This is a genomic window from Aliinostoc maniaoense, from assembly GCF_058172895.1.
On sequence record NZ_CP187952.1, the window covers coordinates 3,054,971 to 3,112,641 of the forward strand.

General features: G+C 38.7%; 43 protein-coding genes and 2 tRNA genes (2 of these 45 running past the window's edge). 22 read left to right on the plus strand and 23 right to left on the minus strand.

Going from position 1 to position 57,671, the window contains the following annotated elements:
• Both ACPZ3T_RS13475 and treS read right to left on the minus strand, forming a co-directional pair.
• Window positions 1–677, minus strand: the beginning of a protein-coding gene (locus ACPZ3T_RS13475; RefSeq protein ID WP_490276863.1) for a phytoene desaturase family protein. 862 nt of this gene lie to the left of the window's left edge; 677 of the gene's 1,539 nt are visible here — the first part of the coding sequence; its start codon is at window positions 675–677; its stop codon lies off the left edge, out of view.
• Between the two features lie 110 nt (window positions 678–787).
• Window positions 788–4,156: a maltose alpha-D-glucosyltransferase gene (gene treS, locus ACPZ3T_RS13480; RefSeq protein ID WP_490276864.1), complete on the minus strand. Its 3,369-nt coding sequence runs from the start codon at window positions 4,154–4,156 to the stop codon at window positions 788–790.
• Between the two features lie 502 nt (window positions 4,157–4,658).
• Between treS and ACPZ3T_RS13485 the strand changes: the two genes are divergently transcribed.
• Window positions 4,659–4,850, plus strand: coding sequence for a DUF2795 domain-containing protein (locus ACPZ3T_RS13485; RefSeq protein ID WP_490276865.1), 192 nt, complete (start codon window positions 4,659–4,661; stop codon window positions 4,848–4,850).
• A 308-nt stretch (window positions 4,851–5,158) separates the two neighbouring features.
• Here ACPZ3T_RS13485 and ACPZ3T_RS13490 read toward each other — a convergent pair whose 3' ends face one another.
• From ACPZ3T_RS13490 to ACPZ3T_RS13500, 3 genes are all read right to left on the minus strand, one after another.
• Window positions 5,159–6,754 carry a hypothetical protein gene (locus tag ACPZ3T_RS13490; protein WP_490276866.1) on the minus strand — a complete coding sequence of 532 codons (1,596 nt, stop codon included), beginning with the start codon at window positions 6,752–6,754 and terminating at the stop codon, window positions 5,159–5,161.
• Window positions 6,708–7,547 (minus strand): alpha/beta fold hydrolase, encoded by an 840-nt coding sequence (locus tag ACPZ3T_RS13495; RefSeq protein WP_490276867.1) that lies wholly within the window; start codon window positions 7,545–7,547, stop codon window positions 6,708–6,710. Before ACPZ3T_RS13495 ends, ACPZ3T_RS13490 begins: the two co-directional genes overlap by 47 nt.
• A gap of 73 nt (window positions 7,548–7,620) precedes the next feature.
• On the minus strand, window positions 7,621–8,586 hold the full coding sequence (locus tag ACPZ3T_RS13500) for an SDR family oxidoreductase (RefSeq protein WP_490276868.1): 966 nt from the start codon (window positions 8,584–8,586) through the stop codon (window positions 7,621–7,623).
• A gap of 594 nt (window positions 8,587–9,180) precedes the next feature.
• Between ACPZ3T_RS13500 and treZ the strand changes: the two genes are divergently transcribed.
• Window positions 9,181–11,001, plus strand: coding sequence for a malto-oligosyltrehalose trehalohydrolase (treZ, locus tag ACPZ3T_RS13505; RefSeq protein ID WP_490276869.1), 1,821 nt, complete (start codon window positions 9,181–9,183; stop codon window positions 10,999–11,001).
• Between the two features lie 11 nt (window positions 11,002–11,012).
• A complete protein-coding gene (gene treY / locus ACPZ3T_RS13510; RefSeq protein WP_490276870.1) occupies window positions 11,013–13,817 on the plus strand; it encodes a malto-oligosyltrehalose synthase in 2,805 nt (934 codons plus the stop codon).
• A gap of 79 nt (window positions 13,818–13,896) precedes the next feature.
• Here the strand turns inward: treY and ACPZ3T_RS13515 are convergent, their stop codons facing one another.
• Window positions 13,897–14,145 (minus strand): type II toxin-antitoxin system RelN family antitoxin, encoded by a 249-nt coding sequence (locus ACPZ3T_RS13515; RefSeq protein WP_490276871.1) that lies wholly within the window; start codon window positions 14,143–14,145, stop codon window positions 13,897–13,899.
• Window positions 14,146–14,639: 494 nt separating this feature from the next.
• Here ACPZ3T_RS13515 and ACPZ3T_RS13520 point away from each other — a divergent pair, with 494 nt between their 5' ends.
• A complete protein-coding gene (locus tag ACPZ3T_RS13520; protein ID WP_490276872.1) occupies window positions 14,640–14,819 on the plus strand; it encodes a high light inducible protein in 180 nt (59 codons plus the stop codon).
• A gap of 349 nt (window positions 14,820–15,168) precedes the next feature.
• On the opposite strand, the gene rpoD is transcribed toward ACPZ3T_RS13520, so the two are convergent.
• Entirely contained in the window at window positions 15,169–16,344 is a 1,176-nt protein-coding gene (rpoD, locus tag ACPZ3T_RS13525; protein WP_490276873.1) for an RNA polymerase sigma factor RpoD, read from the minus strand.
• A gap of 1,440 nt (window positions 16,345–17,784) precedes the next feature.
• Here rpoD and ACPZ3T_RS13530 point away from each other — a divergent pair.
• Window positions 17,785–17,961, plus strand: a complete 177-nt coding sequence (locus ACPZ3T_RS13530; RefSeq protein ID WP_490276874.1) for a hypothetical protein — start codon at window positions 17,785–17,787, stop codon at window positions 17,959–17,961.
• 62 nt (window positions 17,962–18,023) lie between these two features.
• Here ACPZ3T_RS13530 and gyrB read toward each other — a convergent pair whose 3' ends face one another.
• Window positions 18,024–21,266, minus strand: a complete 3,243-nt coding sequence (gene gyrB, locus ACPZ3T_RS13535) for a DNA topoisomerase (ATP-hydrolyzing) subunit B (protein WP_490276875.1) — start codon at window positions 21,264–21,266, stop codon at window positions 18,024–18,026.
• A gap of 273 nt (window positions 21,267–21,539) precedes the next feature.
• Here gyrB and ACPZ3T_RS13540 point away from each other — a divergent pair, with 273 nt between their 5' ends.
• Window positions 21,540–21,713, plus strand: coding sequence for a hypothetical protein (locus ACPZ3T_RS13540; RefSeq protein WP_490276876.1), 174 nt, complete (start codon window positions 21,540–21,542; stop codon window positions 21,711–21,713).
• A 27-nt stretch (window positions 21,714–21,740) separates the two neighbouring features.
• Window positions 21,741–22,640, plus strand: a complete 900-nt coding sequence (gene miaA / locus ACPZ3T_RS13545) for a tRNA (adenosine(37)-N6)-dimethylallyltransferase MiaA (protein ID WP_490276877.1) — start codon at window positions 21,741–21,743, stop codon at window positions 22,638–22,640.
• 40 nt (window positions 22,641–22,680) lie between these two features.
• Here miaA and ACPZ3T_RS13550 read toward each other — a convergent pair whose 3' ends face one another.
• A complete protein-coding gene (locus tag ACPZ3T_RS13550) occupies window positions 22,681–23,409 on the minus strand; it encodes a Uma2 family endonuclease (RefSeq protein ID WP_490277214.1) in 729 nt (242 codons plus the stop codon).
• A 367-nt stretch (window positions 23,410–23,776) separates the two neighbouring features.
• On the opposite strand from ACPZ3T_RS13550, the gene glcD reads away from it, so the two are divergent.
• From glcD to ACPZ3T_RS13580, 6 genes are all read left to right on the plus strand, one after another.
• A complete protein-coding gene (gene glcD, locus ACPZ3T_RS13555; protein ID WP_490276878.1) occupies window positions 23,777–25,249 on the plus strand; it encodes a glycolate oxidase subunit GlcD in 1,473 nt (490 codons plus the stop codon).
• Between the two features lie 248 nt (window positions 25,250–25,497).
• A complete protein-coding gene (locus tag ACPZ3T_RS13560) occupies window positions 25,498–26,733 on the plus strand; it encodes a glycoside hydrolase family 10-like protein (RefSeq protein WP_490276879.1) in 1,236 nt (411 codons plus the stop codon).
• A 105-nt stretch (window positions 26,734–26,838) separates the two neighbouring features.
• On the plus strand, window positions 26,839–27,408 hold the full coding sequence (locus ACPZ3T_RS13565) for a hypothetical protein (RefSeq protein WP_490276880.1): 570 nt from the start codon (window positions 26,839–26,841) through the stop codon (window positions 27,406–27,408).
• A 336-nt stretch (window positions 27,409–27,744) separates the two neighbouring features.
• Window positions 27,745–30,003, plus strand: coding sequence for a GAF domain-containing protein (locus tag ACPZ3T_RS13570; protein ID WP_490276881.1), 2,259 nt, complete (start codon window positions 27,745–27,747; stop codon window positions 30,001–30,003).
• Window positions 30,004–30,063: 60 nt separating this feature from the next.
• Window positions 30,064–30,135 (plus strand) — tRNA-Lys (locus ACPZ3T_RS13575).
• Between the two features lie 420 nt (window positions 30,136–30,555).
• Window positions 30,556–32,070 (plus strand): tetratricopeptide repeat protein, encoded by a 1,515-nt coding sequence (locus tag ACPZ3T_RS13580; RefSeq protein ID WP_490276882.1) that lies wholly within the window; start codon window positions 30,556–30,558, stop codon window positions 32,068–32,070.
• 274 nt (window positions 32,071–32,344) lie between these two features.
• On the opposite strand, the gene ACPZ3T_RS13585 is transcribed toward ACPZ3T_RS13580, so the two are convergent.
• From ACPZ3T_RS13585 to ACPZ3T_RS13595, 3 genes are all read right to left on the minus strand, one after another.
• Complete coding sequence (locus tag ACPZ3T_RS13585; protein ID WP_490276883.1) at window positions 32,345–35,002, minus strand: hypothetical protein; 2,658 nt, start codon at window positions 35,000–35,002, stop codon at window positions 32,345–32,347.
• A 64-nt stretch (window positions 35,003–35,066) separates the two neighbouring features.
• Window positions 35,067–35,483, minus strand: coding sequence for a hypothetical protein (locus tag ACPZ3T_RS13590; RefSeq protein ID WP_490276884.1), 417 nt, complete (start codon window positions 35,481–35,483; stop codon window positions 35,067–35,069).
• Window positions 35,484–35,590: 107 nt separating this feature from the next.
• A complete protein-coding gene (locus ACPZ3T_RS13595; protein WP_490276885.1) occupies window positions 35,591–35,737 on the minus strand; it encodes a hypothetical protein in 147 nt (48 codons plus the stop codon).
• Window positions 35,738–35,873: 136 nt separating this feature from the next.
• Here ACPZ3T_RS13595 and ACPZ3T_RS13600 point away from each other — a divergent pair, with 136 nt between their 5' ends.
• Window positions 35,874–36,299, plus strand: a complete 426-nt coding sequence (locus ACPZ3T_RS13600) for a hypothetical protein (protein ID WP_490276886.1) — start codon at window positions 35,874–35,876, stop codon at window positions 36,297–36,299.
• Between the two features lie 536 nt (window positions 36,300–36,835).
• On the opposite strand, the gene ACPZ3T_RS13605 is transcribed toward ACPZ3T_RS13600, so the two are convergent.
• From ACPZ3T_RS13605 to ACPZ3T_RS13615, 3 genes are all read right to left on the minus strand, one after another.
• Window positions 36,836–37,333, minus strand: coding sequence for a hypothetical protein (locus ACPZ3T_RS13605; protein ID WP_490276887.1), 498 nt, complete (start codon window positions 37,331–37,333; stop codon window positions 36,836–36,838).
• Window positions 37,334–37,904: 571 nt separating this feature from the next.
• Complete coding sequence (locus ACPZ3T_RS13610) at window positions 37,905–38,117, minus strand: hypothetical protein (RefSeq protein WP_490276888.1); 213 nt, start codon at window positions 38,115–38,117, stop codon at window positions 37,905–37,907.
• Between the two features lie 780 nt (window positions 38,118–38,897).
• Window positions 38,898–40,334 carry a site-specific integrase gene (locus ACPZ3T_RS13615; RefSeq protein ID WP_490276889.1) on the minus strand — a complete coding sequence of 479 codons (1,437 nt, stop codon included), beginning with the start codon at window positions 40,332–40,334 and terminating at the stop codon, window positions 38,898–38,900.
• 75 nt (window positions 40,335–40,409) lie between these two features.
• On the opposite strand from ACPZ3T_RS13615, the gene ACPZ3T_RS13620 reads away from it, so the two are divergent.
• Window positions 40,410–40,478, plus strand: a tRNA-Lys gene (locus tag ACPZ3T_RS13620).
• 437 nt (window positions 40,479–40,915) lie between these two features.
• Here the strand turns inward: ACPZ3T_RS13620 and ACPZ3T_RS13625 are convergent.
• The 3 genes from ACPZ3T_RS13625 to ACPZ3T_RS13635 all read right to left on the minus strand — a co-directional run bounded on the left by ACPZ3T_RS13625 (window position 40,916) and on the right by ACPZ3T_RS13635 (window position 43,158).
• Window positions 40,916–41,146, minus strand: coding sequence for a hypothetical protein (locus tag ACPZ3T_RS13625; protein WP_490276890.1), 231 nt, complete (start codon window positions 41,144–41,146; stop codon window positions 40,916–40,918).
• 529 nt (window positions 41,147–41,675) lie between these two features.
• A complete protein-coding gene (locus ACPZ3T_RS13630; RefSeq protein ID WP_490276891.1) occupies window positions 41,676–42,320 on the minus strand; it encodes a hypothetical protein in 645 nt (214 codons plus the stop codon).
• 511 nt (window positions 42,321–42,831) lie between these two features.
• Window positions 42,832–43,158, minus strand: coding sequence for a YbjQ family protein (locus ACPZ3T_RS13635; protein ID WP_490276892.1), 327 nt, complete (start codon window positions 43,156–43,158; stop codon window positions 42,832–42,834).
• A 750-nt stretch (window positions 43,159–43,908) separates the two neighbouring features.
• On the opposite strand from ACPZ3T_RS13635, the gene ACPZ3T_RS13640 reads away from it, so the two are divergent.
• On the plus strand, window positions 43,909–44,589 hold the full coding sequence (locus ACPZ3T_RS13640) for a tetratricopeptide repeat protein (RefSeq protein WP_490276893.1): 681 nt from the start codon (window positions 43,909–43,911) through the stop codon (window positions 44,587–44,589).
• A 128-nt stretch (window positions 44,590–44,717) separates the two neighbouring features.
• Here the strand turns inward: ACPZ3T_RS13640 and ACPZ3T_RS13645 are convergent, their stop codons facing one another.
• Together ACPZ3T_RS13645 and ACPZ3T_RS13650 are read right to left on the minus strand one after the other, a co-directional pair.
• Window positions 44,718–44,867, minus strand: a complete 150-nt coding sequence (locus ACPZ3T_RS13645) for a hypothetical protein (RefSeq protein WP_490276894.1) — start codon at window positions 44,865–44,867, stop codon at window positions 44,718–44,720.
• 37 nt (window positions 44,868–44,904) lie between these two features.
• Window positions 44,905–45,678 (minus strand): pantothenate kinase, encoded by a 774-nt coding sequence (locus ACPZ3T_RS13650; RefSeq protein WP_490276895.1) that lies wholly within the window; start codon window positions 45,676–45,678, stop codon window positions 44,905–44,907.
• Window positions 45,679–45,787: 109 nt separating this feature from the next.
• Between ACPZ3T_RS13650 and ACPZ3T_RS13655 the strand changes: the two genes are divergently transcribed.
• Window positions 45,788–47,512: a diflavin flavoprotein gene (locus ACPZ3T_RS13655; protein WP_490276896.1), complete on the plus strand. Its 1,725-nt coding sequence runs from the start codon at window positions 45,788–45,790 to the stop codon at window positions 47,510–47,512.
• A gap of 250 nt (window positions 47,513–47,762) precedes the next feature.
• A complete protein-coding gene (locus ACPZ3T_RS13660; RefSeq protein WP_490276897.1) occupies window positions 47,763–48,500 on the plus strand; it encodes a DUF429 domain-containing protein in 738 nt (245 codons plus the stop codon).
• A gap of 62 nt (window positions 48,501–48,562) precedes the next feature.
• Here ACPZ3T_RS13660 and glgP read toward each other — a convergent pair whose 3' ends face one another.
• Window positions 48,563–51,127, minus strand: coding sequence for an alpha-glucan family phosphorylase (gene glgP / locus ACPZ3T_RS13665; protein WP_490276898.1), 2,565 nt, complete (start codon window positions 51,125–51,127; stop codon window positions 48,563–48,565).
• 392 nt (window positions 51,128–51,519) lie between these two features.
• A complete protein-coding gene (locus ACPZ3T_RS13670) occupies window positions 51,520–51,843 on the minus strand; it encodes a hypothetical protein (RefSeq protein ID WP_490276899.1) in 324 nt (107 codons plus the stop codon).
• Window positions 51,844–52,424: 581 nt separating this feature from the next.
• Here ACPZ3T_RS13670 and ACPZ3T_RS13675 point away from each other — a divergent pair.
• The 4 genes from ACPZ3T_RS13675 (at window position 52,425) to ACPZ3T_RS13690 (ending at window position 56,829) form a co-directional block, all read left to right on the plus strand.
• Entirely contained in the window at window positions 52,425–52,553 is a 129-nt protein-coding gene (locus ACPZ3T_RS13675) for a hypothetical protein (protein WP_490276900.1), read from the plus strand.
• A gap of 438 nt (window positions 52,554–52,991) precedes the next feature.
• Entirely contained in the window at window positions 52,992–53,687 is a 696-nt protein-coding gene (locus ACPZ3T_RS13680) for an acyltransferase (RefSeq protein WP_490276901.1), read from the plus strand.
• A gap of 257 nt (window positions 53,688–53,944) precedes the next feature.
• On the plus strand, window positions 53,945–54,061 hold the full coding sequence (locus ACPZ3T_RS13685; protein ID WP_015141200.1) for a photosystem II reaction center protein I: 117 nt from the start codon (window positions 53,945–53,947) through the stop codon (window positions 54,059–54,061).
• Between the two features lie 203 nt (window positions 54,062–54,264).
• Complete coding sequence (locus ACPZ3T_RS13690) at window positions 54,265–56,829, plus strand: DUF3769 domain-containing protein (protein WP_490276902.1); 2,565 nt, start codon at window positions 54,265–54,267, stop codon at window positions 56,827–56,829.
• Window positions 56,830–57,033: 204 nt separating this feature from the next.
• Here the strand turns inward: ACPZ3T_RS13690 and ACPZ3T_RS13695 are convergent, their stop codons facing one another.
• A protein-coding gene (locus ACPZ3T_RS13695; protein WP_490276903.1) for a hybrid sensor histidine kinase/response regulator crosses the window boundary here: on the minus strand, window positions 57,034–57,671 show its 3' end. It continues 883 nt past the right edge of the window; 638 of the gene's 1,521 nt are visible here — the last part of the coding sequence; its start codon lies beyond the right edge, outside the window — the gene reads right to left on this strand; its stop codon occupies window positions 57,034–57,036.

A 57,671-nucleotide genomic window follows, 5' to 3' on the forward strand; every position in this document is an offset into this window, starting at 1 on the left:
ACATCTTCAAAATGCTGTGTAGGGTAAAAAGCCCCTTTTTGGTAACTAGTAAATAAAATTACCCAGGCATAAAAAGAAAGTTGATCAGGAGGTAATAAAAAATCAGGCCATTGCAGTGCTAAAAGTGTTTGTGCTGCTTGAGGTAATTGGAATTTATTAAAAACATCTTGAAGTGTGCTTTTTAAATATATAGCGGCAGATGATACTTCAGAAATATGTTGGAATAATTCACTAGGAATTATGGGCGGCGATAATATCTTTAATCCTTTACTAGTCTTGTTAACTTCCAGGATAAATTTACGAATTTGCTGAGAATGTTGGGGAAAAAGATGGGATAGCCGCCTGATTAACTCTGGGGATTCTGAAGGAATATTTAGTGAGTAACCTGGCATTCTCATGTGATCAAAACCATCAGGTTCATATCGTTCAAAGGTTACTTGTTGATCTAATTGCAATTTCTTCAGAACTCGATTGACAGTCTGTCCTTCTCCACAATCCCACACATAATGCAGTTGGGCATTAAATTTGTATTTTTTTGCCATTGTAAAAGTATGGCCAAAACCTCCGGGATGCTCATGAGCTTCTAATATTTGCACTTTTTTACCAGATTTGGCCATCAAAGATCCAAAAACTAATGCTGATAACCCACTACCTACAATCAGGTAATCTGTTTTCATGGTTTCTGCAATTAATCAGTATGTAAGTTAAATGTGCATTAGCTGAATATGGTTTTCATGAATCTTGAGAAGGATTTAATTTAAGACTAAATTCCTGACTACGAACTGTATTAAAATCTATAAGTTTGAGATAAAATTTGCAGAATCAGCTTAAGTGGAACTTTAACCCAATCTGGGCGATGATTTAATTCAGAACCTAGTGCCTCGATCGCTTTTTCTAAAAGATAGGCAAAAAGTAGTATTTGTATTTCTTTTGTAGTCTTGGGTAAAAAGTTATCTTGACTAGCAGTGTCGAGATAAGAATTTAAGAAAGCGGTACTTACCCAGGTATACCAAAACTCTACCCAGTGTTCTATCAAGGCGAGATTTTCCGGGAGGAGCATCCCAGATTCTAGTTGATGGCGAAGGGCATAGTTAACAGCGTAGTTGAATGATAATAACATTCCTGCTGTATCTTGTAGGGGCGATCGCTTTATGCGCCTTTCGCTCAAACTCCGCGCTGCTTTACCTTCAAAATGGGTGATAATAAAGTCTTTTCCAGTATACAGAACTTGATCTAGATGGTAATTGCCATGATATCGAGTCCGCAAAGCCGTAATTTTTTCTCTGACAACTAACTGAAAACTTGCTAAAATCTCCTCTTGGCTATTGAGGACTTCTCTGGCTAATGCTTGGGTGTCTGTTGGTAAGTCATTGATTTTTTCCCTTAACAGCCGCAAGACTCGCCCGGTTAAGTTACGAGCATTTTGATAGATTGATCGCTGATAAAATGATGAAAAAGGTTCTGGGGCAAAGTCGGGATGATCACTATCTCCAGCCAAAGCTAAATGAAGTTCTGCTGTAGACTTACCCAATAGTTGCACGCTGGGCAAGTAAGAATTGATAGTAGAGATTGCTAATTGGGGAATCTCCCTTCTGTGTAAATCTAACAAAGAACCTGTGGGCAGAGATACCTGTGTAATAGTAGCTTGTTCCGTCGCTACGAGATCAAAGTAATGTTCTAGGCTATCAAGGGTGTATTCCCAAGCACTTTGGGCATCTAAGATTAATTCTTCCAAGATACCTAAAGTCATCGGGAGAGATGGGCTATAACCTACCTTGTGCTGGTGGCGGTACTCCAAAGCTCCAGCAATAGAAACAACGTGTTGTAAGTGTTTTCGCTCACCGAGGAAACGCCGGATTTCTAAATCAGGGTGTATACCTGCCTCGACTTGACGAAAGAGTTTTAATAAAAGGCGATCGCCATACAATATATAAGTATTGCTGCGGTCTTCTCTATTAATCAAAATCGGTTCACGATTGCTAACCTCTGGGCGCAAGGTACTAAATAAATCCGTAGTAGTCGCAGATAATTCGCCTGTGATTCCTTGATAGATGCGATGCTGAGAAATTCCCTCTAGGAGTGAGCTGAGAAAGTGTTTATCTGCTAAGGCATCAAATAAAACCCCAACATCAGTAGTTTTAGCTGATATCTGCAACCGCGCCATAACAGCTTGAGGCATTTCTGTTAACAGGTGCATTGCTTGTTCGCCTTCTGCATAGGCGAGAAACAATAGATAAGTTTCTGGGTGGGCTTGATGATAATCTACCTGTAACCAGACAATTTGAGCTAATTTGTCATTGTAGGGTAGACAAATCGCCTCGGTGATTTGCACTGATTGCACCGTCTGGGTTTTACCACCAAACCAATCACAGGTGTAGAGATAATCCCGCAGTGTAGATTCTAAAATTTCTTTGACTTCCCGTTGAGAAGTGACATTTTGCCACCTATCCGCTACAACTAATGTTGGTAACTCCCCTTGGGGTTTAGGTGGTTGGGTTAAACTAAGCTTGGGTTGCAGGGTAAACCAGTAAACTCCGTAGGGGCTGAGGCTGAGGAAATAGGGTAATTCGCCAATTTTAGGAAATTCGGTATAACCAAAAATTTCCACGGGTAATAGCCCATTATAGGCGGAGAGGTCGAGAGCTACTGTTTGCACGTAGTGGGATAAATTGGCGACAATGAGGATATGTTGCTCTAATGTGCTGCGGATAAAGGCGAAAACCTTCCGGTTACTAGAGTGGAGTAATTCTAAGTCTCCTTTCCCCAAAGCTGGAAACCGTTTGCGAGTAGCTAGTAACCGCTTCATCCAATACCAGAGGGAATTAGGGTTAGCGCGTTGGGCTTCCACGTTCACCGCTTCATAGTGGTATTCTGAGTCAACAATGACAGGTAAATACAAGCGTTGGGGGTTGGCGCGACTAAAACCGGCGTTACGGTCAGAACTCCACTGCATGGGAGTACGTACACCATTGCGATCGCCTAAATAAACATTATCCCCCATACCGATTTCATCGCCGTAATAAATTACCGGCGTTCCTGGCAGAGATAACAGTAAACTATTAAGTAACTCAATTTGGCGACGGTCATTCCCCAAAAGCGGCGATAAACGGCGACGAATGCCTAAATTTAACCGCATTACCGGGTCTTGGGCATAAACCCGATACATAAAATCTCGGTCTTCATCTGTCACCATTTCTAAGGTGAGTTCGTCATGGTTGCGGAGGAATAACGCCCACTGACAATTATCAGGAATTGGTGGAGTTTGCTGGAGAATATCCACAATGGGGAAATTATCTTCCATCCGCAGGGCGATAAATAGGCGCGGCATCAGGGGAAAATGAAAATTCATGTGACACTCATCCCCCGCACCAAAATACTGGCCAGCATCTTCCGGCCATTGATTCGCCTCAGCTAATAACATCCGATTAGGGAATTTCGCATCAATATGCGATCGCAATTCTCGCAAAAAAGCATGGGTTTCTGGTAAATTTTCACAGTTTGTTCCTTCCCTTTCATATAAATAAGGGACTGCATCCATACGTAAACCATCTACACCCATCTCTAACCAAAAATCCACCGCATCAAACACCGCCTTCCGCACGAGGGGATTATCATAATTTAAATCCGGCTGATGAGAGTAAAAACGATGCCAGTAATAAGCCTTAGCCACTGCATCCCAAGCCCAATTAGATGTCTCAAAATCTTGGAAAATAATTCTAGCTTCTGGATATTTTTCCGGGGTATCACTCCAAACATAAAAATCTCGTTCTGGACTACCTTTTGGTGCGCGACGCGATCTTTGAAACCAAGGATGTTGATCGGATGTATGGTTAATAATTAACTCAATAATCACCCGAATCCCCCTTTGATGGGCAGCAGTTAAAAAAGTTTGAAAATCTGCCAATGTGCCGTAAATAGGGTTGACATTGGTATAATCAGCAATATCATAACCATCATCTTTCAACGGTGAAGGAAAAAAAGGTAGTAACCAGATAGCAGTAATACCTAAATCTTGTAGATAATCTAATTTTCCTGTTAATCCCGGAAAGTCACCAATCCCATCATTATTACTGTCAGCAAATGTACGAACCGCTACCTCGTAAATTATGGCGGTTTTAAACCATAAGCGATCGTTTTTTAAAAGATTATGGGGCATTTTAAATAATTTTAATCAGTTATTTAATTGAAAAATCAATTGATATAATCAAGCTAGCTGAGAACTTATCCTTATTCATCTAACACAGGGATGGTTAGTAGTAATGACTTTAGTCCTTATTGTAGGACTGAAGTCCTTACTACAAACTCAATAAAAATCATTAAGTTTTCTAAATTCTACATTAAATAATTAACAGCAACCTCTACTTTTTAACCCAAGAAATTCATAAAAAACCTGTAGGGTGAGTCAGTGGGATAGAACCTAACTATATTCAGAATTTATTGATGCTGACGCACCCTACACAACCATCAATTGCAGATAATCTATTTTTTAGTGTTACCTTAAAATACATAAAAAATCGATTTAACTGTGAACAGCAAATAGTTATCACTCACTTGATAACTGATAACTGATTTAAGTTACATCCACAGGTAGAGAATGAAAGAGGTGAATTACTCATAGCCTATATATAAGCAAACCAAATGTATATACGAGGTGAGTTATGGCAGTCTCTGCGGTAGATATTGCAAAACATCTCAGTGGCATAGATTTTCCTGCAAACAAACAAGATTTAATCAGCCATGCCAGAGATAAAAACGCTAAACAGGAAATCATCGATACTCTGCAAAAAATGCCAGAGCGAGAATACGGTAACATGGCAGACGTAGAAAAAGGATTTGGTGAAGTTAAATAATTCTTGAATTTGGTGTTCTTATCTTTCTAGTTAACTAATTAATAATTAGTAATTCTTGAATTTAGGGAACACCAGAAAATAAATTATCCCAAATTCACAGCCTAGTAGGGTGCGTCAGTGTAATTAAACCTAACTATACTCAGAAGTTATTCATCCTGACGCACCTTAAATTTTGGATATTTTTTAATTAACAGGACTTACGCAAGCGTCACCATTGATGGTTGGTGCGTGACGCTATAAGTCTTATTACGAAGTTCAAATACTTTCGCAGCGTCACACACCCTACTTAATTAATTACGAATTACGAATTACGAATTACGAATTACTACTTGTCCGTCTACATCTGATGATAATTTTTCTCCTAGCCACTGTACGGGGAAACTGTAGCCTACTTGAGTAATAAATTTATCTAGTTCCCCTAAACTTAATGCCCCTGGGAGTGGATAACGGGCTTTGATCATTCGCTGAAGTTCAGTATTATATTGAATTAGGGCGGGGAAGTTTCTGGGGAAATCTTCGACTATGCCGACAAAATCGCCGTGTTTACGTGCATAGTTAAATACCTCCCGCCATTGTTCGATAGTGGGCAAACCAGGAGCATCTACACCGTGGGAGAAAAGTATCATATAAATTTCATCATAGGGGTCAGTCTCCTTGAGGTATTGCTGAATCCAATCTAGAGAAGGCTGCATATTGAACTTCATCCAAAATGGTACAGAACCAGTACGTAAAGACCACATCGGTTCTAAGAGGATGAAGGATTCCACAAACAAGCGGTTAGCCATAATCCCGCGTTTTTTATACCACCAGCGATATAATTCGGCGACAAAGGGGCTGAGGTGTTCTGGTTCTTTAAAAATTATCCGCCGGATATGATAACCATGTTGGTGAGCAAAATTCTCTACATCTTGCCGCAAGCTAGGCTCAAAACCCCACTCAGCTTCGGGACTATCGCCATCGGGTGGGGGTGCTTCCCAGCGTTGGTGAGGGGAATTGTAGCGTTGTAGATATTCGGTGACACGTTGACTACCATAGAGAAATTCTTCTGGGGTTGCACCACCTAACGCCCCAAATTGGAAAAAATGGCGATCGCTTACTTGAGTTGTCTTCCAAGTTCGCTCACACTCTACCAAGAAAATTGTACCGCCTCTAGGTAAGGAATTTCTCAAAAAACGTTGATAAGTTTCCCCCAAAGTCCGACGCTTCACCCGAAAATAAGTCATCCCCCGCAAAGTCAAGCGGTCTTGATTGGGGTCATACATATGATGTAGTTGTAAATCGGGGTTGGCATCAAGTAGAGGTTGGGCTTTTTCTCTACCCCACTCCATCGCCTTTTTTGGTTCATCGGGATGTAATTCTGGGTGAAGAACAGGAATTAAATAAGTTTGAGGTAGCCAAGGCATTCCCAACGCTGCACACAAATGCACCAACGCCCCACTAGCCGAACCAATAGCCACGGCTGGATATTCGTGTTGGGGGTACTGATTTACCATCCATTGGGAGACTATCTCACTGTTAACATCTCCCAATCTTTCAGCCGGAATCGCTTCCCCAGCACTACCGGCTGTATAGATAAACTCCTTTGCCTGTCGGGGTAACTTATTAATTAAAATAGCGATGGGTTCGATAGCAGATGGCATTGTACCCATCCCCGGAAAATCTTCCCCCCGCAAATAAGCAGAAGTTGCCCGTAGCATAGCTGAGGCTGAATCAAAACCAGCAATGTAAGGCGGGGCTATTCGCAATTGTGCCAACCAAGAAGCCAAAATTCCTTTATATAAGGGTGTTTGCATAAAATTTTTGCTGTGTATTAGTTGTATTGGGCATAGGGCATTGGGGTAAATATTTTTCCCTTGTCTACCTTGTCCCCCTTGTCCCCCTTGTCTCCCTCTGCTCCCCTGCACCCTGCCCCCCTGCCCCCCCTGCCTCCCCTGTCCTCACTCCCCCAATAAAACAACGGGTAACGCGGGCTAACTCCAGAGGTCTGCTGTAATTGAGGGTATGCCCACCACCGGGAATTACAGCCAGTCGGGCATCGGGTAACAGATGCACCACTTCCTCCGCCCATTGCTGGGAGACAACAGGGTCTTCTTGACCACGCACAACTAATGTGGGTACGTGGACGTAGGGGAGTTTTTCTTCAATACGGTCTGCAAAGGCGATTTGAACGGTACGCACAATGCGCGATAAGCCGGCTTGCCAATAATCGTAAGCCTGGCGGGGTGCTTGGGATGGGTCTTCTAGGGGGGCGTTGAGGAAGAAACGCCATAACTGCTGGGGTAAGGTGCGGGTGTGTGGGTCAATAGTTGGCCCTTGTAAGATAGCTCGTTGTAGGCGATCGCTATGACGGAGGGCAAATTCAACTATAATTTGACAACCGAAGGAGTTACCTAGCATGGTTGCTTGGTCGATTTTCATTGCATCCATCCACTGACAGAGGATATCTGCTAATTCTGGTAGTTCTAAGGTGTGTTTTGGTTTGTCACTTTCCCCGTAACCTGGTAAGTCTGGTGCATAAACGTTGTAATCAGGTGCTAGTAATTCGCCAACGGGAATCATGTTACTGCTGGAAACTACTAGCCCATGTACTAAAATTACTACGGGGGTTTTTGGTTTGAGTGATGATACCCGCGCGTGCATCCATAAATCATTGACGATGGTGTATTGACTCTCTAATTTACCCTTTGGTAATTTCATGTTGATTTTTTTCACGCAGAGACGCGGAGACGCGGAGAGAGGAGTATGAGAGGTTTTGTAACTCCTCTCGCTTTTAAGACATTGGTAAGCCAATTTTCTGGGCTGCGTCTTTTGCCATATCCCAAATATCTTGTCTCATCCCATCTTGAACTAACCAATTACCACTGACACCTGTATAATCTTGCATGGCCTCGAAGACGTTGCCGTCGGTGTGGGGGGCTGGTTTGTAATCTTGGAAGTGGTCTTTATCTACTTGGTTTGCCATTACACGTTCAAATACGTCGGGGGCTAAGGTTTTCTGTAAAAGTGCTAAGTAGACTGCTTGACCCACAACGATTTCTCTCTGTGGTCTTTCTACTAAGCCCACAATTGCCTCCGCAACTTGTCTAGCAGGATAGACGGGTGTCATGGCTTTGGTTTGGCGACCTGTGTAATTGGCTGCGTGTTGAAATATGGGTGTATCAATTGAACCGGGTAAGACGGTGCAGACGTGAATATCAGGGGCATGGTCTAAATATAATTCCATGCGTAGGGAGTCGGAGAGTCCACGAATTGCATACTTACTGATTGTGTAGGGAATTGTGTATGGTTGTCCCGTTACGCCAACCACTGAGGAAACGTTAATTAAGTTGCCGTTACCTTGTTCCCGAAACAGGGCTAGGGCAGCACGCGCACCGTGAATATAACCAAATAAATTAGTTTCAATTACTCGCCGGAAGGCTTCCATCGGTGCATTGTCAAACCTTGCAAACAAGCTGACGGCGGCATTGTTCACCCACACATCCAACCGCCCAAAGGATTCAATGGCGCGCCGGGCTAAAGCTTGCACATCTGATTCAAATGTTACATCTGTTCGCACCGCTACAGCCCTTCCCCCTAGCTGTTCACACTCTTGGGCTACTTCCTTTAAAGCACCTTCCCGTCTTGCTGCTAGGAGTAATGTTGCCCGTTGTTTAGCAAACTCCAATGCTGTAGCCCGTCCGATGCCGCTTGATGCACCTGTAATAACTATGACTGAACTGTGTATTGGTCGTGGCATATTCTTTTCTCCTTGCGCTGATTTTGACTCTATTTGATGATTGATATCTTTTAAACTGGATTTTTTGAGTGGTTTGCTATTATTTCTATTGCCCAAACATAGGTTTTAATTTTTGATGATTTATTACTTTTTTATTACTGTCTTGAGATAGAAGTTTCGTCAATGTTGTAATTGCAGCCAAAATACATTTTTTGATCAGTGAATACTAGAACATAGGAAGATTTGCCAATTAAAACCGACTCAAATAATAGGTGCTAAATTGCGGCTTGATTTGCAAGAAATCCACATTTTTAAGATTTATATTGCGCTAATATTGTCCATGCAAGCTTATGTTATTAATTGCTATCTCTAATTTGTAATTGAAAAGTTTTTTATTTTATATCCGTGAAAAATATATATTTTGTTTGTAAGAATTGCAGTGTCAATTATTACAATTGTTTTTAATTGGTGATGAGTTGTGAGCGCATTAATACTATATATTTGTCTTACTTATGATGGACGTAATATCATCCTTGCCTACATATATTCAAATTAAAATTACGCACTCTACTAACTGCGGCTAAGGAAAATTAGCACTAATGAACAGGAATTAATATGAAAATAGGGGCTAATTATTTAGGTGATGGCTATTGTGAATTTACAGTCTGGTGTCCGTATTTAAAAAATGTTGCTTTAGAAATTGTGTCACCACAAAAACTTGTCATACCAATGCAACAGCAAGGACATTATTGGCACATTACGGCTACTAATATTGAGCCAGGAACATTATATTTTTATCAATTAAATGGCTGTGAATCTAGACCTGACCCAGCATCAAATTTTCAACCCTATGGTGTACATGAAGCTTCACAAGTAATCGACCATAGTTTTAACTGGAATGACGCTAATTGGTCTGGTATTCCTTTAACAGCCATGATTATCTATGAAATTCATGTTGGGACTTTTACGCCAGAAGGTACATTAGAAGCGATAATTCCCCGACTGCAAGATTTAAAAGATTTAGGTATAAATGCAATTGAATTAATGCCAATAGCGCAATTTCCAGGAAGACGTAATTGGGGTTATGACGGAGTTTATCCCTTTGCGGTGCAAAATTCCTATGGTAGTCCTAAAAAATTAAAGCTATTAGTTGAAGCCTGCCATCAACAGGGAATTGCAGTCATTTTAGATGTAGTTTATAACCATTTTGGCCCGGAAGGTAATTACATGAGCCACTTCGGGTCTTATTTTACTCAAACCTATCGTACTCCTTGGGGAAGTGCCATTAATTTTGATGATGCTGATAGCTATGATGTACGGCAGTTTTTTATCCAAAATGCGCTTTATTGGTTGCAAGAATATCATATTGATGGACTGCGGTTAGATGCTATTCATGCTATCTATGATTTGGGGGCTAAACATTGTTTGGCAGAACTTGCAGAAAATGTTGGTGTATTTTCTCAAACCCAAGGAAGGAAAGTTTATCTAATTGCTGAAAGTGATTTAAATGACCCTAAAGTAATTCGTCCTGTAGAGTTGGGTGGCTATGGAATTGATGCCCAATGGAGTGATGATTTTCATCATTCATTATATACATTATTGACAGGCGATCGCACTGGCTACTATGCTGATTTTGGCAAGTGCAAACATTTAGTTAAAGCCTATAAAGATAGTTTTGTTTATGACTGGAAATATTCCCATTTTCGTCAACGATTTCACGGCAATTCAGCTAGCGATCGCCCACCACATCAGTTTATAGTTTCCAATCAAAATCATGACCAAATAGGTAATAGAATTTTCGGTGAAAGATTATCTAAATTAGTATGCTTTGAATCTTTAAAATTAGCTGCTGGTGCTGTTATCTTATCTCCTTATATTCCTCTGTTATTCATGGGTGAGGAATATGGCGAAGAAGCACCTTTTATGTATTTTGTCAGTCACTCTGACCTGGATTTAATTCAAGCTGTCAGGGAAGGACGTAAGCGAGAATTTGCTGAGTTTCATGCTGTAGGTGAACCACCTGATCCAGAATCACTAGAAACGTTTTCAACGTGTAAATTAAACTGGGAAAAACGTCAAGAAAGCCAGCATAAAGTTCTTTATAATTTTTACAAGAAATTAATTCAAATACGTCAGCAAAATTTGGATTTAATTACAGGCGATCGCCAAAATTTAGCAGCAGGTTGTATAGAAGATAAAAAGTTTGTTTGGTGGTTAAGACATAACAAAGTTCATGAAATAATTTGCTTGATGAATTTCCATAAGAACGACATTAATATCCCTAATAATTTTATTGACAATCAACACCAAAAAATTTTAGATTCTGCTGACAATATCTGGTTGGGATGTGGTTCTAATTTACCATTAGTAATTAATTCAAAGCCAGAATTAACTTTACGTGGTCAAAGCCTGGTAGTCTACGAAAAAATTAACTAAAGTTTGAATTTATGCGTATCCCTATAGCTACTTACCGCATACAATTTAATTCTCAATTCCCCTTTAAAGCAGCTAAAGAAGTCATCAACTATTTAGCAGAATTGGGAATATCTGATATTTACGCTTCACCGATTTTTAAAGCTAAAATAGGTAGCACACATGGCTATGATATTGTTGACCCCAATCAATTAAATCCCGAATTAGGCACTCAAGAAGATTTTTTAGCATTAATTGCAGAATTACAACAGCACCAAATGGGTTGGTTACAGGATATTGTCCCCAACCACATGGCTTATGATAGTCAAAATCAATATCTGATGGATGTTTTAGAAAAAGGTACAAATTCCATCTATGCTAACTATTTTGATATTGCTTGGAATGCTTCTACAGGTAATCTTTTTGGCAATAATCAACAGCCGATTTTAACTCCTCTACTCGGTAAGTTTTATGGAGAATCTTTAGAGAATGGCGAGATTCAACTAAAATACGACCAAACGGGATTAACTGTTAATTATTATAATTTGAGTTTGCCAGTTAACCTAGAATCTTATGCTACTTTCTTGAGTCAAAACTTAAAGGAGTTAGCTAAGAATTTAGGCAGAAAACATCCCATATTTGTCAGGCTTTTGGGTATATTGTATATGGTTAAGCATATACCTCATGATGCAACCCCCACGGAAAGACAAGACCAAATAGATTTTGTGAAAGGACTGTTGTGGGAACTTTATGTAGACTATCCTGAAATCAAGACATTTATTGATGAGAATATTCACTTATTTAATGGTGAAGTCGGTAAAGCAGAAAGTTTTAATCTTTTAGACAGTTTGCTTTCTGAACAGTTTTTTAGGCTGTCATTTTGGAAAGTGGGTGCAGAGGAAATTAATTACCGCAGATTTTTTACCATCAATGAGTTGATATCTCTAAAAATAGAGGATGAAAAAGTATTTAAAAATACTCATCATTTAATTTTTAAGTTAGCTAAACAAGGTCTATTTACTGGGTTAAGAGTTGACCATATAGATGGATTATATGACCCCAGACAGTATTTACAAAGATTGCAAGAAAAAACAGGGAATATATATCTATGTGTTGAAAAAATATTGCAATCAGGAGAAAAGTTACCTGATGATTGGCAAATTCAAGGGACTACAGGCTATGATTTCTTAAATTATGTCAATGGTATTTTCTGTCAAACCAAAAATCAAGATGCTTTTACTCAAACTTACTATCAAAATACAGGATGGAGAACTCCCTATGAGCAAGTTGTCACCGATAAAAAACATTTAATGATTGAAAGAAACTTAGCTGGAGACATTGATAATTTAACTTATCTGTTGAAGAAAATAGCTAGCAAACATCGTTATGGTAATGATTTTACTATTAATGGCTTAAAAAGAGCGATCGCAGAAATTCTTTCTCGTTTTCCTATCTATCGCACTTATATTAATCAAGATGGTTTAACAGCAGCAGATAGTCCATATATTCAAGAAGTAATTCAACAGGCAAAATCCCATATTCCCTTACTACACCATGAATTAAGTTTTATTGAAAAATTACTTTTATTAGAACATGAAGATTCTCTCACACCAGAAGAACAAGACCAACGCCTTTATTTTGTTATGCGGTTGCAACAATACACAGGCCCATTGATGGCTAAAGGTGTAGAAGATACTGCTTTATATGTTTATAACCGTTTTATTTCTTTAAATGAAGTTGGCGGAAATCCTGATTGTTTTGGGATTAATATTCATGATTTTCATGATTTTAATCAACAACGACAAGCTCGTTGGCAGCATACCATGAATACTACTTCTACCCATGATACCAAGCGGGGTGAAGATATTAGAGCTAGACTAAATATTTTATCAGAAATACCTGAAGAATGGCAAACACAAGTAAATAAATTCTATGAACTAAATCAGCAACATAAAACGAGTGTTAGAAAAAATCTTTTTATGCCAGATGCTAACGATGAATATTTATTTTATCAGATGTTAGTAGGAGCATTTCCATTCTTTGAACACGAGTATAATAATTTTTGCGATCGCCTTAAAGATTATCTCCTCAAAGCCATTCGAGAAGCTAAGGTTTATACAGCATGGTTAAGACCGAATATTACTTACGAAAATGCTGTAATTGACTTTGCCACCAAAGTTTTAGAACCTTCAGCAAGCAATCAATTTTTACAAGAATTTATCCCTTTTCAAAAGCGCATAGCTGACTATGGTGTTTTCAATTCACTTTCACAAACTTTACTAAAAATTACCTCTCCAGGGTTTCCCGACTTTTACCAGGGAACAGAACTTTGGGATTTTAGTATGGTTGATCCTGATAATCGTCGTCCAGTTGATTTTGACATTCGTAAGTCTTATTTACAAGATATTAAATCGCAAATTTCTATAGATATTCTCAAATTGATTGAGCAGTTGTTATCTACTAAAGAAGATGGTAGAATAAAAATGTTTTTGATTCTGCAAGCTTTAAAATTTAGGGCAAAATATTTACAGGTTTTCCAACAAGGTCGCTATCAAGCTTTAGCAGCAAGGGGAAAATTCAAAGACCATATTATTGCTTTTATAAAAAGCTATGAAAACAACAATATTATTACCATCGCTCCTCGCTTCTTGACTGATTTAATTCAACCTGGAGAATATCCATTAGGTACAAAAGTTTGGGGTGATACTTGCATTGATTTCCCCCTAGACACAACTGTAAATTGGATAGATGGGATAACTGGAAAGATGGTAAAAGTAGACAGAACTTTGTGCGTTGGTGAAGCTTTAAAATATTTTCCGGTCAGCCTGTTAGGTTCTTAGAGTGCGATCGCCTTAAACAACGCTGTTACAATCAGGGTATACTCGATCGCCTATTCTTCCTGATGTTGCTCAAAATCAGCTAATATTTGTTTAATTTCTGCTGCTGATGCCAAAGTTGAGAGACAGGTACAGTATTTCCATTCATCGCATCGTACCAACCTTGACGAAAACTTTCTTTTGCTGACTCGACAAGTTCCTCATCCTCTTCATTCTCTTCTGTAATGAGGACAATGACTCGGACGCGGCTGTGTTTTGCTATGGTTAACGGTTCGTCTAAGGAAAGTTGACCAAGTTCATTAACAGTTCCTTGAACCTCAATTGCTTTCATTGGTGTGAATCTGAGTTTGCTGTTAATAGTATAGGACTTTGCTTATGCTGCGTGGCGAGTTGAAGTTTAAAATAAGGCGATCGCTCTTAGCGGGTGTTTAGCAACTTCCAGAAAACAAACTATCCAATTTATTGTTTTTGAGTCACAATAGACACATATAATCCAACTGATGCAATTAATTACTAATTACTAGGGATTCCAGCTTTATTTATCAGGCTTTTATGGATATCTTTGGGTATTTTTTGCTAAAATAGTTGATAAATTATTTCAATAATAACAATTATTTACACAACAACTTGCTGGTCATAGTTGGTGTGTGTACTCACTCTCTCTATCACAAGATAGATATATCAAGTTCTCTACTTGAAAACTACAACTCTTGGCTGAATTTATAGCGAAAAAAGTATTAATGAATGTTGCATTTTTGAAAAACATTGTTATATTAGTTTACATAAAGCAATATTTATTAGCAAATTTAATTTGGAGTTCCAATCATGACAGACACAACAAAAATCTCTGCTCCTGTAATCGAAGACCGTAATGCTTGGCGTTGGGGCTTTACTCCCCAAGCCGAAATTTGGAATGGTCGCTTGGCAATGATTGGCTTTTTAGCGGCTGTATTAATTGAATTGTTCTCTGGTCAAGGTTTCTTGCATTTCTGGGGTATTCTCTAATACCAATTGATTAGTATGCGACAAATCGATCATCAGGTTGATACTAGCCTGGTGTTTAAATATCAAAAGTAGTTCGGAACTCTATCTGTGATGGAAACCGAATAGTGCGGCTTGTAGTTAGTCCAGTAAGATGTAAATCTTACAAAGCTAAAAATATTTGACGATATTTTTAGTAACTATAGGTTTTAAGATGTCAGATTGCTTAGTAATAATAAAGAGATAAACAAAAAACCTGGGAGATCAACTACCCCCCAGGTTTTTTATTTTTGTTTATCAATAGTCCAAAGTCCACAGTCAAGAGTGAAACAGTTTGATTATTGACTATTGACTATTGAAGATTCAGGTTTGATTAGCGAATATATTCCTTAAGTACGCTGTTGCGATTGGGATGGCGTAGCTTACGGAGTGCTTTAGCTTCTATTTGACGAATCCGTTCACGGGTGACATTGAAAATTTGCCCGATTTCTTCTAAGGTCTTCATGCGTCCGTCATCTAAACCATAACGGAGTCTGAGGACATCGCGTTCACGGGGGCTGAGACTGTCGAGAACTTTTTCGAGGTCTTCACGCAGAAGATTTTTAGAAACTTGGTCTTCTGGGGTTTCACCGTCGGATTCAATAAAATCACCTAAGCGGGAATCTTCTTCTTTGCCAATAGGTGTTTCTAAGGAAATCGGTAATTGAGCAGATTTAGCAATGAACCGTAATTTCTCGATGGTCATTTCCATGCGAGTGGCGATTTCTTCTTCTGTGGGTTTGCGTCCCATTTCTTGAGACAGCAGTTTGGTGGTTTTTTTGATGCGGGAGATGGTTTCGTAGAGGTGAACTGGTAGACGAATTGTGCGGGATTGGTCAGCGATCGCGCGTGTAATAGCTTGGCGAATCCACCATGTAGCATAGGTAGAGAATTTATAACCTTTTTCATGGTCGAACTTTTCCGCCGCCCGAATCAAACCAAGACTTCCTTCTTGAATTAAATCTTGGAATGATAAACCGCGATTCATGTATTTCTTAGCAATCGAAACTACAAGACGTAGGTTTGATTGCACCATCTTGTCTTTTGCTCTGCGACCAATGTGCAGGCGGTAACGAAACGCAGGTAATGGTAGCTGTACTGCTTCTGCCCATTCTTTATATTCGGGTTCACGCTCTAACTGATCTTGCAGGCGATCGCGTACCCGTTCTAATTCCAATAAATCGGCAATTTTGCGCGCCAATTCAATTTCTTCGTCAGCACGTAAGAGCCGGATTCGCCCGATTTCTTGCAAGTAAAGACGAATCGAGTCCTCGGTGTAGTGTTTCTTCTTGCTTTGTGTCCGACGACGCGATTTAGCGGCTTTTCCAGACTTTGCGTCGTCCTCATCAGACTGAGGCTCTAAAAAATCATCAATTTCGCCTTCATCGGTAAGCAGCAAGTCCTCTTCTTCATCAATTAAGAGGTCTTCTAACTCGATTTCTTCAGGCTGATTCATTATTTCTAGGTCAGGCTGATAAATGCTATCGAGTACGTTGTTAGCCTGGTTCATGCCGCGTTCCTCATGCTCCTTGCAGAATCAATTACTCAAGACTTGGTTACTGCTCTTTTTAAACTGAGACAGTTGGTAAAAAAATAGGGTTTTAGATTGATTGCCCTGGTGTTTTTCGGAAGTTTTGATCTTCCTTAATCAATGGGAAAAGCCGCACTAGATGCTGACTTACTCACCTACAACGCCAGCTAAAATTGTCGCTCTCGCATACAATTGTTAACTCGCTTGCCTCAAAACAAGATGTGCCTTGATAAAAAAATTTACCACTCTGTACAAATGAATTATGACTGTTGGCATATTTTCCTATAAAGACTGTTCCGATTGTAGCCTGTTTCACAAAAATTGCACTCTTTTTGTGTGTTAATCATGAAGTCATTAAGCAAGGTAAAGCCACCAATATCAAAAAGACATTAAACATGGTAGTGTTGCACTTAAATTTTCTCTAAAGTTTTTTTGAATTGCAATGGCATTATCTTTACATTTTCAGGAATTTAAAGCTGTCTTTACATAATTTTAGGTATTATGTAAAACACGAATTACCTAGAAATAGTGTATTTCATGTTAACTTATTCCAGAATCATTGAGTCACCCATTTTTACATTTCCTTCATAAAAGAGTCAGTCCGGAGAATTGGGTAAGACTTCCCACTAAATCAAGACACCAATAGAGGCAGTTCTGGTCTAGAAAGACTGAACTTTTTACGTGTCAAACACTTTAACTAGTTAGTAAAGGTTTTGCACACTACTCAAATGGCAGTTAATTGAGATTTGAGTAACTCAGCCTTATTCACACATTAGCGCAATGCTGAGATTTCAAACCTCCGAATCTTGACAAAGTTTGATTATTGTATCCAAGGATATTTTAATCAATTCAAAACGGATTTGACAGTTGAAATTAGATAGATTTGCTGACTTAAAGCAAAACTTTATCAAATACAGACAAAACTATAGCTCTCAATAAGTTAAAAAAAGAACATATCAGCTAGCTAGTAGCAGATTATTGTCTAGTTTGAGGATTTAGGAGAAACCGAAGCTTAATTTTGGTCTTCATATTAAGTTTAAAGGTATTTTGAATTTGGCAGCTTGTCAAAAAATTGTAATAAATTCCTCTTATGTCCTGGAAAATATGATGATTTCGTCATCTTGGATGCTGTAGATACTCCCATAGTGATACTAGTTTGATGAATACACAGCTTTGCTATCCCAGCTTAACAAATGCCATTTCGGATGGTGGCGTGAATGAGCTTAGTAGGCAAAAATTAATATTCTTTTGAATTACTCCAGCAATAACAAAGCATATTTAACCAAATTCAAAAATTTACTTGACAGAAAATATTTTTTGTGCATTGTAATATCAGCAAAAATTGATGATCTACTTAATAATTACTTAATGTATATTATCAAACAATTTTCCTTAACAAAAAAACAAAAAAATTTCTCTGTGGGTGGGTGGTGGGTAGTGGGGAGGGAAGGGAGACACGGGAAGGGGGACAAGGGAGACAAGGGAGACGAGGGAGACAAGGGGGACGAGGGAGACAAGGGAGACAAGGGAGACGAGGGAGACAAGGGAGACGAGGGAGACAAGGGAGAAATATGCACCGCAAGGTTAATCACATAGTGAAGGGTAATTGATATTTATCAATTACCCTTGAGTAAGTTTATGTGAAGCTGATGAGGTGATTAGATATCAAGATCATTGAGGTTGAGCTTAGAACCGTAGGTTTCGATAAATTCGCGTCTGGGTGCGACACGATCGCCCATTAAAATTGTAAAGATGCGATCAGCTTCGGCAGCATCTTCAATTTCTACTTGCTTGAGGGTGCGAGTTTGGGGATTCATGGTGGTTGTCCACAGTTGTTCGGGCATCATTTCACCCAAACCTTTGAATCGCTGGATGGTATAGTTGGCGTTGGCTGGGAACTTGGCTAGTATGTCTTGCAATTCACGATCGCTATAACAATATTCATGATTGCGTCCCCGTTCGACTTTATACAATGGTGGGCAAGCAATATAAATAAAGCCTTGTTCAATGAGCGATCGCTGATATCTATAAAAGAATGTCAGTAAAAGTGTACGGATGTGCGCTCCATCTACGTCAGCGTCGGTCATGATGACAATCCGATGATAACGTAGTTGAGTGGAGTCAAATTCTTCACCTTTTACGCCTAAACCCAAAGCTGTAATTAACGCTTGAACTTCGTTATTCTTATAGATTTTTGAGTCGTCAGTTTTCTCGATATTGAGAATTTTACCGCGTAGAGGCAGGATAGCTTGAGTGCGGCGATCGCGTCCTTGTTTTGCACTGTTATGGACGAATACACCAGCAGCTATAGCGAAGTTATGAGTGTTGGGAACTTCAATGTCATAAACATCGGCTGGTGCTGCTAAACGTTCAATGCTGACGACACGGTGATTGTAATTTTTCACGACTTCCCGCGCTCTGACTCTGCTACCTTGGAAATAGCGATCACAGAATGTCTCCCAACGTAACATTGACTTGTCGCCTGTTTGTCGGCGATACAGTCGATAAGCTTCTAAATCTAAGCATCCCAATTGCAGTTCTACTTCCTTCAAAGCTGCTAAGGTTTTGAAGTAGTAAGTTTTTTCTAGTGCCTCTCGACGTTTAGCACGAAATTCTGGTGTCCATTGTTCTTTAGTTTTTTCCCGTCGCCACTCTAGTAAAGTTTCATCTTGCCATTGTTTCTGGGCTAATTCTGAAAGTACCCGACGCGCTTGAGGATTATTCGCAAAATACTCTTGTACTCGTTGCGACTGGGCGAGACGATTTGCTTCATCACTCCAATATTCTTGCTGGGCGTGATTGAGCAGCGCATTGTTTTCTAAACGATAATTTTCGTTAGTTTCATAAAACTCGCGCCATTTAGCCGTCATAAACGCTTTATATGCTTCATCTTCCCATTGTGCTTTTGCCTGCTGGGAAAGAATTTCTCGCGTTTTTTCGTCGCGCATCCGTTCACTCATGAAGGCGCGAAACTCTTCACTCTGGTGAATTTGACGGCTTTTTTCAATTACATCTGGACGATGCAGGGTTTTTTGGATGTTTTGGCGATGTAGTTCTAAGTGCGCCTCTTGTGTCATCCGCTTAATGTTGTTTGGGTTGTTGTTGAGTTTATTGAAATCAACATGATGACGATGACTACCATCAGAGGATGGATATACCCCATGCTCCAGATTATGAAAATCTGCTAAAAGATGAGTGTAAATCCATTTGTCGTTTAAGGGATTCCAAACCATTTCATAGCCATTGAGTCCCGTTCCTCGCTCACTTTTGGAGGAAAGTTGGCGATGAAAGGGCATTAAGGAATCTTCTGGAGTCAATAATGCTGCTGCTTTATAAGTACCATCACGTAACATGAAGGGGTGATCAGGTGTGCAGATAATTTCTTCCCCATTATCTAATGTTAGTTTAATTACCTCTGCATTAGCTTTGGTCATACGGGCATTAATTACCCTTTCTATACCCATATTGCCGCTTTCTCGGATGGTGTAGCAGAAATGTTCTTTACCCATTTCCTGCTCTGCAACCAGTTCTTTGAGCGTAATATTACGTCCATCCGTAAGTGGAATTACTGTGTATCCAAAAAAACAACCGCCCGCACTGTCGCCTTCGACGATAAATATCTCGGATTCTCCGGGGTCGCGGGAGCTACAATCGGCTAATTTACCGGGTAATGGGGAAGATTCTAGTACAGATTTACGTCTGACTAATTCCCGTGCGTGGCGTGCTGCTTCTGCGGCTTTGAATGCTTGGATAGCTTTATCTAAAATCGAGTCCGCAATGCTGGGGTGAAATTCTAGGTATTCTGTTAAAACTTCTCCCACCAAGGAATCAACAATACCTCTGACTTCGGTATTACCGAGTTTAGTTTTGGTTTGTCCTTCAAATTCGGGGTCTGGAACTTTTACGGAAATTACCGCCGTCAAACCTTCGCGGACGTGTTCACCACTGAGGTTAGGTTCGTTTTCTTTAATTTTATTCCGTTTGCGAGCGATCGCATTTAAGGTTCTCGTTAAAACCGCCTTCAAACCCTCTAGGTGTGTACCACCGTCAACAGTCCGAATATTATTGGCAAAACCCAACACGTTGTCTGTATAAGCATCGGTACACCACTGCAAGGAAACTTCTATTTGAACGTTATTGCGTTCCCCCTGTACATAGATAATTTCTTCGTGCAGTGGTTGCTTCTCACGGTTCATGTAAGCGATATATTCCCGAATCCCACCCTTATATTCGTAGCTTTCTACCTTGGGTGTATCGCTTTTAAGCAGTTCTAGACGGTTATCGGTGAAAGTGATTTTTACTCCCGCATTCAAATACGCTAATTCCCGTAACCGTGCTGCGAGGGTAATGTAATCAAACTCAGTTCCAGTAGTAAAGATTTGATTGTCTGGCTTGAATTTAACAGATGTTCCTGTTCTCCCTTCTTTATCAGGCTTGGCGATGAGTTCCGTGACTGGAATACCCCGTTCATATCGCTGGGTGTGAACTTTTTTATCTCGCCAAACTGTGACTTCTACAACTTCCGATAAAGCATTAACAACAGAAATCCCAACCCCGTGCAAACCCCCAGAAACCTTATAACCACCGCCACCAAACTTACCGCCAGCGTGCAGTACAGTTAACACGGTTTCTAGAGCCGATTTCCCTGTGCGTGAGTGAGTATCGGTAGGAATCCCCCGACCATCATCTGTGACTGCCACTGAACCATCAGCATTGAGGTCAACTTCTATATGAGTACAGTAACCTGCTAAAGCTTCATCAATAGAATTATCTACTACCTCATATACTAAATGGTGGAGTCCTCGCGGCCCGGTAGAACCGATGTACATCCCCGGTCGTTTGCGGACGGCTTCCAGACCTTCCAGAACTTGAATCTGATCGGCACTGTAACTGCTCGTCATGAAAATTCTCCTGATGCGTGGGGTTGAAATCGCCCAAAGGCTAAAAAGTCAAAACACACCAAAATTTTAACACAAAAGGCTTGATGGCGACTGTAGGGCATTTTTATGAGAAGTTTATATAGGGGATGTATCCCCATAAGTTTTTTGAATTAATTCCTGGATATTGCAAATTTCACAGATTTATAACATACACTAGGGGGTTTTGAGTAGAAAAGACAAAAAGCTTGTAGCGTCTGGTATGGGAAGTGTTGAAGGCTTCAAGATTTTAGCATAGTGCGGGGAATTGGGCAGGGGGCAGGGGGCTGGGGAGACAAGGGAGACAAGGGAGACAAGGGAGACAAGGGAGACAAGGGAGACAAGGGAGACAAGGGAGACAAGGGAGACAAGGGAGACAAGGGAGACAAGGGAGGAGATGAGAAAAACTGTTCCCTGTTCTCTGTTCTCTAATGACTATTGACTAATGACTAATGAGTAATGACTAAATTAATTGTGATTTGTGGTGCTACGGCGACGGGGAAATCTGGGTTGGCTTTGAATTTGGCGATGCGGTTGGGTTCTGTAATTCTTAGTGCTGATTCGCGTCAGGTTTACTGTGAGTTTAATATTGGAACGGCAAAACCAACGTTAACGGAACAACAATTAGTTCCTCATTATTTGATAGATATCTGCGCTCCCCAAAACACCATGACGGTAGCAGATTATCAAGAACAGGCGCAAAATTTAATTAATTCCCTTGGTGTTTCTCCCCTGTTGTTAGTGGGGGGTACTGGTTTGTATATTCGCTCGATTGTACAGGGGATGAAGATTCCTAGAGTTGCACCGAATTATGAATTGCGATCGCAACTCGAATCACTTGGACAAAATACACTCTACAGTATGTTGCAGCAAGTTGATCCCACGGCTGCACAAAAAATTCATCCCCATGATCCTGTACGAACTTTACGAGCTTTAGAAGTATTTTATGTCACGGGGATTCCAATTTCTGAACAGCAAGGAGAAAATCCCCCAGACTATCCGATTTTACAAATTGGTTTAGATTGTGATGTCGAAAAATTAGCACAACGTATTTATCAACGCACTGAGCAAATGATTAAAGATGGTTTCATAGCAGAAGTTGAATATTTGTGTCAAAAATATGGTGCTGATTTACCTTTATTGAATACTTTAGGTTATCAAGAAATCAAGCAATATTTAAGGGAAGAAATTTCTTTAGAAGCAGCTCAAGAATTAACAGTTTTGCATACACGACAATTTGCCAAACGCCAACGGACTTGGTTTAAAGCATATCCTCAAATTGAATGGTTTGATGCTAATGATCCTGATTTGTTAGAGAATGTTTGGCAACGTATACAAGAATTTATCAACAATACGTAGAGACTTTTGATTAAAAGCCTCTACATATCGTGTTTAAAATTTACACTGAATCAGGATCAATTCCCATTGCTCTTAGTCTTTCTGCTAGTAACTGAGCGCGTTCTTCTGCTTGTTCAGCACGTTGTTTTTGCTGTTCAGTACGTTGTCTTTCCTGTTCAGCGAGTTCATCACCAGTCAGTAAAACACTACCATCTTGATAGCACCAGCGTAACCAAGTATCTTGTCTACCTTCAAATTCACCTTCCCAGAGAGTGATACCTAAACCCACTTGTTCTAACCAAGTTTCGGAGGTTTCAAAATAGCGTCTTCCCCTCAATTCATAAACCCGTAGGATGTTTTCTCCTAATTGCTGAGTGGAATCATAAACAATGTAGTAACTGACTCGCATTTGTTCATAAATTTGCAGCTTTTTACCGAGTTCGTCACCTTCTTGATTAGAAACAATTTCAATCACGACTTCTGGAGGTTTACCAAATCGCCACACCATATAACAGCGATTTTGTTTCTCCCACCAATTTTCAGGCACTTGAACATCTAAGCTGAGGAAAACATCGGGTACAATTGCAGGCTGTTTATCTGCGTGATAAATACCAACGTTAGCTTCAGCTAAAAAAGTCTGATTTTGGAAAGAACTATAAAGAGAACCGACTAATAAGCGTTGTTGTTTGGCAGATGCAAAATTGTCCACTGGTGTATCATCTTCAGTAATTAACTGGTTGGCATCTGGCACATAGAAATCATCATTATTTATGAGAAGTTGCTCAACCATGATTTTATCCATTGATTTAAGAGCGTTATTTCTAGGTTAATTGATTGCGATTGAAATATTTCTTCTGTAGATAAGTAAAACAACTTAAAAAAACAAACTATGTTAAGTAGTGTAAAAACACTAGGATTCCGTTCGTAGTAAGGACTTTAGTCCTGGTTTGTTCCCTGCCGGACGCTCCGCGAACGGAGAGAACGCAGAGAGAACTAAAGTTCTCACTACAAACCTTAAAACACGAAAAAATAAATTATCGGAAATTTATTTTTTCGTTTGGAACTACCCTAGAGCGATCGCCTCATCATCCCCTGAAACTGCTATTCTGGCCACAATAGTAATTAAACTAACCCACCTGGCAGTTAAATAAAAATCTATGCTTACCCAAGATAAACAACAACGTAACTGGAAACCTATCATCAAAGCATTCGAGGCTGTGCTTGGTACAAATGGCGTAGTGCAACGGCGTGAAGAACTCATCACCTATGAGTGTGATGGTTTAACTAGCTATCGTCAACGTCCGGCTGTGGCGGTGTTACCACGCACAACAGAACAAGTGGCGGCGGTAGTGAAGATATGCAACAAGTATGCTGTACCTTTCATCGCACGGGGTTCAGGAACTGGTTTATCTGGCGGCGCGTTACCTTCTGATGACTCAGTTTTAATTGTTACTTCTTTAATGCGGCAAATTCTGAATGTAGATTTAGATAATCAACGCATTTTTGTACAGCCAGGAGTAATTAACAGTTGGGTAACTCAGACTGTCAGTGGTGCTGGATTTTACTACGCTCCTGACCCATCAAGCCAAATTATCTGCTCCATTGGGGGAAATGTAGCGGAGAACTCTGGCGGGGTGCATTGCTTAAAGTATGGTGTGACTACTAACCACGTTTTAGGTTTAAAAATCGTCACGCCAACGGGGGAAATAGTCGATTTAGGGGGAGAAATTCCCGAAACTCCTGGTTATGATTTAACAGGTGTCTTTGTTGGTTCGGAAGGTACTTTAGGAATTGCTACAGAAATTACCCTCAGAATCCTGAAAAGTGCAGAATCAATTTGTGTACTGTTAGCAGATTTTACGACTGTAGAAGCTGCCGGGGAAACTGTTTCTGATATTATCAGTGCGGGGATAATTCCTGGTGGTATGGAAATGATGGATAATATTAGTATTAACGCTGTAGAAGATGTGGTTGCTACTAATTGTTATCCGCGTGATGCTACAGCGATTCTGTTAGTTGAAATTGATGGTTTAGAAATCGAAGTTGCAGAAAATAAAAAGCGGGTTGCGGAAATTTGTAAGAAGAATGGGGCGCGGAATGTGACTTCTGCTAGTGATGCAGAAACGCGCTTGAAGTTGTGGAAGGGAAGAAAAGCAGCGTTTGCGGCGGCGGGACATTTAAGCCCAGATTATTATGTGCAGGATGGGGTAATTCCTCGCACGCAGTTACCCTATGTTTTACAAGAAATTGAGGCATTAAGTCAAAAATTTGGTTATCAAATTGCCAATGTATTTCATGCTGGTGATGGGAATTTGCATCCATTGATTTTGTTTGATAATGCTGTTCCTGGCGCGTTAGAGAAAGTTGAGGAATTAGGTGGAGAAATTTTGAAGCTTTGTGTCAGAGTAGGCGGTAGTATTTCTGGAGAACATGGTATAGGAGCAGATAAAAAATGCTATATGCCAGATATGTTTAGTGATGCTGATTTAGAAACTATGCAGTGGGTAAAACAAGTTTTTAATCCCCAAGGTTTAGCAAATCCTGGTAAAATATTTCCGACACCACGCACTTGTGGCGAAGCTGCAAATAAAAAGAATGATCAGCAGTTTGCAGGTGTAGAGAGGTTTTAATTTAGTTTGTAGTAAGGACTTTAGTCCTTGAGAATTTAAGATAAAGGGCTAAAGCCCTTACTACGAACCAAACAAGTGTTCACTGCTAACTACTCAATAGTTAAATTCAAGCCAAGATGTAAAGTGACAAGTTTTTATTTGGCAGTTTACATCTTGGCAGTTTATTATGATATTTCTACATTATCCAGAAAAATCATGATTGATTGCGTATTGCTCAATTTATCTACCCAACGAAGTCAAAACCATACATGAATCGGTTGGCAAAACTTTGTTTATTTTATGTGCTGTGTGTACAACTTATATTGTCCTTAACAATATTTTCTGATCCTTCATTATCTAATTATCAAGAAAGCAACAATCTACCGACTACAACAGAAATTCGTGGAGTTTGGCTCACTAATGTAGCCAGTGGTGTGCTTTATGTGCCTTGGGGTATTGAGCGGGCTGTCAATCAACTCTCTGCACTCAATTTTAATACTATTTATCCTGTAGTTTGGAATCGGGGACATACTTTTTACAAAAGTAATGTAGCTAAATTATTTACAGGTAGAGATGTTGAACCTTTGCTAAATACTGCACATGGTGGGCAAGATGTTTTAAAAAAGTTGTTGAATTTAGCTAAACCGAAAGATTTAACTGTCATTCCCTGGTTTGAATATGGTTTTATGACTCCTGCTGACTCGGAATTGGTGAAGCGTTATCCTGATTGGTTAACAATTGGCAAGCGAGGGGAAAAAACTATTAGTGAAATGCTACCGGAAGATAATGAGCCGACGAATAAATTAGCTTGGCTAAATCCCTTACATCCTGAAGTGCAAGAGTTTATTTTGTCGTTAATTTTAGAAGTTGTTAGTAATTATGATGTTGATGGTATTCAAGTTGATGATCATTTTGGAATGCCTGTACAGTTTGGTTATGACTTCTTCACTATTGAACTATATCAAAAAGAACATCAAGGTAAAAGTCCTCCGAGTGACCCTTTGAACCCAGAATGGATGAGTTGGCGAGCTAATAAAATTACTGGGTTTATGGCAAAAATATATAAAGCGGTGAAGGAAATAAAACCTAATATGAAAATTTCTTTGTCTCCTAATCCGCAATCTTTTGCTTATAAGAATTATTTGCAAGATTGGGAAACTTGGGTAAAAAATGGTTTAATAGATGAGTTGATTTTGCAGGTTTATCGCAGTGATCAAAGTAGTTTTTTATCAGAATTAAACACACCATCGGTTAAATTGGCACAAACTAAAATTCCTGTAGCGATTGGGATTTCTACAGGGACTTTAAGGAATCCAGTGAAAATTGCACAGGTGCAAGGACAGGTACAAGCAGTGCGCGATCGCCAATTTTTTGGTATGTCTTTCTTTTACTGGGAAAGTCTGTGGGGTTACATCGCACCAGAATCACCCCAAACACGCCGTAAGGTTTTTCGTGATTTGTTTGCAGCTAAAGCCAACAGGCCATTGACAATAGGGAGGCAGTAGACAAGGTAGACAAGGTAGAACAAGTGTGAAGAGTTAGGGTTAATGCTATTGACTAATGAGTATTGACTGTTCACTATTGACTATTGACTAATAACTTTTGACTAAATGATGACTTCTGCTCAAACATCGTTAAAATTTGTCTTGCTGTGGATTTTAGCGACTTTTGGCGGTTTTTTGGCTAGTTTGTGCTGGATTGAAATTGGCGAACGAGCAGAAATTGGCGTAATACAGGCGGCGATGGGAGGAATTGCGATCGCACTTCCCCAAAGTCTCATTCTCAGAGAAAATATCTACACTATTCGATGGATTATCTTAACTGTCACAGCTTGGGTACTACTCACCGTTATAGGTATGGGTGCAATCGGTTGGAGTGTACCAGCTTCCCAAATTCTGGCTTTGAGACTCTATTTTGGGGCATTATACGGAGCATTTGGCGGCTTTGCCATTGGATTAGCCCAATGGTTAGCAATTCGTCAGCCCCAGTCTTGGGCTTGGCAATGGATTATAGTTAATTCTCTCAGTTGGGCTGTGGCTTTACCTATTGGTTACACTCTGGGAATCATCTTACACCGCATGACTGGCTTATTTTTAGGGGAAGTCTTAGGGTTAGCCATCACTTGGCTGATAGTTGCTATCCTCACAGGTATAACAGCTTATAAATTAGTCAACGAATAAGTAAATTAATAGATAATTTATTAAGAATAATTACATTAATTAATGTAATGCTCTGATATTACTTAAGTATATGCAACAATCGTAATTAAATCTTAATAAAAAAAAATCCATAAAATTATCCTAGCTTACAAATGCGTTTTAACCTTCACAAAGTAGGATTTGTTAAGCTTATTGCTATTAATTTGCCTGTATTTCTGATAAGAATTAAAGAAAGGCTCAAATATCGTAAGCAAAAACCAACAATAATTAGATTGAGGCACTAGAACCCTTTTATAAGGGCAAAATTCTCCAATGAGGTGCTTCAAAGAGTCATTACTATCGGACAGGGACTCTCCCATGAATATCAATTCATTAGAATCTAAGGTCAAGTTGCAGCAAGAATCTCATGTTAATCTGATTTTTGGCACAGCAGTAAACGAAAAAAGTAGTGGTGAACAGCTACTACTAAGTATGTATGACTCTGTGCAGACATCTATCTTTGTGGTGGATGTTTTAGAGAATGGAGATTTTTGTTATGTAGGACTTAATCCTACCCATGAGAGATGGATAGGTATGAGTTCACAAGATTTGCGGGGGAAAAAACCAGAGGATATTCTCACCCCCGTAGATGCGGCGCAGGTGCGTCAGCGTTATAGTGATTGCGTGCGCTTGGGGAAAACTATTTCCTACGAACAATGTTTACAATTTCAGGGAGTGCTGACTTGGTGGAGTACAACGCTTACGCCATTGCGGGATAATAGCTCTAGAATTTATCGGATTATCGGTACTAGTAGCCATATCACCCCTGCTCAACAAGTAGCCCAAGCTAGAGAAATTCAAGCAGAGCGAGAACACATATCAGCAGCAATTATCCAAAAAATTCATGATTATTTAGACTTAGATGTTATTCTCCATGAAACTGCTCAGGATTTGCGAAAATGGTTAAATTGCGATCGCATTCTCATCTATCAAATGCAAGCTAACACTAATGGAGTAGTCATTGCTGAAGCTACAGCCAAACCAGACATTTCTCTGTTGGGTAAAAGCTTTCGAGATCCCTGTTTAAATAGTAAGCACCAACATCAAGGGCGATGTTGCACTCAAATCATTGAAGATATTTATCAGACTGGGATTAATACTTGCCAAAGAGACTTTTTAAACTCATTGCAAGTCAGAGCGCATTTAGTCGTGCCAATTTTATCACGGCGGAACGTCTGGGGGTTATTAATCGCTCAATATTGCCATGAACCCCACCAATGGCAGCAAATAGAAATTGATTTTGTACAACAACTAGCAACCCAACTAGGAATTGCAACTCACCAGGGAGAACTACAACAGCAAATCAAACATCTGAACCAGGAACTAGACTTACAAAAACAGGCATATCAAAATCAGTTCCAGCAGACAAAAAGCTTTCAAAGCTTAGTTACCAAAATTACTGCATACATCCGAGATCATCAAGATGAAACGCAAATTTTTACTCATGTCACTCAGGAATTAGCCCAGTTACTACAACTTGAGTCTTGTTATATCGAACTCTATAACTCTGATTGCACTGTAGCTAGTGTTGTGTGTGAGTATACAGATACCCAGCCTACATACCAAGGCATCAGCAGAAAGCCTGGAGATTTGACAGAAATCTATCAACCACTATTGGAAAAACAACATTTCCAGTCTGTGGAAATAGTACCCGGATGGCATCCCAAACTACTAGTAATTACTCAGCTAGCCTGTCCTATTTTTGACCAGCAAGGTATTTTAGGTAATCTTTGGCTCATCAAACCTAACCAAGAAATGTTTAACGAGCTAGAAATTGGCCTAGTACAAACTTTAGCCTATGAATGTGCGATCGCTATCCGGCAAACACGGCTCAATACTATCAAACAAGCACGCATCAAAAAACTAGAAACCAGAGAACGCCTGACTCAACAATTCCTTAAAAACCTCTCCCATGAACTCCAAACACCCATCACAAATATTAGTCTAGCGGCTCAAACCCTCGAAAGTATTCTTTTACCTAACGGCACATTAGATATTGAAATCGTACCCCAACTCTTGCAGATTCTACATAACGAGTGTGGCAGAGAAAGCAGACTCATTAACGATTTACTCACACTCATTCATCTAGAAACCAAACCCGAACCCCCAACACTCATCACTGTTGACTTACAAACCTGGCTTCCTCCCATCGTCGCATCTTTTTTAGACCTCACTAGCTGCCAAGGACAGCAATTAAAACTAGATATTGCTGATGTCATCCCACCCTTAGAAACTGATATTACCGAACTAGAGCGAATTGTCACCGAATTACTGAGTTATGTCTGCAAATACACACCACCAGGAGAATCAATTACAGTATCTGCTCAAACAACAGCCGCAGAAATACAAGTGAGTATCATCAATTCTGGATTAGAAATTCCTATCCATGAGCAAGTTCGCATATTTGAGCCATTCTATCACCTATGCAAAAATGACCCTTGGAAATATAGTGGTACAGGCTTGGAAATGGCTCTAGTCAAAAAAATGGTCAGACACTTGGGTGGCTCGATTCTTGTAGAAAGTATTGCCAGTCAAACTACATTTATCATCAAATTCCCCGTATCCACTAAATCATAGTCCTCAGTTGATTTTATATTGACGAATTAACTATAATATTGCTATTGTGATTGTCTGCGTGGGTGACTAGCTCAACGGTAGAGCAGTAGACTCTTAATCTATTGGTTGCGGGTTCAAATCCCTCGTCACCCACTACCAGCCATCCATTTTTTCTCTCAGTTTTCTCTCATGGCGCAAGTTTAATTTACCCTATGAGAAGTGATAGGAATGGATGGCTGGAATAGAAATAATTTATACTTAATACTTATTAATATAATTTAAATTTATAATTTGCTGATACAAGCTGTCTCTCAGAATTTCTTAAGAACTTACTAGAAAAAAGCTTGAGTTATTTTCGCCTATAAGCCTTATGTTTTCTGTTTCAGATGTGATTTATCATTCATCACATCCAAAGCTGCTTTAGAGGCTGTTTATAGTGATGTATTAAATTTAAATAAAATTAAGTATTCTCCCTATAGTTATAATCTATACTTCTTCATTTTTCGTGCAAAATGCGTTACTGTACAAGCATTTTTGGGAAAAATAGAATGAAAGTACATAGATTTCATCCATATGTCAGACATTGATATAGAGCTACTTCAAAAGAAACTAAATGATAGTCGAGCTAAATACGAGTCTCGGAAGGCAGAACTTAAGAAGCAGGGAATTAATCTAAGTGTTCCAGAACTTGATGTACATAGAGAACTAGCACAATTAAGAAATGAATATATTAATTTAGAAAATGAATTATGGAAATACAAGCTAGAAAATCAAAAAAAAGCTAAAAAAACTGTTGAAAAAATAGCTAAACAAGTAGATAAACTACATAACACTGAAGTGAACTCTTCAGGGATAAACGAATCAGAGACAATTTATGTATTTGAGCAACAAGTTATTAACGAAAATTTAGAGATTGAAGTTGAAAATATATATATACTAGAACAACAGACTATTCACGAAGATATAAAAACTGAATTTGAACAAATAAGTGATAAGCTATGGGATGCTTTGCTGCGAAAAGTTTTAATCAACATGGGTGTTTTCATTTGGAAGGATTTTATTAATTCATCAAAAGAAGGCAAGATGGGAGCAGTGGCTCTTGGAAGTGCTGCGACTGTAGCGAGTTTAGCGAATGATGGGAATATTGATAGCTTAGAAGCTCTTGGAATTATGGGAGCAGTCTGGCTAGGTAAACAAATTGGAGAAGTATTCACATCAGCCGAAAGCTTCTACAAGGAAGGCATAAACTTTGCTGATAAAAATCAATATACTGAAGCAATTATTAATTTTACTAAAGCTATTAATAAAAACAAAAAATACATTGAAGCTTATTTTGAAAGAGGTAAGGCGTATTTAAATACAGGCAATTTTGCAAAAGCAAATGATAATTTTGGACAAACTATTTCATTATGTCCATCACACATTGAAGCTTATAAAAAAAGAGCAATAGCTTGTTATGCCTTAAAAAATTATCAGGGGGCAATATCAGATAATACGTTTGTTCTGGAATTACACCCAAATGACTCAGAAAGCTATTTTAGGAGAGGAATGGCTCATCTTGGTTCAAAGTTATATACCAGAGCAATTGATGACTTTAGTACAGTAGTTAAATTGAATCCTAAACATTCTTTAAGCTATCTCATACGTGGTAACGTGTACCTTTCTATTAAGAAAAAGCCAGGTGAAGCAATTCGTGATTTTAATCATGCTATTCGTATAGACCCTTCTCTTGATGAAGCTTATTTAGGTCTTGCAACTGCTTATTCTCAATTAAAGCACTACAACGCTGCTATTGAAGAGTATTCTAGAGCTATTTTGAGTAATATCAAAGATATCAGGATAAATGCTTATGCAGGACGTTGCTTTTCACATCTAGCATTGAATAACAAGTGGAAAGCTAGATATGATGCTTATATGGCAGGATTAAAAGTAAAACAACTCGCTTTTAATAGAACAGAAACTCTTGCTTTTACAGCTATACCAGTAATTTTGTTAGCAATGATAATGTTTGTTAGAAGCATCTCTCAAAATTCTTATAAAACATCGGTTTCAATACAACCAATTACCATCAGATTTTTCACTAATTAATAATTCTTATTTTGTTAGTTCTAATTGCTTAGAAGTCTATCATCACATTGACGAAAATCATTCAAAGCGAGAGATTAGTATTTATAAAATATTTCATGATTAACTTGTTATAGGCACATAAGTTTTTATGTCTAAAATAACATCAGCTTTTAATACCTTTATTTCTGGTATAACAATACTCCAGCTAATGTAATGATTACTATTAAATACTTGTAAAAATGGGGTATGTTATTTACACATACCCTTACGTATACTGGGTTAGTATTAAGCTAAATTACAACTTTCTAATTGTCGTGTAATCGCTTACATTTCTTAGTGGAAAATTAGTATATGCCACTACTCTTGCATCAGTCCGAATTAATCGCGCTCTACCTATTGCCTGTTCTAGCTGCTCCTCAATAAAATGAAGCTGTATTTTACGCAATTCTTCATTCTCGAACGTATTAAAGTAGCACTCTATCCCGTTATGGGTAATCATTTCACTACTCATCCTAAAATCACTAGCTTTGATTTCTATTCCCAATGCAGCCGCATACAGCAAATAATCAACCATACTCAAATGTGGTGTACCAGCTACTACTAAATCTCTGCCTTTATATTCGTCAAAGCCCTCAGTTTTACCAAAATAAATGTCAGGTACAGCGTTAGCTATTCTGCTTTGGAAAGCATTAAACGTTATCACAGGTAAACCATCAGTACGTTCGTTTAAATACTCAATTACTTTCTCTTGGCTCATACTGCGCCTAGAGTAGCTGTAGCTTCTATCCTGTTGTAAAGTTCCTTGTAGCTCTACATTACTTAAATCAAAGAATTGTACTCTATCTCCATAGAGTTTACGGTATATAAACTCAGAAGCTGTAGCCGATACTATAATTATTTTCTTATGGGCTAGGAAATCATTATTTAAGCTATTATGCTTAATAAAGTTTAGCTCTCTTACATTGTCACCTGACTCTGGTAAACTTTGCACAAAATAATCACTATCTAAAAACCGTAATACTTCGCTTGTTAAGTCTGCATGACATTCTTTTAATATTTCATCTTCTAATTTGTTGTAATTATTTAATCCTAGTGTTGCCGTTCTTTCGATAGTAGACGGGATATTCCATTTGTCTAGCCATTCAACATATTTATCCAATACATATCTATCCTGGTAATTGCGAACTACATCAACCAATAGCCGCAAATCCCCAAAGGTTACTTTCCCATTTTCTAAGATGTTTTTTAATGGGTCTTCATCAAAAATATAGGTACTGTGTATAAAGTCTACATGGATAGCTTGAGAATGAGTAGTTAGTACAGTATTACTACTTTTATAAGCATCAAACTTATTGAGTATATATCGTTTTAAAGCAGGATTACGTTTACTTTTTGTATTTATAAATTTTGATGCTGTATCATAAGCTCCAATTTGGTAGTAATACTCCAGTTGTTTTTTAATTTCTGAGGGAATGTCGGCGGGTAACTGTGGTGTTACTTCTAATTTGCTGTATGTAGAGAACAGTTCAATTTTTTCGCGCTTTAAAGCATGGTTAGGAAAGGCTACTACAGCTTTTAAGTCCATTTCACCTAATAACTTAGCTAATTGTGTAGTACCACCTAATCCCGTAGCTTTCTTAATAACAATAATGGGGTTGCCTGTGGCGTTTAAGGCACTTACTAGAGTATCCTCTAACTGCTTCTCTGCTACTTCTAATGTCATAGTTTCTACTGTTTCTACAATTTTCCAATGATATTTATTAATTCTTGCTGCTTCATAAATATTACTGAATCTACAATCCTCTTGATATGGGCTAAACCCATGTAAACTCATTACGTGATAATTACTGTGCTTACATACATTAACTAAATAATATTTTTCAGCACTGTATTTAGGATTACTACTGATTATCTGTTTGTAAAACTTCTCTCCACCTTCTATGTATTGCAATGCTGAGGCTATCCCAAATAGCTTTGGATGAAGTAATTTTTTCCCACTAGCGAAATCATTGAGTATTTTTACTCGTTGGCATAATTCTTCAAAATTTACGTGTCTTAACTTCTCATAGTTCGGTGGTGTTGAGTAGTCAGGGATATATACTCTACTGCCCTCTCTCTCTGTAATGAGTTCATTTGTTGAAAGTGTTTTTGGATTGATTTCTCCACTTTCCTCTATATATATAGAGGGTGAGGGAGATTTCAATCCAAATTTTCTTTCATACCTTTTTAAGTCTCTGGATAAAGTATTAGTATTACTAACCCTGACACTGCAACACCGGGAAGCTAGTTCAAGTTTAGATAAGTTTAAATACTTATCGTACTGAGGGTAGAATATTGAACCTACTTTGCTACCGTAGAATTTTTTCTCAGCACCTTTACAGGCAGTATCCGCTTCTGGGAATACAACAAAAAGCTGTTCAATTAATTTCTTAAAGCGGGAAGCATCTGTAATAGTTTCTTGTAGTTGAAATACAAGCCTAAACTTGTGTGTGGTGTCACTGTGACTTAATGTAGTATAACCAAAACAGAAATCAAGATTATACTCATAAGCTCTAATTAAAGCTTGAGCAACACTAAAGTGGCGGCTATCCCAGATAGGTATATTTTCCCCATCTATCTTATTATCAAAATCTAGAACCAGTATAGAAGCTGACACAAAATTACTAGCTTTAACACCACCTTCTAAGTAGCTCCATATAAAAGTATGACCACATTCTATTCTGTACGCTAATTCCCAAGCTGTAGCGTGTAAAGTCCATTTATGTTTGCGCTTTTTGAGCGTAGTAATTGCTTTTACACCTTGCTCTTTATTTTTTACTGCAACAGTATCAATAATTAATTTATGTACTTTGCCTATTTTATTGCGTCTACTGTACTTACTAACAAATGCCCTGTAGGTACTAATAATTAATTTAGATTGTGCTTTAATATTAATTAGTATACTTGTATTCATAATGTAACTTATAAGTTTTTTAATAATTTTACAGTCCCCTAGATAGTTACTAGGGGATATTCATTTATTCAAAGAACTCCTGCCATTTGCGAAATTTAGACTGATTCATGAAAAAATCTCGCTTATTCTCACTCTCACGTAAGATATTCAATCGAGCATTCTTTTGGTGATAAGCAGCGAAATCATTTAATATTGCTGTAAGGCTATCCTTAGATTGCTCGAAGATAGTCAACAAATCAATTTTGCGTTCCTTTAAGAACTGGTATAGTAGCTCCCTAAATGGTATTACATGATTAACTTGTACTTTGCGCGGATTAGTAATTCGGTATCCAGTCCAGTCAGAATAGTAGTAACCATTAGGATGCAATTTACTAGCTTTAAATTCAGCTATTTGGTCACGGATAACTTCACGACATAATTGACTAAAGTTATCCAATATTTCTTTATGTGGGTGTTTTTTGCGTTTTTTACTTTGTTCCATAGCACTCTGTATATTTGTTTACTAGTTTTCAATATTTAGAAAAGTTAGGCATATGTTCTATTAGTTATTCAGCTAATTTTCGGTTAGATTACTTTCTAAAGTTTCCATTACACGTCTACTAATTCTTTAGCTGATTTTAAAATATCTAACTCTTCTGGTGTAATTTTATTTAAGCCAAAACAGATTAATCTTTCCTGACTTATACCTAGTTCTTTAGATTTATTAACTAAAAAATCTCTGGTTTTGCGGTTCATTCTTACCGATTTTACTACTATGTCTTGTTTCATCTTTCTAATGTAGCATTTGTAGTATATTAATAATATACCAGAAAATAAAAATTCATGTAATGCCAATTTGACCAGAATAAACAATAGTAAAAATTAAAAGATTATGAAAATCAAAACAAGCTTTTTAGAAAAACTGATAAATGGCAGAATCAGAGCCATAAATAAAGCTGAGAGAATGAGAGCTTTAGGCGAAAAAGTAAAGCTAGATATTCAAAATATGAATAATATCCAGTATCAAAACATTGGGGATTATGAATTACCTGTAAACCCTTCACCAGCATTCAGCTATATGCGTATGCTGGCAACCTTTAGCGACTGGGAAGATTATGGTACTGGCTTTACACCTACCAGAGTTAGAGCATTGGAGATTAAGCGGAAATATCAGCCACTAACTAAGGCTGAGGAAAAAGAGTTGATATTCTGGGAACGCACGAGAAACAAGAAAGCCCTGGAGGATGAAGCGGAACAGAGACGCGATAACAGAATGATATTTGGTGAACTCAATAAGAACTTAAGACACTGGTTATAGGCTGAAACTATAAACCCCTATTTTTAGTAGGGGTTAATTTTTAAAAACTGTTTTTGTTTGCTAAAACTGCTTACTGTTGCGCGAAAATTCGTAAAAGCTGTAACAGGATAGTTTCTAGAGACTGTAGAGCCGCTTTAGTTGTGCATACACATTGGTGTATTCAGTGCCTTATTTTTACACAATTTGGTGTATTCGCTGTATATAGGTATTAAGTCTTTAGACCTATATCAGTACCAGTATCATAGATAATTGCATATGGTAATCATAATAAATATGGATTAATAAATCCCTTACTTTATGTGTTTGTGCGCTATTGCAAAATAGTAGTTATTTGGATTTAATAACCAAGCTAGCAATATATTTCTATCTAAAATCTTAGGTCATAGCATAACGGATACAATTACAGCTAACACCTATCAAAAATTTGTAGTTACTGACTGGCAAGAGATAACCAAAGATTTAGGTATAAACACCAAAGCAATGATTAATCGTAACGGATGGAATGAAGTGTAATTTAATAAAGGTCTAGTTTGAATCTAGACCTCATTAAACATCTTTAAAAGCATAGATATTGAACTTATTTTTAAATTTATTTCATCATCCAAGAAAGATATTAAAGAATTAATACCATTCTGAAAGTCGTTATAATATTCTAATCTAGAATAACCACTAAAATCAGTACGTGAAAAAATGTCTATAATTTTTTCAAAGTCATCATAATTGTTTATGATAGATTTAATACTATAAATTTCAACACAAAAATTAATCAAGAGTGGTTGAATATCCTTTAATAAAAATTGAGAATTTAAAAGATTATTGTCTTTATAAATAAAAAGTATCTTGGCACTAAATTCAAGAGATAATCTCTTTACTTCATTTAATTTATCCAAATCTCTTTGTAAATTACTAATTAATACATCACGATTTTTTATTTTAATACTAGCTCGTAAACTATTTTTTGCCACTATCAAACCAGCACTCGCAGTAATACAAGCAGCTAATAAAGGGATATAAATTTTTAAATCAAAATCCATATGGTTCTAACTCATTAAATCAACAACAGATAATCCACTTAAATAGGTTGCCTATCATATGTATTCAAGGTAAGCTGGTCTCAAGAAAAACATACGGTCTCTAACTTGAGTTATGAGCAGGTTAGAGATTTTTATTGGTTAAGTAGATATCCGAAAAACCAGCTAGAAACAGTTTACAAAATTCATTAAGCAGTTTTTGGGCTTGTCTATCCACCATAGACCGCATAACCAGAAATAGAAAAATCAAGGTAAAAATCATTAATAACAAAGATTCTTTGGGCATATAAGAACAAAAAAGAAAATACAAATTGAATATAATATGTTTTATTTTGAATGTAAACTCCATACCTAATAAGGTGGGGTGTGAAGGATAATAACGGTGTTGAGTGTATGGCAAGAATCAAAGAACTATTAGAAAAAGAGTTCCAATAATAAAGTTTAAGAATATAGGTTCTCTATGCCCGACGGAAAATATAGGTTAAAATAATAAAGCTCTTACCTGTTCCCAGCAAGTAAGAGACTTAAGAATATCGCTAAACTAATGAACTTCTGTGTTGTTTAACATAGGAGTTTATTTTGATTCTGAGTGTTCAGACTGCTTTAACTCAGATTTTTCAGGTATATTGCGACCTGTTAACGCACCAATACTAAATGTAGCTACCTGTAGAAAAGCTTGACGACTATTAGCATCCTGATAGGAAAATACTAATAAACCAACTAGTGAAACTATGGCAACAATAGTTAAAGTAAATTCTCTAAATGTCGGTTTAGCTTTAAATAACATTTGCTTGAATTAAATACAACAAGTTAATAATAAAGGACAAAATCAATAATAAGAACAGAAAAGTATCCCAAATTGTGCCTTTAACATTCGCATTGATATATTTCTATGATAAAAGGCTAATTATCATTTAAAAACTTATGGTAATTAAGTATGACCATCAAGCAGATAGCATCACATTAGTAAATATAAATACTCATAAACTAGGAGAATAAAAAAGTGTCGGCAAAATTTTTCTAAAAATGGCTGAAACACTTACTGTATAAGGCTTAAATAGGGACACCGATTTTCGACCTAAAAAAACAGTGCAAATTGGTGTAGTAAATTTGTGGGAAGAGATTTCACAAACTATATATGAGTGCCAAAGATAATGATAGTGCTGAGAGTATGGCTAAAATCCGTGAAATATTAGAAGAAGAATTTAGTTAATAAGTATAAAAATATACTAAGTTTTCAGTGAAATTACACGCGTATACTCTCCCCACTTTTTTGAAAAAATGAAGAGAGAATACGCACTTTTAGAAGCTGAAACCCTTGTAAAATAAGGAAAAATTTTTTGGGGTAGGTATAGGGGTGAGAGAGTGAAAGTATAAATAAAATGTCGCGTGTTATATCACTCACCCACTACGTACACCCCAATCACTAACCAAGCTGGTAACGCACCAACGCACAGTCACCCAAAGCAACCTAGACCCTAATAACTATCGTGATTAAGCAGCCTACCCAGTCCCAATCAGTTCTAGACCCCAAAGCATAGGTTAATGTACTTGAACAATGTGACGGTTATTTTAGCTTGATTTCATCCTCATACACGTTATAAATAGCAGCTAGTAATTGGATTGACTTCTCATCAGTACATCCCAATTTTTGAGCTATTGTAATTGCTGAATGTAGTGGAATAGCTTGGTTAGTAGACTGTGTAAGTAAATCTAGTGTTGTTTTAGTTGTTTGTCTTCTTTTGTACACAGTATCATTCATGCTAGGGGAATGACCTAATGACATTGCTCTTTTTTCTAAAGGTATTCCCGCCATCATGCCGTTAAGGTTAGCTAAGTGGCGTAAGGCATGAGTTTGAGTGAACTTAGCATCTTTCGTCCAATTACACAATTTTTGTCTAGCCGTCTTGGTGTATTTATGACGTATTGATATAGGATTATCAGTTCTCAGAGTTACTTGTGGTAACTGACCTGTTTTAATCTCTAGTTCTTCAATCAAATTAGGATGAGTAGGCGGAATGAGCGGTACTGCTAACCTATATCCTGTTTTTGTAGTAGTGCCTAGCAAAGTCTCACTGCCCACAACTGCAACCATATCTTTATTATTAGGGTCATTTAATGCAGGTATGATTACACCGTCTTTAGTTTTAAATACTCTATCAATATTTTGAACAGCGAATACTTCACTAATTCTGAAACCATAAACTACTTGCATTGAAAATACAAATAGCCAAGATTTGCGAGATTCTATGTCATAACGTTTATCTTCATCTGGAATATCTAAAACTTGCCGTCTCAAGCTTAAAAAGTCATCAAGTGAAATGTTTTGTAGGTCATCTCTAAATTTAACTTGTCTTAAATCAATTTTGCTCAAATCCTTATGTAGTGAAGCAACCGAATTTATTTCTGCTAATTTTTTCATGGCACGAACGCACATTTTAAAATTCTTTGTACCACGCTCTTTACTATCAATTACTGCCATGACATCGGCATTATTTACTATTTTTTCTAACGGTAAAGATTTATAAAATCTACCATACGTGTCATACCAGCAAGTTTGATGTGATGGATTTTTTTTATCTCGTTTCTGTTTTTTGCCGTTGTAACTATCCCAGTAATAATTTTCTACCGCTCTAATTGCCTCTTCAAAGGTAATTAGGTCATTTTTAACTACGTTCTTTTCAAGAATGACCTCATCGTACCAATTCCAGAACGCTGATTCACTGCTAAACCGTCCTAATGCTTCACTGACTTGTTTAGCTTTGTCCAATGCTTTAACTATTCCAATCTCGGTAAAATCGCAGTTACAAGCTTTTGCAGTACGTTTATCGCCTAGTTTGAATTGTAGTAGTATGTATGTACCAGATGTCTTGACTTCTCGTTTTAGTCCTACACCTTTTGGTGTTTGCTTCTGTATTTCTTTGAAAAGTGCTAATAAGCGTTCATACCCGATTAAGTGATTACCTAAATTGCTTGCTGTGCAAGTCTTAGAAGTATCTCTCATTTTTCTCTCAATCCAGTAATTAGGTTGAGAGAAAACCGATAATAAATAGCGGCTATAATAGGTTTGGCGAGTCGTTGACTAGCTCAACGGTAGAGCAGTGGACTCTTAATCCATTGGTTGCGGGTTCAAATCCCTCGTCACCCATTCGCTCCCTACATCCTGTTTTCAGTCTTGACTAAATTTTGACTAATTTAATGAAATATCCGCACCTGAGAACGCTTTCAGAGTGGGGATATTTTTTTTGCAACCATTGACTAAATCTTGACTACTCTAGTAAAGCTTAAATTGTAGTGGCGTGGCAAGGCTAAAATAGTGCATTAAATGTAGGTTGGGTTAAGCGCAGCGCAACCCAACATATATCTCGTAAACTCAACACGGATATTTGTGTTGGGTTTCCTTACGTCAACCCAACCTACAACTTTTTTGCAACATTTAAGGCTTGCCACGCCACTACTTAATATTTACTACTTAATATTTACTACTTAATATTTACTTTATAAATAGGCTCTAAGGCTGCTCTATGATGTTCAGATTTAGTATTTACAACGTAAGCTAAAACATTTGTCTCTAAATAAATTATTCTAGATTCTTTGACCATACAACATACTACGATTAAAATCTGCTAAAATTTCACTCTCAAAAAATAAATCCTGAAAATTAACTTCTTTATTTTCAGTAGTAGTTGATTCTTGTTCAGTAGATATTTGAAGAATATCTAATTGATTTTTAGCCTGAAATGCCTCAACAATAGCTTTGATTTGTTCAATTTGTTCTGGTGTTAATCCAGAGATATTAATTGTTTGGCTCATCATATTAATTTGGGTAGTAAAATTTAATTTTTTGTTTTATATTCTTTGATATTACTATACAAAGAAGCGAATAAACAAATAAGTTTTCGTAAAGTTACATCTTATTAGCGTTTGCATCTGTATCAAATTGTTTGTGAATTGGTATAAATTTAGGTTTAAACCTAGCCATCCAATTATTAAATCTTGCATAGTAGTTATAGATAACCTGTGTAAATATACCAGCATCTATGCACTACCCTCACCTTGACTCAGTACAAGCGTTAGAGGCTGTTTTAAACGACCAAATAGCGTTATACAGTAGATTCGATGTTGATGAGGTACAGCAACTGATTGAAAAAAGTAATGAGTAAGAAATTTACTTATTACTCATTACTCATTACTCATTACTCATTACTTATTATTTATTACTTATGATGTACCTCACTTACTTCAAAAGTGCTGTAAATAGTCTCAACTCCTGATTTCAGAACAAAACTCGTTACTAGTGAAGACTAGATAACGAGTGTAGACATGGGTTATTTGTGTTGAATTGTTAAGTATTATGGTAGCCACTGGTACGAGGGCTACGAACTCCAACAGCTGCACCTATCAAAGCCGCAGCTAAACCTAACAAAGAACCAAACACAAACCACCATAAACCTCTAGAAGTAGCAGCCGCAAGATCACGAGCTTGTTCAGGAGTTAACTGAGGGATATTCTGTGGTATTACCACGCCTCCTGGTTGTTGTACTTGGTTGATAACTGCTCCAGCATTGTAAGCAGCAACACCAAAAGCACCAGACACACCACTTGCTAGTAACCAAGAACTCAAAGCTAGAGTAGTTGCCCAAAGAATTGCGCCGTTGAGGAGAGCTGTATTACGGTTCATTGGCCCACAAGCGCGACTTGTTACCCAACCCCCAACGAACAGAGAAATTAATAAAGCAATCGTTGACCAAATTCCTACATTACCTGCAATATTAGGTGTGATAGTTCTAGGCGCGCCTGAACCAGCAATTGTACCTGCGCCAATAGCAGCAAAAAAGGAACTTAAAATTAATTGTGTCGCTAAAGCAACTAATACACCAGAAATAATTGGCCCCCAGCGCACACGGTCATGGTATTCGCCTACTCTACCAGCTACCACCGCAGGTTCAGGCTGGACAACATCGTCACCTACTCGATTTATGTATGACATAATCTACTTTCTCCCTTGCTATTTTGTTGAGCAAAGTATTGTCTAGTTATTTATTTTTATGCTTACGTTAAAATTAAATGGTGATTTTCTGATTTTAATATCTATCAGCAGTAGGAGTTATTAGCTCTATCGAGAGTAGTAAGAAATAAGTGTATTTGCATAATTTAAATTTTACTTATTATTCTGTAACTTGGCTTTTTGTATTAATTTTCTAGGTTTTCGATAAAAATATTGAATTTACTTTTTGTAATATTATCTAGACTTTTCAGAATTTACTATTATGTCTGTTTAATCAAATAAATCAAGTTTAAATTATACGTGATTAATCATACTAATGATGAGCTTAATACTCATAAAGTATGCCCAGGTTATAACTAAAGATATATAGCCATGCTCTGTGATTTGTGAATACTGTCCGTTAGAAATACGACAATTAAACCAAATCGCCATTCGCCATTCGCAATGGACAATTATTCCCAGAAATTATTAATACTGATGCACCCTAATTATACTAACGTAATTTCACTGCCGTACCTGTGGCAGTGATCAGTAACAAAACGCCTGATTGATCTACATTAATAGTACCAGTGTCAATTTCAATGCCAATCACAGCGTTAGCTCCCAAACGCAATGCACGTTGTTCTAACTCTTCTATGGCTTTCTTCTGGCCTTGTTCAAATAAACGCTCATAACTACCTGTACGTCCTCCAATCACATCTCGGATGCTAGCAAAAAAATCGCGGAGGAAATTACTACCATACACGACTTCCGCCGTAACAATACCTAAATATGCGTCAACGACTCCACCTTGAATCACATCAGTTGTAGTTAAAATCATCTAAAAACCTCACGGCTGTTGTTCCTCCATTTTAGCCACTGGAGAAAAAACGACACGGGGGACTTGAGCATTAGAGCATTACAGATACAGCACTTTTGAAGTAAGTGAGGTACACCATGAGTAATGAGTAATGAGTAATGAGTAATGAGTAATGAGTAAATTTCTTACTCATTACTCATCACTTTTCAATCAGTTGCTCTACTTCATAAACATTGAATCTGCTGTAGTTTTATTTGCTGCTACTGACAACTTACGTGTATTTTAGACATCAAACAATATACTGATGTTAAAAATACTAACAGTGTTCTTATTTTAACATTCTACAATTTTAGTCACATTTTGGGATTGGGATAAATTTTATCTGAAAACGAGGATAAATTTTGGATAGTTAAATAGAAAATTTAAATAAATTATGTGTATAAATTACTCAGCATGATTACATCAATTAATTGTGCTTTAATCGATACATAGCAAGAGTTACAGTGTAATTATATCTAAATTTTATAGATAAAATAGTGGTGATAAAAATTTAATTTACATATCAATTTTAATTAATTGCTGCTGTATATTTAATAGCTTATTAACAATAATTCAATACAGTAGTATTTCTGATTTTTTGGCGTTATCTACTGCTAGCGAATATACTGAATATTAATATTTTGTGAAGGTAGACAAATACAGTTTTCAAAAAGTAAATTTTTTGTTTTAATGAACAAGAAAAAAGTTCACCATAATTTAGGGGGATTTACTGTGTACAAACGCATATCACTTATACTTGGTGTTTTGTTATTGGGATGTGCTAGTGTTAGTATTCCTTCTGAGGCGCAGGCGCAAACATTGATAGTGCAAGCCAATAGAGCAGAGTTAAAGCAATTGTTGGAAGAAGGAAAGCGATTAGTAGATGCTGGTGATTATGATGGAGCGATCGCAGTTTATCAAAGAGCGGCAACTATAGATAATCGCAATGCAAGAATCCATTCTGGTATCGGGTATCTTTATGCTCAACAAGGAAATTTACGGGCAGCATTAGCATCATATCGTCGCGCGATCGCCATTGACCCCAATAACAGTGATTTTTACTATGCTGTTGGTTATATTAAAGGCAATATGGGCGATACTGCCGGCGCAAAAGAAGCTTACCGTCGCGCCATACAACTCAACAGAGGTAATCTTAACGCCTATATCGGATTAGGTATCACCCAATCCCGAATGGGAGACTATACAGCCGCTAACTGGGCATTCGAGGAAGCAATTAAACTCGACAGGAACAATGCTCAAACTTATGAATTTATGGCTGCAATGTATAAACAACGCCGACAAACTAAACAAGCTACCAACCTATTGCAAAAAGCCCGTGACTTGTATCGGCGGCGCAATGACTCTGATGGAGTAGCAAGAGTAGAAGCGATGTTGCAGGAGTTAGGAGGTTAACATTTCGTTGAATTTTCGTCTAGTCAGTTGGACAAAAATATCTTCTAAACTAGAAGCACACACTATCATCCCATTTTATCTGTCTATCGATTCAGATAATTGTTTGCTGATACTCCCAACTTTGCGCGCTATTTTCTGCTAGCATCTAATTGCTTCATCACTAAACCTTCATCGTGAACTGAATGCAACGGTTGTAAAATTTCTAAGCAAATGAGTTTACCAATATCCATAGTCCCAATACGTCCTGGTTTAGATAATAACGAGTCTTGACATAACAAAAAGTCCCCCAGTTCCGTGTCACGCACTGGGGGATGATTAACTATGAAGCGTTTTTTGCATTCCCCAAAAGATTAAATTTGGTTCTACTATTAAACGTTCGGCGATTTCAGGATATAAGACTTGTAGATAGTTGAATAGTAAAATGCGATCGCCTCCTTTAATTGCTACTTTACTATCAGGAAATAATTGCCACCAGTCTGTAATAAAATCTCTAATTCCTGCCAATAAAGTGTAAATTACACCGCTTTGAATTGCTTCTGGAGTATTTAATGCAAAACGTGGCGGTAAAGATTGGATATTCTCTATATTTAATTGTGGTAATTGTCCGGTTTTTTGACCTAAACTCGCCAATTGTAAACCCAACCCTGGTAAAATCGCACCCCCAACTAAACACTTTTCAGCATCCGCACCAGTAAAAGTTAATGCTGTTCCCGCATCAATGACCAACATCGGGAAACCCCAAGTCATCCCCGCACCCCACAAAGCCAAAGCGCGGTCAATTCCCAGTGTAGGATATGTATGTTTGAGGGGTATTTGATCTAAAGTGATGACACGCACATCAGGATATCTTTCCCAAAGCGCGGTTTGCTGCGGTACAACAGAGGCGATAACTACGGGTAAGGGCGAGTGGGTAACAGCAAGAGGAAATTGTGAAATTATTTCTTTTTCCCAATCCCCAATCCCCAATCCCCAATCCCCAGTCCCTAGCAAAGTCTCACCGCTAAATAAACCCCAATGCAGGCGGGAATTACCAATTTCTAAGGCTAACCAGATATTCTCAGTGTATGTTGGATCTTGGTACGGTTTCACACTTTTGATTTTTTTAACTTATCTATAGATTTTTTCATAAAAGTTAACAAAGAACTCGTGCCAAAATAGAACTAGAGGCATAAATACTCATTGTGTTAAGGAGATAGTTATGGTAGCAGTCACCGATAAAGCTGAAAAAAGACTCACCATACAGACTGGGGGAATTGCTGAAGATACTACCGCAATTCGTTCTCTGGACTGGGATCGAGATCGCTTTGATATTGAGTTTGGTTTACAAAACGGTACTACTTATAACTCATTCCTCATACGCGGTGAGCAAATAGCCTTAGTTGACACCTCTCACGAAAAGTTCCGTCAACTCTATTTTGATACCCTCACAGGATTAATTAATCCCCAAGATATAGATTATGTGATTATTAGCCACACCGAACCAGACCACAGTGGCTTAGTTAAAGATTTGTTACAGATGTCGCCAGATATTACGGTGGTGGGTTCAAAGGTAGCAATCCAATTTTTGCAAGACCTAGTACATCAACCATTTAAACGTAAGATTGTCAAAAATGGCGATCGCTTAGATTTAGGCAACGGTCACGAAATAGAATTTGTCATAGCCCCTAATTTACACTGGCCTGACACGATATTTAGTTTCGACCACAAAACCCAAATCCTTTACACCTGCGATGCGTTCGGAATGCACTATTGTTCTGATAGCACCTTTGATGAGGATTTAAAAGCCATTGAAGCAGATTTCCACTATTATTATGAATGCTTGATGGGGCCAAATGCCCGGTCAGTTTTGTCTGCCCTAAAGCGGATGGGAGAATTACCGACAGTAAAAATGGTGGCGACTGGCCACGGGCCGCTGCTTTCTCATCACGTTGAAGAATTAATTGGACGTTACCGCAAATGGAGTCAAACCCAAACCAAAGCAGAAACCACCGTAGGAGTATTTTACGTTTCTGAATATGGTTATAGCGATCGCCTCGCCCAAAGTATCGTTAAGGGTATCAGCAAAACAGGCGTAGCTGTGGAAATTGTCGATTTGGGTGCAGGCGCAGACTTACAAGAATTGCGCGAACTCGTCGGACGCTGTGCTGGCTTAGTCATTGGGATGAGTCCTGTATCTGGTGCAGCAAATATTCAAGCCGCCTTGAGTACAGTGTTAGGTTCTGCTAACGAAAAACAAACTATTGGTATCTTTGAAACAGGCGGGGGTGATGACGAGCCGACTTACCCACTATTGAACAAATTCCGGGCGTTGGGTTTACACGTAGGTTTCCCTGTAATTGAAGTCAGAGATACACCAGGGGAAAATACTTACAAACGATGTGAAGAAGCCGGAACAGACTTAGGGCAGTGGGTAACACGCGATCGCAGTATTAAAGCCATGAAATCCCTAGGTGCTGATTTAGACAAAGCCTTGGGAAGATTAAGCGGCGGACTATATATTATTACAGCCAAAAAAGGCGAAGTTTCCAGTGCGATGTTAGCTTCTTGGGTCAGCCAAGCCAGCTTTAAACCGTTAGGATTATCCATTGCTGTAGCTAAGGATAGAGCAATTGAATCTTTGATGCAAGTAGGCGATCGCTTCGTCCTCAACGTTTTAGAAGAAGGGAATTATCAAACCCTGATGCGCCACTTCTTAAAACGGTTCGCCCCTGGTGCAGATAGATTTGAAGGAGTCAGAACCCAATCGGCTGAAAACGGCGCGCCCATCCTCGCCGATGCTTTAGCCTACATGGAATGCGAAGTCCAAAGCCGGATGGACTGCGGCGACCACTGGGTAGTATACAGCAACGTCTACACGGGTAGAGTTTCCAAACCCGAATCTCTCACAGCAGTTCACCACCGCAAAGTGGGAAATCATTACTAATACCAAGTTGCAGTCAAAGATAGTAACTTGGGGTGGGGAGTGTGGGAGGTGTGGGGAGTGTGGGGTGTAGGAATACTATTTCTGAAAGCAACTTAGTATAAAAAACAAGTTTGTAGTCAGGACTGAAGTCCTGACTACGGGACTTTCAAGAAAAATAGGCGATATCCTTAATTCTTTAAAACTGACAATAATTATTTAAAGTACAGCAGCAAAAGCTGTGGGTAGATGCGGCTTTGACATCTCAAAACTTATGAAATTTATTGGTGTGGATTTGGGTTGGAAATCACAACCTAGTGGGTTGTGTTGCTTAAAATTGGTAGCAGGAAAATTAGAGTTAGTTGACTTAGAAAGAAAAGATGCGATCGCTGACATCCTCTCTTGGATAGATAATTGGGTAAAACCTGATGAATCTGCACTCATCGCCGTAGATGCACCTACCCTAATTCCTAACGCTACAGGTAGCCGTCTACCTGATAAACTAACTCATAAATATTTTGGTAAATATCACGCCGGTTGCTACCCTGCTAACCAAAATCTTCCCTTTGCAGAACGCACAATCAATTTTGGCTTAGAATTAGAATCTCGTGGCTTTGTCCATGCACCCCAAATTACAGCACAAGCACTGGGTAGATATCAAATAGAAGTTTTTCCCCATCCCGCCATAGTCAATTTATTCGGCTTAGAACGTATCCTTAAATATAAAAAAGGGCGTATCAGTGAACGCCGCTTAGAATTAATCAAACTTTATCAATATATTGTTGAGATTCTGCCCAAGTTTGAACCAGGTTTGTGTCTGGGTGATTTGCTGAGTGCTGAAATTCCCTCCACAGGAGCAGAACTCAAAGCCACAGAAGATCAACTAGATAGCGTGATTTGTGCGTATGTGGCTGCTTACTGGTGGTATTGGGGGGAACAACGTAACCTAGTATTAGGCGATCGCACCACAGGTTACATTGTCATCCCCAAGGGATTGGGTAATGGGGACTAGGGATTGGGATCAAATAAATCTCCCCTGCTCCCTCTGCATCCCCTGCACCCCTCCTTTCTAGCTTACTCAGCCCAAGCAATTAAGCGAGGTTCATAAGCAGTAGATAAGTGTGGGTGTTTTGGTAATACCCGCAAGGACAAGCCTTGTAAACCGGAAGTGGTGTAAATGATATCAGACGTATAAACACTGAGTCCTTGTGTATCCTGTCCTTGGTAATCCATGACTACAGGCACAGCGTTGACAATCTCGCCGTTGGCATCAATTGCACCTTGATATAGTTCTACCTGGACATCATCATTTGTTAAAGTTGCCAAGTCAACCTTAGCTTTGACACCAACGGTTTGATTAACTTCAATATCTGCTCCGACAGATACGTCAATATCTTTGATTTTGATATTAAACCAGTGTTCGCCGAGTTTAGCTTTCCAATCTGCTAGTTCTTTAGCTGGAACATAATTATCAGAGCTTAAGGTATGGTAGCGATCGCTAGCTGGGAAGTAAGCTCTTTGTGCATATTCTCGCACCATCCGGGCTGTATTGAAGAAAGGACAATTCAACCGAATTGCATCTTTCATTTTGGCAACCCAAGGGCGGGGTAAACCATCGTCATCCCGGTGGTTATAGAATAACGGCACAACTTCTTTTTCTAATAAATCGTAGAGTGCGTTAGCTTCTACTTCATCTTGGTAGTTGGGATCTTCGTAGTTTTCGCCGTGGCCAATTGCCCAACCTGTACGGACATAATCGGCTTCATCCCACCAACCATCAAGGACACTCAGATTAGGTAATCCATTCATGGCTGCTTTCATGCCGCTAGTACCGGAGGCTTCGCGGGGACGGCGGGGTGTATTTAACCAGACATCACAACCAGCTACCATTAACCGGGAAATATGGATGTCGTAGTTAGGAACAAACACTATGTGTTTTTCTAAGTGTTGTTCAGTGATGAAGTGGTTAATTTCGCGGATGAGTTCTTTACCGGGAATATCTTTCGGGTGTGCCTTCCCAGCAATCACGAATTGCACTTTACGTCCTTTAGTGCCTAATAAAATGCGTTTAATGCGTTCAATGTCTCGCATCCACAGGGTAGCACGTTTGTAGGTAGCAAAACGGCGCGCAAAGCCAATGGTTAAAACATTAGGATCAAGCACTTCCTGGGCTTGGGCAATTTCGGAGGGGGAAGCACCGCGATCGCGCAGATGCTTGACTAAATGATCCCGGACATACAGAATCATATCTAGACGACAACGCTCGTGATTGCGCCACAATTCTTCATCGGGAATTGCTGCCATCCGTTCCCATAGGGGGCTATCTGGTGGTGCTGATGACCAATTTGGCCCTAAATAGCGATCGTATAACTCCTGAGTAGATTTGGCGACACAACTGCGGGCATGAACACCATTAGTAATCGCTGCAATAGGTACTTCTTCGACGGGGACTTTTTTCCACAACCCTTGGAACATTTGGCGTGATACAACACCATGCAGTTGAGCCACACCATTAGAACAGGTTGCCATCTTTAAAGCCAGGACTGCCATACTAAAGGGGGCAGATAAATCTCCTGTATTTTCCCGTCCCAGTCCTAAAAATTGCTCTTTGGGTAAGCCAAAAATATCTGCGTAGTAACCCAAGTAGTGAATAATTTTGTCGGGGGGGAATAAGTCAATACCAGCAGGTACAGGTGTATGGGTGGTAAAGATATTGCTAGACATCACCACCTGTTTAGCTTCGGCGTAACTCAACCCTTGTTCTTGAATCAAAATCCGAATGCGTTCTAGGGCTGAGAAGGCGGCATGACCTTCATTCATGTGGTAGGAGGTGACTTCATAGCCCAAAGCGTTCAACATCTGCACACCACCAATCCCTAACATAATTTCTTGGTGGATACGCATATCGATGTCGCCACCATACAGTTGATCTGTGATGTCGTGGTCGTAGGGGTTGTTTGGTTCAATGTTGGTATCTAGCATATACAGGGGTACTGTTCCCACCTGTACGCGCCAAACTCTGGCGTATACCTTGCGCCCTGGATAATCTACGGCAATCCGCAATTCTGAGCCGTCAGGATTGCGTTCTAGGTGCAAGGGCATATTGTAGAAATCGTTAATGGGATAACGTTCTTGCTGCCAGCCATCAACATTGAGATACTGAGCAAAGTAGCCTTGCTGATAAAGTAAACCTACTCCCACTAGAGGTAAACCCAAGTCACTGGCAGATTTGAGATGATCTCCTGCCAATACACCCAAGCCTCCAGAATAAATCGGCAGACAATCTACTAGTCCAAATTCAGCCGAAAAATAGGCGTAGCATTCCTTTGGTTTCTGAGTGCGCTGTTTTTCATACCAAGTCCGCTCTTGTAAATAGTCTTCTAACTGACGAGCGGCACGATCCATCTGCGCTAGGAAGCCTTCATCTTCGACTACTTCCAAAAGCCGTGCTTGGCTAATTGTACCTAGCATTAATACTGGATTGTGATGGCTAGATTCCCATAAATCGGGGTCTAAGCGGCGAAATAAATCTTTAGTGTCAACATTCCAATCCCAGTGTAAGTTGTAGGCCAACTTCCGCATTGGTTCTAGTCGTGACGGTAGTGAGGGAGAAACGTTGAATGTGCGAATCGGCTGCATAGGTTAGCAAAGTTCCTAGTTTAGCTATGGCTATTGTTGACTGTCTTTACCCAATGTTGCCAATTCTTTATACTATGTTTGTAAAATTGCCATGACTTTGTTAAGCATTGAAAATTACACCGATTTATAGCCTATTAATTCATGGTAATAGTATTTTTTCGTATTTAATCATCTTCAAAATGGCTGATTAATTTTATTAAAATTTAATTATTACTTCAGAGAGGATATATTCTTCCCCTTAGTCTGCTCTTGTGATCCCAAAAAAATAATTATTTTTATTCAAAATTGTGAATAAAATATGGTAAGTTAGGCCTTCGGTTAAATAAATCAATTGAATTGAACAAGGGTGTTAATCAATTTTCGACTCAGGAGTCTTTAAGTGAAGCAAGATTTCATGTACCTAAAGATGCTTGATCCTGAGAGTTGTTGGACATACTTAGAGCCAGGGCGGCGGCGAAAGCCATTTCTGCTGCCACTTGATAAGCCAGTTTGATGCTAGATTTATTTTGCTGATTGTAAGTAGGCAAGTAAGATTTTTGACGATGTGACTCTCGCTGTACCTGACCAGATGCGATCGCACGTTGCAAGATAATCAACGCATCAACATCTTCTGAGTCATAATTGACTTGGAGGAGTGCATTAATTTTGTTTTGGGCAGCAAGTCCCAAATAACCGAGACTTAAAGCTTCCTGAGCAATTTCTGTAATTAAAGTCATAATTGCCGTCAGTTTTGTTAGTTAACGGTGATGTTCAAGGTGACATTTGCTAATTTTCCATGAGAATATCATGGTCGTCACTTTTATAGGGATTGTCTTCAAAATTTATAATGTATCTGACCAAGCACACATCACCCAATTGGATCACCTGATTGGGCGATGTACAAATTTTACTTGTTGGACAATAAGTATTTGTGTGGACTTAAATTTATGCCAGAAGATAGATGATGGCAATAAGAAAACTCAAGCCACTATAGAGAGAATAAATCTAAAAACACCATTAAATAAACAATTCACAGAATTTAATTTTTTGATATCTGTTAACTATTGGTTATTTATTAAACCGATAAAATGTATTTTTATTTACAGTTTTACAATATAAAATTTTCAGGATTATGTCATTAATAATATTGCTTGGTTGCCAATTTATCTCATGTCATGAATATCAAATAAAATTATCTAATTATGGTTGATCCATTTTAAATAAAACGTGTTATCCTGGGAAGCAATTATTCTCAATAATAATTCATGTAATTCAAAGCATGATTTGGTAGTTAGTTTGTAAATCATCTGTGTGCAACATGATTAGAGCAAAATACTCTAGAAATTCGTTGCAAGAAAGTCGTCATAGCGATCGGGGAAGAGCTTACTTGTTTGCACCGATGGTCAATTTTAATGCGATGGCTGAAGTTGGCGATACTCCACCTTAATTTGGTTATATCTTAGGTAAATATCACCAAGTAAAATGCAACACAAATAATATTTGCGAGTGCAGTTGATAAAACCTCTACAGAATACAGTGTTACTCACCTAGTCCAATTAAAACAGTTCTCAGTTACTAGTTCTTTGATGGGGATTTACACCCGCCACAAATGCCTAATGGCTGTTAGCAATTCCTGGGGGAATTAGACTCATGTATTTAAGTGATAGATGTTCATTGTTAAGACTGTCATAAATTATTGTGTTCGCAAATACAACAAGCACAATTAGCTCAATTGATTTACAGGTTTTATATATCAATTAGGGTGTAATTGTAACAACAAGAAATTAAATTTAACTGTAATAAGTTAACTTATTCAGCCGTAAAATGCTGAGTATTTAATCAAGAGTTTGCACATTCTTCACACAATTGATCTGAGAATTAGGGCATGAATCAGCAGCAATTAAAATTAAAATGGCAGCGTTTCCAAGAACTTTTAGTGATCACAACATTGGCAGAAATACCAACATTAGCCCTTGGCCCAAAATTCAGAAATATTGTTTATAGACAGATTTTTGGTCAGATGGGTAGTTCAGTTTATATCCAAAATGGAGTGGAATTTAACAATACTGCTGGTATTGAAATTGGTAGTGGAGCATACTTGCTCAAAGGTGTACGTATTGATGCCAAGGGACACCCTAATAACAGAATTAGGTTAGGAGAAGGAGTATGGATTGAGCGCAATGCTGATATAGGATGTTTGCAAGATACTTGTATTGACATTGATATTGAAACTTTTATTGGCCCTAATGTTTCTATTGTTGGCCCAGGAAACATCAAAATTGGCAAACGTTGTCTAATTGCAGGCAATTCAGGAATATACGCTAACAATCACAATTTTGCTGACCTGACACTGCCAATTAAATACCAAGATGTAACTCGTCAAGGAATTGTGATTGAGGATGACTGTTGGCTAGGACATGGAGTTACCGTTTTAGATGGTGTGACGATTGGTAAGGGTAGTGTCATTGGTGCGGGAGCGGTAGTCAGCAAAGATATTCCACCCTTTTCAGTAGCTGTAGGTGTACCTGCACGGGTGATTAAAAGCCGATTAGCAAAAGTGGCGGAAGTGGCTAGTCAATAGTTATCAGTTATCAGTTCTTTAAAATAGGAAACCTTAGCCGTGAGGCCACGTCTTACTTTCACATAGAAACAGCGATCGCAACCAAGGACATCTACCATCTACCTTTGATTTTGTTGACGGGGGAGGATTTGGTGCTTAAGTATCACCGTAGTCCTCTCCAAAAGTAACGAGTTGTGGGTAATATAAAGGAGCTATCTTTTCTGCATGGCAGATACTGACAAAGAGCTTCTTAGTCATAACTTTTGGAGAGATCACCGATGGTAACTTTAAAAATCGCTGTTTATATTGTGGTAGCTTTCTTCGTGGCTATTTTTGTATTCGGATTTTTGTCGAATGACCCAGCTCGTAACCCCGGCCGTCGGGATTTAGAGTAGAAACTAGACAAAGTATCTGTGAGTGCCGGAAGCTAAAAAGCAGCAAGTGTGATAGAAAGTCCCTACTGGGTTTTTTCTGGGCAGTTGCTTGCGTTTTTCCGGAAATCCTGCTGTTCATGAGCAGAAAACAACAGTCGGAAGGAACAAGGTAAATTCGTCCTTCCGACTATTAATTGGCTATTTGTTAGGTTGATTGTGTTTCTATGCTTCATCCAGTTCTACCCCCAACACCTCCGCCTCTGGTTGAACCAATACAGCCTGCAAATTCCATATTATCTGTCAATAATCAGCAAATTTCTGGGCTGAATCAGGTTGATAGTAGTGCAAATCACCAGGAAACTTCCCCAAAAGAAGCACAAACACCACCTGAAGAATTAGCAACTACTAATCTTGAGCCTGAAAGCAATCAAGAATCAAAACTGAAAATTGTTAATGTACCCTCAGCCAATGAAGTAGAGGCGAGGCAAAATACTACTCAACATCATCAACCAGAGAACTTATTAGGGACGCAGAAATCAGCAGTATTGACGAGTCCACCGGAAACTTTTGCTCCTGAGTTTTCGCCGTTAGCTACTTATAAGGCCAGAAATTTGGGAGAGCCTCTGGTAATTGGTTATCCTATTCAAAAAACAGCAGATTCTCTCCCCCAGGTTTCCCCTGATTCTAGTAATGTTGTGGTGGAGAATTTGCAAAAACAAGAGCAGAAAGAAAATATTAGTGTAGAAAAATCAGGGGATAGCATTAATCTTTCCGTATCTGCGACGGATAAGGTAGCGACAACTGAAACAGTTGAAAATGTGATTGAGTTTAAGTCTCGCAATACGACAAACTCGCCCTCAGTGCCAGCATCTGTGAGATTTCCCGCCAGTAACGCACAAACTCCCACTCAACCTGCACCAAATAGCCCAGCAGTCAGAACCAGAATTGTAGAAGTGACATCAGATCGCCAAGAATATGATGAACAAAGGCGGATTGTCACGGCGGAAGGGAATGTGGTGGTGCGGTTTGATGGTGCGGTAGTGGATGCCGATCGCGTGCAAGTTAATTTAGATAATTTAATTGCGGTTGGGGAAGGGGATGTTGCACTGACAAGGGGCGACCAGGTATTACGGGGAGAACGTTTTACTTATAATTTTTTACAAGACAGTGGGGAAATAGAAAACGGCAGGGGCGAGATTAACGTCCCTTCAGCGTCAAGAGATTTTGCTTTCTTCCCCACTGATGTTACAGGTACAGGAGTACCAGCCTACCCACCGAGCGATCGCATTCGTGCCAATCAACCGACTACAAGGGTTCAAAGTCCGGGTGGGATTGACTTTAGTATTGGGGGTACAGCAGAGGCTAGCAATCTTCCCCCACCAAAATCCGGTGGTGAGGTGAAGCGATTACGATTTGAAGCCAGACAAATTGAGTTTTATCCCCGTGGTTGGCAAGCTAGAAATGTCCGTATTACTAATGACCCCTTTTCACCCCCAGAACTAGAATTACGGGCTGATAAGGTGACGGTGACAAGGGAAGCACCCCTAATTGACCGGATTACTACCCAGCGACAACGGCTAGTATTTGACCAAAACTTTGTTTTACCGATTCCTGTAGACCAACAAGTTATTGACCGCCGAGAACGAGACACAACCCCATTGATTGTCTCTCCTGGTTATGATGGCGATCGCCGGGGTGGTTTGTTTGTAGAACGGGGTTTTACGGTCATCAACACAGACCAAACACGCTTCCAGATTACACCGCAATTTTTTGTGCAGAAAGCAATACAAGGGAATAGTGACATTCCCTCACTGTTTGGCATGAAAGCTCGATTAAATGCGACTTTAAGTCCTAAAGCTGTACTTCAAGGTTCGGGAGAACTCACTAGTTTTGACTTGACTCAGGTTGATGAAAATTTAAAAGCGAGTTTACGGTTAAGACAAACCTTGGGTGATGTTAACCCCCACATTCTCAATTGGGAATATAGCTACCGCGATCGCCTCTATAACGGTACACTCGGTTTTCAAACTGTGCAAAGTAGTTTGGGGGGTGTGATTCTTTCTCCGATCATTCCTCTAGGAAAAAGTGGAATTAACCTTACCTATCAAGCAGGCGCACAGTATATTAACGCCAATACAGACCGCCAAGACTTGTTAGAGGCAAACCGGGAAAATAATCGCATCTCCCTAGGACGCTTGCAAAGTAGTGCTACTCTCAGTAGAGGATTTTTACTCTGGCAAGGAAAACCCCTTCCAGCCACTGCTACTGAGGGATTAAAATATACTGCTAATCCTGTAGTACCCTACTTACAGGCGATCGCGGCTGTAACTGGAACTAGTAGTTATTACACCAGTGGAGACTATCAAAACACACTCACTGGCTCAATTGGCTTAATTGGTCAAATAGGACATTTTTCTCGCCCATTTCTCGACTATACAGGTTTTAATGTCACCTACTCTCAAGGTTTAAACAATGGTCTATCACCCTTCTTATTTGACCGTTCTGTTGATAATAAAGTTTTGAGTGCTGGGGTATCACAACAAATCTATGGGCCTTTTCGCTTAGGGTTTCAAACCTCAATTAACCTAGATACTGGTCAAGAAAGCAGTACTGACTACATCGTAGAATATAGCCGTCGCACCTACGGTATCACCTTACGTTACAATCCTGTGCTGGAATTAGGTGGATTGAGCATCCGTATTAGTGATTTTAACTGGACTGGTGGTACAGATCCATTTTCTGATGGTCAAGTTAGATCAGTAGTAGGTGGTGTACGACAAGAAAACTAGTAGCGTGTCAAGGCTAAAATAGTGCAATAAATGTAGGTTGGGTTGACGTTAGGAAACCCAACACTTTCAAGATCCTGTTGGGTTTCGTTCCTCAACCCAACCTACGCCTAATCCATCATTTAAGGCTTGCCACGCTACTAGTCATCAATTTTACTCTCCCTGCCCCCTGCCCCCTGCCCCCTGCTCCCTACTCCCTGCCCCCTGCTACCCTGCCCCCTGCCCCCTGCCCCCTGCTCCCAACAAAGGTAAGGTAACTGTAAATGTAGTACCATTACCTTCTTGACTGTTGACGCTAATTGTTCCTTGATGGGCTTCAACGCATCTTTTAACTATCACTAAACCTAGTCCAGTACCCTGGATTGATTGAGTATTGGAGGCTCGATAAAATGATTCAAACAGGCGTGCTTGATCTAGAGTAGGAATACCAATGCCTTGGTCTTGAATTTGGAAAATTGCTATATTATTCTTGGGATCACAAGTTAAATTAAATCTAATAGTTTCCTGATTGGGAGAATACTTTACTGCATTAGAAAGTAGATTTACCAACATATAATTTAAAAGTCGCTCATCCATAAGCGCATCTGTTGGTTCACTAGAGCAGTTAAAGATAATTTCATGTCCACTATTTCTGACAGATGTAAATTCATGAATGAGTTCTTGACAGAATTGTTTTAAATTTAAGGAAGCAAGATGACACTCTAATTTATCAGCTTCTGCTTTCCCCATAAATAGGACATCTTCCATCAAGTTTTTCATAGACTGCACGGCAATTTTAATTCTTTTTAAATAAGTATTTTTCTTGGTTTCAGTTAACTTTTCTCCTTGTAATTCTATCAGTTCTA

Coding starts and splice junctions, on each gene's coding strand:
- treZ (WP_490276869.1), top strand. CDS start 9,181: ATGAAAATAGGGGCTAATTATTTAGGTGATGGCTATTGTGAATTTACA.
- ACPZ3T_RS13610 (WP_490276888.1), bottom strand. CDS start 38,117: ATGTTATTTAAAGCTAAACCGACATTTAGAGAATTTACTTTAACTATT.
- glcD (WP_490276878.1), top strand. CDS start 23,777: ATGCTTACCCAAGATAAACAACAACGTAACTGGAAACCTATCATCAAA.
- ACPZ3T_RS13495 (WP_490276867.1), bottom strand. CDS start 7,547: ATGAAATTACCAAAGGGTAAATTAGAGAGTCAATACACCATCGTCAAT.
- ACPZ3T_RS13600 (WP_490276886.1), top strand. CDS start 35,874: ATGAAAATCAAAACAAGCTTTTTAGAAAAACTGATAAATGGCAGAATC.
- ACPZ3T_RS13675 (WP_490276900.1), top strand. CDS start 52,425: ATGATTAGAGCAAAATACTCTAGAAATTCGTTGCAAGAAAGTCGTCAT.
- ACPZ3T_RS13690 (WP_490276902.1), top strand. CDS start 54,265: ATGCTTCATCCAGTTCTACCCCCAACACCTCCGCCTCTGGTTGAACCA.
- treS (WP_490276864.1), bottom strand. CDS start 4,156: ATGCCCCATAATCTTTTAAAAAACGATCGCTTATGGTTTAAAACCGCC.
- ACPZ3T_RS13590 (WP_490276884.1), bottom strand. CDS start 35,483: ATGGAACAAAGTAAAAAACGCAAAAAACACCCACATAAAGAAATATTG.
- miaA (WP_490276877.1), top strand. CDS start 21,741: ATGACTAAATTAATTGTGATTTGTGGTGCTACGGCGACGGGGAAATCT.
- ACPZ3T_RS13485 (WP_490276865.1), top strand. CDS start 4,659: ATGGCAGTCTCTGCGGTAGATATTGCAAAACATCTCAGTGGCATAGAT.
- ACPZ3T_RS13615 (WP_490276889.1), bottom strand. CDS start 40,334: ATGAGAGATACTTCTAAGACTTGCACAGCAAGCAATTTAGGTAATCAC.
- ACPZ3T_RS13635 (WP_490276892.1), bottom strand. CDS start 43,158: ATGATTTTAACTACAACTGATGTGATTCAAGGTGGAGTCGTTGACGCA.
- ACPZ3T_RS13520 (WP_490276872.1), top strand. CDS start 14,640: ATGACAGACACAACAAAAATCTCTGCTCCTGTAATCGAAGACCGTAAT.
- ACPZ3T_RS13570 (WP_490276881.1), top strand. CDS start 27,745: ATGAATATCAATTCATTAGAATCTAAGGTCAAGTTGCAGCAAGAATCT.
- ACPZ3T_RS13595 (WP_490276885.1), bottom strand. CDS start 35,737: ATGAACCGCAAAACCAGAGATTTTTTAGTTAATAAATCTAAAGAACTA.
- ACPZ3T_RS13630 (WP_490276891.1), bottom strand. CDS start 42,320: ATGTCATACATAAATCGAGTAGGTGACGATGTTGTCCAGCCTGAACCT.
- ACPZ3T_RS13670 (WP_490276899.1), bottom strand. CDS start 51,843: ATGACTTTAATTACAGAAATTGCTCAGGAAGCTTTAAGTCTCGGTTAT.
- ACPZ3T_RS13565 (WP_490276880.1), top strand. CDS start 26,839: ATGATGACTTCTGCTCAAACATCGTTAAAATTTGTCTTGCTGTGGATT.
- ACPZ3T_RS13625 (WP_490276890.1), bottom strand. CDS start 41,146: ATGATGAGCCAAACAATTAATATCTCTGGATTAACACCAGAACAAATT.
- ACPZ3T_RS13585 (WP_490276883.1), bottom strand. CDS start 35,002: ATGAATACAAGTATACTAATTAATATTAAAGCACAATCTAAATTAATT.
- treY (WP_490276870.1), top strand. CDS start 11,013: ATGCGTATCCCTATAGCTACTTACCGCATACAATTTAATTCTCAATTC.
- rpoD (WP_490276873.1), bottom strand. CDS start 16,344: ATGAACCAGGCTAACAACGTACTCGATAGCATTTATCAGCCTGACCTA.
- ACPZ3T_RS13685 (WP_015141200.1), top strand. CDS start 53,945: ATGGTAACTTTAAAAATCGCTGTTTATATTGTGGTAGCTTTCTTCGTG.
- ACPZ3T_RS13580 (WP_490276882.1), top strand. CDS start 30,556: ATGTCAGACATTGATATAGAGCTACTTCAAAAGAAACTAAATGATAGT.
- ACPZ3T_RS13655 (WP_490276896.1), top strand. CDS start 45,788: ATGGTAGCAGTCACCGATAAAGCTGAAAAAAGACTCACCATACAGACT.
- ACPZ3T_RS13605 (WP_490276887.1), bottom strand. CDS start 37,333: ATGGATTTTGATTTAAAAATTTATATCCCTTTATTAGCTGCTTGTATT.
- ACPZ3T_RS13500 (WP_490276868.1), bottom strand. CDS start 8,586: ATGCCACGACCAATACACAGTTCAGTCATAGTTATTACAGGTGCATCA.
- ACPZ3T_RS13550 (WP_490277214.1), bottom strand. CDS start 23,409: ATGGTTGAGCAACTTCTCATAAATAATGATGATTTCTATGTGCCAGAT.
- ACPZ3T_RS13660 (WP_490276897.1), top strand. CDS start 47,763: ATGAAATTTATTGGTGTGGATTTGGGTTGGAAATCACAACCTAGTGGG.
- ACPZ3T_RS13560 (WP_490276879.1), top strand. CDS start 25,498: ATGAATCGGTTGGCAAAACTTTGTTTATTTTATGTGCTGTGTGTACAA.
- ACPZ3T_RS13680 (WP_490276901.1), top strand. CDS start 52,992: ATGAATCAGCAGCAATTAAAATTAAAATGGCAGCGTTTCCAAGAACTT.
- ACPZ3T_RS13515 (WP_490276871.1), bottom strand. CDS start 14,145: ATGAAAGCAATTGAGGTTCAAGGAACTGTTAATGAACTTGGTCAACTT.
- glgP (WP_490276898.1), bottom strand. CDS start 51,127: ATGCAGCCGATTCGCACATTCAACGTTTCTCCCTCACTACCGTCACGA.
- gyrB (WP_490276875.1), bottom strand. CDS start 21,266: ATGACGAGCAGTTACAGTGCCGATCAGATTCAAGTTCTGGAAGGTCTG.